A 57671-nucleotide genomic window follows, 5' to 3' on the forward strand; every position below is an offset into this window, starting at 1 on the left:
AAAAATCAATCCGTACAACAACGGGTGACATCCTCAGCCAATTCAGGGCAATAAACTGGGCCCACACTTCAAAAATCAATTTCTCCGACTTCGTAAACATCCAGAAAAAAATGCAAACACTCAAAAAATCAGATAATCCAGTCCTGTCCGCATTGTTTCATGCTAGAAATTAGCCAAACTTGAGAGCGTTCCGATGGAACGCTATTCCTCGAATCGCCATTAAAATCTACCGACCACATGTCCCGATGGGACAAACACAAAGTCAAAAATTAGGTAGAAATCCAGCCGTTTGAAGGTATTTCCGAAGGACAACACTTCGTTTCGTAGGTAGATCTGTTTGGCAGGATACAGGAATTAGAATAGATCGTTCCGTAGAAATGTAGGATCAATAAAAAAATATTGGGATAATTCCACATTTCGTTCCGTAGGAACGAGTGGTAAAAAATCATTTCCTTCTCAACAAATACAATCCAATAAACATAATCAAGCCATTTAGAATCAAGGCTTCGAAACCAAATTTATAGCCCCAAAACAATTCCTCAGAATTGGAAGCTATGGCAAAGGTCAATACGGGGGCAAAAACGGCCAGATAGGGAACAAATTTATCCTGTACCTGCCATTTGGTAAACAGTCCAAAAGAATAAAGTCCAAGTAAAGGACCATAGGTATATCCTGCAATCACAAACATGGAATTGATCACACTTTGGTCATTGATCCAGTGAAAGGCAAGGATCACCAAGAACATTACAAAGGTGAATGTTAGGTGGACTTTCTTGCGAACAGATACGCGCTTTTCTGCCGGATATTTTTTCTCTATTTCCAGAAAATCAATACAAAAAGAAGTCGTCAATGCCGTCAGCGTAGAATCTGCACTGGAATACGCTGCAGCTGTAATACCCAAGACAAAAATAATCCCAGCAAACGGAGAGAAATATTGAGTAGCCAGAAGCGGGAAAAGTTCATCCGTTTTGGTCGGAATCTGTACTCCCTGTGTCTCGGCATATAGAAAAAGTAACACGCCCAAAGCCAAGAAAAGCAGGTTTACAAAAACCAGTATTGTCGTAAACCAGAACATATTTTTCTGGGCGTCCCCGATATTCTTGCAGGTCAAGTTCTTCTGCATCATATCCTGGTCTAGCCCGGTCATTACGATGGTAATAAATGCCCCGGAAATAAACTGTTTGAAGAAATTTGTCCCGGCTTTCCAGTCCCAATTGAAAATCCGGGAACGTGGATCATCGGAAACAGCTTTGAAATAATCGCCAACTCCATCGAAGTTCAGTTCGTTTCCCACCATGACCACACACACCACCACGGCGGCCAGCATAAAGAACGTCTGTAGCGTATCCGTCCAAACGACCGTCTTGATACCTCCACGATGAGTATAGAGCCAAATAAGTCCGACAGTAATAAGTACTGAAACCCAAAATGGAATGCCCAAGGAATCAAAAAGTATCAACTGAAGGACGCTTGCCACTAGAAAGACCCGAATTGAAGATCCCAAAGTTCTGGATAGAATAAAGAAAAAAGCCCCGGTCTTATAGGACCAAAAGCCAAACCGATCTTCCAGATAAGAATAGATGGAGACGAGATTTAGCCGATAGTAAAGTGGCAGCAAGACCTTCGCTATAGTGAAATAGCCCAGAGTGTAGCCCAAAACAACCTGAAAATAAAAGAAGTTACTACTGCCTACTTCCCCCGGAACAGAGATAAAAGTAACCCCTGAAAGCGAGGCTCCTATCATGCCAAAAGCCACCAAAAACCAAGGCGACTGCCGGTCTCCGGTGAAGAAGGTATCGGCAGAAACTTTGCGGGAAGTAAACCAGGAAATCAGAAATAACAGTAAAAAATAACAACAGATTACCAGAAGGACTAGTTGGGAATTCATAAATCGTATCGAAGTGGGTTCGCTAAGTTGTCCAATATTCTTAATTTTGCAAAATGAATCATTCAAACGAACCACTTCCGTATATAGAAGAATCAGAAGTTCTGGTGGAGGATTTGATAGATATTGAATCCAATGACCTGATCGTGTACAATGACGAGTACAACACGTTCGATCATGTAATCAAGATTCTCATGAAAGTCTGCAAGCACAGCATAGAGCAAGCAGAACAATGCACTATCACCATCCACTACAGAGGAAAATGTGCGGTAAAAAAAGGAAGCATCACCGAGCTAAAACCTATGTGTGAAGCTATATTAGATGCTGGAATCCAAGCCGCAATAGTTTAAATCGACCCAGAATTGAATTTTCCTTCCAAACTGATAGAAGATGCTGTCACCGAAATATCCAGACTCCCGGGAATCGGCAAAAAGACAGCACTTCGACTTGCTCTTCATCTTCTCAAACAGCATGAAGCAAATACCGAGGCTTTGGCTTTGGCTATCACGCGTATGCGTACCGAGATTCAATATTGCAAAACCTGTCATAATATCTCAGATGCCGAAGAATGCAGTATCTGCTTGAGCCATCGTCGGGACGGCTCGATTATCTGTGTGGTGGAAGACATCAGAGATGTGCTCGCAATAGAGAACACCAACCAGTTTCAGGGCAAATACCATGTGCTTGGCGGAGTGATTTCCCCTATCCAAGGTATCGGACCGGAAGAACTGAAAATAGAATCTTTACTGAGCCGAGTAGAATCTGCCGCGAAAAGCGAACCTATTCAAGAAGTGATTTTGGCATTGAGCGCTACGATGGAAGGCGATACGACTTCTTTCTATCTGGCGAAAAGGCTAAAGGAAAAAGGTATCCGGGTAAGTTCAATCGCACGGGGTATACCGGTAGGTGGAGAATTGGAATTCACCGATGAAGTAACCCTCGGTAGAAGTATCATGACTCGAATAAATTACGCTACTGAGTAAAATTTTCTTTGCACAGCAAAAACCTAGGTCTATATTTGCAAACCCAAAAAGGGGATTAGCTTCGGCTGATCTACCGAGTGTCCCGACAAAGGTCGGGAAGGTCATCGGTTCAAATTGGAAGTAATTTGGGGGATTAGCTCAGCTGGCTAGAGCGCTACACTGGCAGTGTAGAGGTCATCGGTTCGACTCCGTTATCCTCCACTTCAAAAGCTTCACAGAAATGTGGAGCTTTTTGTTTTTAGTCTTTCTTTTATCCAGCTAGCTTGCTGACTATCGAAGATATCTACAGATTCTTTAAATTCGCATAATCCTACTTCCTAAAAGGCATTCCTATGCGAAATCGTTTTTTTGTTTTCTTCCTACTTATTGCATCGCTAAGCTCTTGTTCCTGCGAACCTGAAAACATTGCTAAATTTGCTTTCAAAGGGATGGAAGCAATGATGGGAAAGGGATTTATGCCTTCTGATGAAATCCGCATGCTGGGAGATTTTGAGGGGGTTAATGTAAATCTCAGCAAATCAACTTCTGATGACACCACCACTTCCACTATTTACCTTAAATTGGAAAATGGAGATCCTCTAATTTTAGGGAATCAGCCTGAAGTTCTGGCAAGAAAATGTGCTGAACTTTATCTCAGGGATTTTGAAAAAGCCGAAGATTACCAACAAATTACCGTTCAATTTATTCAAACAGACCCTACCAATCCAGAAAATGTGGCCATGCAGGAATATGTGTTTGAAACGAAAGATTTTTAATTAAACCTGTCAGTTATGGAATTGCCTAATGAGTACAAAAATCCGCCGACCTCGCTTGGGGAATGGATAATCGCAGTGCTGGTCAAACGTCTACCTTTGATCGGACTGATCATGCTCATCGTATGGGCAACGGACAAAAACACGGATCCGGAAAAGGCAAAATGGGCCAAGGCGGAATTGATCGTCAAGCTCATTGTCTTCGCTGCGGTAATACTATTCATCGCTATCATTGGCTTTGGCGTTTTTGCCAATTTTGCCAATGACATAAACTGGTCTGACTTCGATTGATGACATCAAACATAACGAAGAACAATATACATTGGGATGATTATCTGCTATGCGGGGTTCTCTGCCTAAAAAATGGTAAGCAGGTTATGACCATTGAAAGACAAATTATAAACACATGAAATCAAGCATGTCGAAAACAACACACAACTTGTCCCGAACTTGCTTCGGGAGAGGAATGATTATTCACCGTGCGAGGTTCCATGTGACCATTGAAAAACAATTATAAACAGATGAAAATAAAGGCTTTTTGCTCTGATATTGACGGAACACTCCTCAATTCAGTACGCGATCTATCTCCCCGTCTCAAAGCCGTGGTTGCTGATTTACCAACGGATTTCCCCGTGATCCTTGCAAGCTCCCGTATGCCCAATGCCATGCGCCATTTGCTTCATGACATGAATCGCTTTCCCCAACCTCTGATTAGTTACAACGGTGGCTATGTATTGAGTGGCGACGGGGAAGTCTTGGAGGATGTGAGCATTCCGGTAGATTTGGTGTCTAAAATCCTTCGCCTTACCCATAAAACCGACATTCATGTCAGTTTGTATCAGGGCGAAAATTGGTATGAGGAAAAAGATGATTACTGGTCCCAGCGCGAAGTCCGACACACCAAAGTTTCCTACACGTGGATGGCCGGACAGGAGGTACTGGATCTATGGTCAAAGAATAATTCGGGAGCACATAAAGTCATGTGCATGGGGGAATCTCAGGAAATTGCATGGCTTTTTGGCGAGCTGCATGCAGAGCACTCACTGGACATGCACCTCTACCGATCCAGCGACACGTATCTGGAGATTGCTCCTAGAGCCATTTCCAAAGCTACGGGGCTAAAGAAAATTTTAGATCATTATGATTTTGGAATGGAATCGGTGGTCGCTTTTGGAGACAACTACAACGACATCGATCTGCTACAGTCAGTAGGCTGGGGAGTTGCCGTAGACAACGCCAGAATGGAAGTCAAAGCAGTCGCTAACGAAATCACCCATCACAACAAAGAAGATGGCGTCGCTGCTACACTTGAAAAAATTCGAGATTCGAAATTTGAGATCAATTCTTAACGCTAGAATCTAGTCTCTTGATTCTTAACTCTTGGCTCTTGAATCTCAATACTAGCTACTTGTTACTCAAATCTACAATAGTCCTGATCCGTCTTCCACATCCTCGATGGCTTGGGCTAGGAACTGCTGCAATGGAATCATTTTCCGAAAACCTTCCAAGGCAATATTGATAAAACTCCCTGATTCAATATCTCTGTCTGAGATTTTTGAAGACACCGTAAAGCTCTTCAATCTCAGATAGTCAATAAACTCATGATCAGCCTCATAATCCCGTGGGCTGGTCTTGAGTCTTTCTCCGTCTATCTGTCCGAAAAGTGCTTTGAATTCCGGATTACTTTCAATTTTGGCCAGTTCAGCTCCTGAGTAATCAATTTCTCTTCTGATTTTCTTTAAAGTTTCAGCCATCGGCATCCAGATTCCTCCTGCCAAGAATGAATTGTCAGGCTGGATTTGCAGGTAATATCCAGGCCCTTCTGACTTCTTCCCTTTGGGAGAAAAATAGACTCCAAAGTTATTTTTGTAAGGCATTTTATTAGCCGAAAAGCGGATATCCCGATTTTGTCTAAAAACACAGTCTTTAGCCTTGAATACCAAGAGTTCCGGCTCCCATTCCCCAATTCCTTTGAGCAGCACTGCCACATCTTCCAAAAATTCAGCTCTTGTTTCCAAATACCATTTTTTATTGGCATCCATCCATTCTTTGGAATTATGTTCGGCAAGGGCGGTGAGGAAAGGCAAGTAAGGGCGCATTTTATATGTTTTTGGTAAGCAGTTGATTTTTTGATCCATCGGTAATCCGACTTAAAAGTAAACTTTATTGAAGCAAAATTGATTTCAATTAGGAAGGAATTCTTCTTAAATTATATAATCATTTGCGATCATTTCAGTTGCCAAATTCCACTTGTTTACTTGATAGGAAGACCGAAAAAGGGTGGCCGAAGTACCGCAATGCTAATGTTTCCCATAAAATAAGTCCCTTTTTGTCTTTTACCGGTACAATTTCAGACATACAAAAGTCATGAAATCGAGCATGTCGAAAACGACACACAGAGGGATGATTATTCGCCGTGCGAGATTCCATCTGACCATTAAAAATCAAAATATAAACAGATGAAACAAAAGTAACAGTAGACATCAACGAAGGAATTGCTGAGAGAGCAAAAAACTATGCTGAAAAGCACGGTCAAACTTTATCTGAATTGATTGAAATACTTATTTCAAAATTACCGGACGCAGAACCGAAAAGTGTTGAAAAAGACTCTTAAAAACTACTTCCCGGATCCCGTCAGAAATCCGCATGCATATTAAAAGCTAATAAGAATTTCCTGTACTTTTCAAATAAAATCCACCAATCCCTCCAGCTTCATTCCACGGCTACCTTTGATCAAGATCAGGTAATCCTCCAGTTTACTATCCTGCAGCCAGTTTCTAAATGAAAAAGGATCCGGAAAATACAAGGCTTTTGGGTAAGTGGTCAAAGCAGATGCGATCAGCTGACCGGTAAAACAAACTTTATCAATATCGTATTCACTTATGATTTCTCCCAGTCGAGCATGCTCTGCTTCTGCATGCGCTCCCAACTCAAACATATCTCCTAGGATCAGCATTTTATGCTTCTTTCCCGTCATCTGTCCAAAAGTCCGGATAGCCACTTCCATGCTCGATGGATTGGCATTGTAAGCATCCAGAATAATTAGATTGCTGCGCTTCTCGATCAATTGAGACCGCATATTAGACGGTTTATAATCTACTATAGCCTGAACAGCTTTCTGCATCTCTACTCCAAAAAACTTACCGATCGTCAGTGCGGTAGCGATATTCCCAAAATTGTATGCACCAATCAAAGAACTTAGAAAAACTTCGTTTGCCCCTTTTGCCGAAAACTTTACAAACGGGTTGGCCTCTTCGAACATCACCTCACAGAAATCTCCCTTCGAAGGATAAAGCACCGGGCTTTCAAAGCGTTTTGCCAGATTTGACAAAATAGGATCCTGCGAATTGATAAATACCGTCCCTCCTTTTTCTCTCAAAAACTGGAAAAGTTCCGTCTTGGTTTTCAATACCCCCTCGGGACCGCCCATCCCTTCCAGATGTGCCCTTCCAATATTGGTGATCACCCCATGGGTCGGCTCGGCGATCATGCAAAGCTCGGCTATATCACCAGGCTTATTAGCTCCCATTTCCACGATTGCGATTTCGTCTTCATCCCCGATAGCAAGCAAAGTCAACGGCACACCGATATGGTTATTCAGGTTTCCAACAGTCGCTGCTGTTTGAAATTTCTTGCCCAAAACCGCCTTCATCAACTCCTTTGTAGTCGTTTTCCCATTCGAACCGGTCAAACCAATGATAGGAATAGCTAGATGCTTGCGATGGTAATTAGCCAAATCCTGAAGCATTTTCAATGAATCCTGCACCAAAAAATAACGCTCATCCTCCTCCACAAAATAGGTAACATCATCGATCACAACGACAGAGGCACCCATTTCCAACGCTTTTGGCACAAAGGAATTAGCATCGAAATTAGGGCCTTTCAGTGCAAAAAATAAATTGCCTTTTTCGATCTTTCTGGTGTCTGTGCTGACTCCAGTACTATTTTTGAAAAGCGTATATAAAATGGAAATATTCATCGTTTTGGAAGGAATTAATTCCCAAAATAAAGGAATCATTCACATCTTTGAACTGAGACTGCCGTATTAATTTGTCTTATCCCTTACCATTCCATGCGCAAATTCTGGATTTTCATTTTTCTCCTCAGCAGCTTTCAACTGAACGCCCAAGAAATTTTTCGAATTGATCAGTACCCAAACGTTGAAATGGACGGTGTTATGCTGTCATCTCCTTTCACAGGCGGGATTAATTCTGCACAGATTCAAACTATAGATCTTACGGGAGACGGGATAGAAGAATGGGTGACATGGGACATCAATTCCAGACAACTGCTGGTTTTCAAAAAAGAAGGAGAAACGTTCATTCACTTTCCCGAATTAAGTTACTTATTTCCGATAGACATCAGTGGATTTCTAGTTCTGGCAGATTTTGATGGAGATGGAAAAAAGGACCTTTTCACTTCCACAGCTCTTGGAATCAAAGCCTATAAAAATACATCTACCGGAAATAGGGTTTCATGGGAAGTGGCTCAAAACTTCCTGAAGCTGGATGGCTCAGCTAATATTCAAACAAATAACCTGGATACTCCTCTAATTCAGGATTTGGATGGGGACGGTGATCTGGATCTGGTGATTTTTAATTTTGCCGGCGGTGATTACATGGAGTTTTACAAAAACACCAGCATAGAGCGAAAAGGAACTGCGGATATTGATGGTTTTGCCTTCGGGGTGAATCACTGGGGAAACTTTGAATTCTGCGGTTGCGGAGAGCTTTCATTTGGCAAGACCTGCTCCGGACTGGACCTTAACTCACGAAGGCTTCCTGACGAAAATAACAAAATCCTTCATGCAGGAGGCCATTCTATTCTTTACAGGGATCTTGATGGAGATGGGATTGAAGACCTTATGTTGGGCAGGGATGAGTGCAATATTCTATATTTTCTTCCAAATGGAGGCACCACTTCAGACCCGGTTTTCACCGGCTTCACCAATAATCTTCCCAAGCATGGAACCCTTCCCGAATTTCCGCTTTTTCATATTGGCCAGATGATTGGTGATGATTTAATAGTGACTCTAAACACGAGTGAAACTTCCTTCGATTACAAAATTGATTTTGCCCACTCCCTTGTGAAAATCAATAATCAAGGAAATTCTGACTATGATTTCCTACAGCACAAGATGATTGATTTGGGTGAAAACACAAGGCCTGTTTTTCTTGGAAACAAAAGTCAGGGAGAGCTTTTTGTCACTGCAAACAGGCTCATGGAAAATGGCCAAGTAAGATCCGCGCTTACCAATTTCACAATGGCTGACGGGAAACTTACCCAACAAGAGGAAGAGTATATAGATCTATCCCCGCTTAACCTTGTAGATGCCCAATACATCAATTATAGGGACAAAGCAGGTCAAACAAACTTGCTAGCCTCAGGCATTCGCTATCAAAGCAACGTTCCTACTCAGGTGATTTATGATTTACGTGAAGCGGGGTCATCTCCTATTTCAATTACAGGATACACAGCACGGCGTGGCGATTACCTCCAATTTTTCAATTATGCCGCCCAAGACTATATGCTAGTAGCCTCCCAAAATGGGCGTTTGGATCTGTATACGATTGATTTTGGCACACATGTCGCAGTTCTTCAGGAGACAGATTTCTTGGGCTTTAGCGACAATCCCGCCAATCGAAATCTAAGTGTAGCAGTGGTCCAAAAATCCAATCCTGACCTCTATGCCATTGATCAAAATGGCGTAATCAGCAAAATTGTAGATTTCATGCAGTCCGCAACACGCACTGAGGTCTTGGTACAGATCCAAGGTCAAAATCTTCCCACTCGATTGGGAAGAAATACCTGGATAACTACTGTCATCCCCGCTTTCGACGGACCTACAGATTTAATAACAGGCACAAGAGGAGGTGGTTTGATTTATTTGACTTCTACCGAGGGGTCAAATCCTGACACGGACGATTATAGAATCAAAGTATATCCCAACCCAAGCGATGGCCCGATTAAAGTTATTGCCAACAAAACCTCCACGGGAACCTTATTCAATTCACTCGGACAGGAATTGCTAAGTAACATACAGATTCCGGCCAACTCAGAAATAGAAATACAGGCTAACTTTCTGCCTCCCGGATTATATATTCTCCGGCTGGAATACGAAGGCAAATTCAGAGAAAGCCGTAAAATCTGGATGCGCTAATTACAGGACTGGCTTTTTGGATTGTTTGAAATAAGGTAGTTTTCGGGTTGAAATATAAATCCATGAAGAACATCTACTTACTCGCAATCCTGGGGATTATCCTCCTTTCTTGCTCTTCGGAAAAGGCCGACCCTGCCGATCTGATTTTTACCAATGGGGTCATCTACACAGTAAATGAAGACCAGCCCACAGCCGAAGCTGTCGCTGTGAAAAACGGGATGATCATCGCTGTGGGTTCTGCCGAAGAAATAGAAAAACACAAAGCTGAAAACACCGAAGTAATCGATCTCCAAGGGAACACCATGACTCCTGGCATCATCGAATCTCACGCACACTTGATGGGAATCGGCTACAATAAGCTAGAACTGGATCTAATGTATGTGAAAACTTACGACGAACTGGTGGAGAAAGTAGCCGAGGCGGTAGCCCAAGCAAAACCGGGAGAATGGATCACTGGTCGGGGCTGGCATCAGGACAAGTGGATCGAGAAACCTGAGAAAATGGTAAAAGGCTTTCAAACCAATACGCAACTCAACGAAGTATCTCCTGACAATCCTGTATACCTCTCCCATGCAAGCGGACATGCGGCTTTTGCCAATGGAAAAGCACTGGAACTCGCCGGTATCAGCAATCTGAAAGGCGAGAGACCCGGTGAGGTTGAAGGCGGGGAGATTATTCTGGACGAATTGGGAAATCCCACCGGCATACTTTCTGAAAAAGCAGCCGGTCTTGTAGCCCGATTGATTCCGGCAGAGACTCCCGAAAGAGCTGAGCAAGCATTGACTTTGGCTTTGCAAGAATTAAATGAAAAGGGAATCACAAGTTTCCATGATGCCGGAAGCGGACAAAATGTGATCGATCTCATCCGGAAATTCAAGGATGAAGGAAAACTCACCGTACGTCAATATGTGATGCTTACCGGCACTCAACCTGCTCTTCTGGAGCAATGGTATGAAAGAGGCCCGATGATCGATTCCGCAAATCACATGCTTACCGTTCGCTCGATTAAACTCAACTGTGACGGTGCCTTGGGATCCAGAGGAGCCTGGCTTTTGGAAGATTATTCGGATAGACCCGGACATCGTGGTCATGAGACATTGCCGATGTCTGTGGTGTCTGAAGTTTCGGAAAAAGCCATCCCAGCAGGCTTTCAAGTTTGTGCCCATGCCATCGGAGACAGGGCAAATCAGGAAATTCTAGATCGCTATGAAGCTGCATTCACAAACCATCCCAACGCCAACAACCTAAGATTCCGCATTGAGCATGCCCAGCACATACATCCGGACGACATACCCAGATTCGGTGAATTGGGAGTGATCGCCGCTATGCAGGCTATTCATTTGAGTTCAGACCGTCCTTGGGCGATTGACAGATTGGGTGAAAAACGGATCATCGATGGTGCCTATGTATGGCAGAAATTAATGCAATCCGGTGCTGTAGTCACCAATGGAACAGATGCACCTGTGGAACCCGTCGATCCCATTCCTTCTTTTTATGCTTCTGTAACGCGCAAGACCCTGCAGGGATTGCCCGAAGGAGGTTATGAAGGAGATCAAAAAATGACCCGGGAAGAAGCATTGAAAGCCTATACCTTGGACGGTGCTTTTGCAGAGTTTGATGAGGATTTCAAGGGGTCTATTGAAGTTGGGAAAGCGGCTGATTTCACTGTTTTCGACAAGAACATCATGGAAATCCCCGAGGATGAAATTCTGGACACAAAAGTAGCGATGACTGTAGTCGGAGGAAAAGTGGTATATAAAACCCCGTGATACCTAAACAGAAACTCAGTTTACCTTGCCGCAAAACCTAACCTGTAACAAAACGTCTTGGATCTAAGATCTGAGACTTTTCTCTTTTTGATCTATTGCATTTTCAGTTTTTCGTCCCTATTGCAACCACATTGGTCAACAGGAGAGCCAATTTGTTTCAAAAAAACTTATTTTACACGCTTAAACAGCTATAACTATGAAAAGACTCTTTACCTTTTTCTGGCTTTTTTGCCTGATTTGTAACCTGGCAATTGCCCAAGATGAAGCTGCCAAACCGATGACTTGGAAAGATATTCCCACTTGGAAATACATGAACAGTTCTTCCTTTAAGATTTCTCCGGACGGCCAATGGGTGGCATATGGAATGATTGCGCTGGAAGCCGATGGGGAAGTTATTTTACAGAAAGTAAGCGAGCCTGACTCCACAAAAACCTTCAAAATAGGCTTTACCAACTTTCCCTCCATTGAATTCAGTGAGGATAGCAAGTGGATCGCATTCAAAGAACACCCTACTTTCAAAGAAAAGGAAGCCAATAAGAAATCCAAAGGCAAGCCTCTTCACGACAAGGTCACATTGATCAAACTAGGCTCTGACGACAAAGACGACAAGAAAACTTTTGAAAACGTAAGCAATTTCTCCTTTAACGGAAAAGCAGCAACTCACTTTGTAGTCAATTTAACCAAAGACGGAAGCGGAGATGCCAAAGGCTCTGATCTCTTGATTTATCATCTTAACACTGACAAAGCGCAGAATATTGGAAATGTAGCCGAGTTTTCTTTCAACAAGAGCGGTAACTATTTGGCATACACCGTAGAAGCCGCCAATCAATCAGGAAATGGAATCTACCTGATGAACCTGACTAACAACAGTACATCGGTGCTAGACTCAGACAAGGCCACCTACAAGTCCATCAACTGGACAGAAAAAGGAGATGCCTTCGCTGCGCTGAAAATGGTCAAAGACAAAAAGTATAAGCAAGATCAGGGCAAATTAGTTGGAGTTAAGAACCTGACAAGTCCTCAAGTGACCGTGTATGATCCGATTAAGGATTCTGTGGGATTCTCGAAAGAATACACGATCAGTCCAAATCGCCGACCGGTGTGGTCTGAAGATCTTACCAGACTTTTCTACGGAATTCATCCCTTGGTTTTAGCCAAAAAAGAAGATGAGAAGAAAGAGTTGGACAAGGATTCTGTAGCACTTGCAGAATCAGAAGCAATGAAGAAAATCATGGCAGACACTTCCTTGAATTCTATTGCAGACCTGAAGAAAGCGCTTTCGAAACTGGATTCAGGTAAAGTAAGTCCAAAAGACAAAGATACCGACAAGCCTGACATGACCATCTGGCATTGGAATGACAGCCGGCTTCAATCCCGCCAGCAGATTCTGGAAAATCAGGATAAAAATTACAGCTTCTATGCCATGTATGATGTGGCGGCAGGCAAGCATACTCAGCTGCAAGACAGCACAATGCGCGATCTGAATATTCTTGACAAAGAGAAATATGCGATCGGCTCAGACAATCAGGCCTATGAATTACAAAGCAATCTGGATGGGCAGAACTATCGTGATTTCTATATTATAGACCTCAAAACGGGTGAGAAAAAGGACCTTTTCTCTAACTTTTATCTTCCGGGGTATTCTTCCTATCCCCGTAGCTCACCAGATGGCACAAAGTTGATCTATGGATACGATGGCGACTATTACAGCTATGATATTGCCTCGGGTGAAGAAATGAACCTGACGGCAAGCCTGCCTGTCACTTTTGTAAATGTGGATGATGACCACAATGTAAAAAAGCCCCTGCAAGGTGCGCTTGGCTGGAGCAGTGACAGTCAGTATGTGCTACTCAATGATGGCTGGGATATCTGGCAAGTAACCGTATCAGGAAAAGCCAAAGCAATAAATTTGACTCAAAACGGGAGATCAGAAAAAATCAAATACCAGTATCGCTTTGCTCTGGACCGGGACGAAAAAGGCATAAACCTCAGCAAGCCGCTTTATCTCCGGGCTTATGGTGAATGGACCAAGAAAAGCGGGATTGCAGTAATCAATTCATCGAAGAAGGGACTGGAAGCGGGTGCAAAACTAGTGGTCTGGGAGGATGCCGGTATCGGCTCTCTTAAAAAAGCGGAAAATGCTGAAGTTTATTTCTTTACCCAAGAGAAATTCAATGAACCTGACCAGATCTATGTAGCGGACGCTACTCTTTCTTCCCCTACCAAAATAACCAATAATGCTCCTGACGCAGGAAAATATGCTTGGTCTTCAGGCACAAGATTAGTTGATTATGTGTCTGACAAAGGAGATACACTTCAGGGTGCGCTATTTCTTCCTGCCAATTATGTAGATGGAGACAAATATCCAACGGTAGTTTATTATTACGAAAAGCTATCCCAAACCCGTCATAGCTGGACAAACCCCGGCTACAGCGGCACAGGTTGGAATCCAAACGTATATACCAGCAACGGATTTGCTGTATTTATTCCGGACATCGTCTATACCATGGATGATCCCGGTATGTCCGCAGTATGGTGTGTAATCCCGGGTGTGAAGGCAGCTATTGAAACAGGGGTAATCGATGAAGACAACATCGGGATCCACGGACACTCTTGGGGCGGATACCAAACGTCATTCTTGATTACCCAGACTGATATGTTCAAAGCGGCAGCTGCCGGGGCTCCTCTTACAAACATGATCTCCATGTACGATTTGATCTACTGGAATTCGGGCGGAGGAAACATGTCAATTTTCGAAGCTTCTCAGGGTAGATTTACCGGTGGTCCATGGGAAAACTGGGCTGCATACGAGCGCAACAGCCCAGTGTATCATGTGAAAAATGTCACTACCCCGCTTCTTATGCTACACAATGATAAAGACGGGGCGGTAGACTTCACTCAGGGAATTGAGTACTATTCAGCACTGAGACGATTGAAGAAGCCTGTAATTCTGGTTCAGTATAAAGGAGAGAATCATGGTCTGGGCAAGCTCGAAAACCGAAAGGATTATTCTGTAAGAATGATGGAATTCTTTGACCATCATCTGAAAGGAGCTGAAGCACCGGATTGGATGTCAAAAGGAATTGACAAAATTGATCTGGAAGAGCATCTCGAAAAACGAGCCTTTTAATCACAGAGGAGCTGTAAAAGGCTCCTCTTTCTTGTTTTATCCATCCGGAAAACAAAATGAAAAAGTTTAACCCCCTTGGCATTCAACTCAATGCACCTCTCCCATCGCCCTAAGGTTGGGGAATCGCCCCACTTTTGCTTTCTTTAAATCCGGATTTTGCATTAGTCTTCGTTATGAGGGCTAAAATCACAATAAAATCAGGCTGTTTGGATCCCGATAGCCATCGGGAGAAAACTGCAGCGAAGCTCCTGATTTTAAAGTAATTTTAGAACGTAATAGAAATGCTAATGCATAATACGGGTTAAAGCCCCATTTCGCACAGGCGAATCTTTATTATCCATGCAAGAAAATATCAACAGAAAGAGCAGTATCCCGGAATTTGATTTCGCAAAGCTAGGCTCAATCTGCTACCAAAATACAGATCCGGATTATCACGAACATCTGGAAACATACCTTTATGACGAGGACTTCGACAGCGTCTGGGATGGCTATGTCAATATTTCTCCTGAAAAAGCATGGAGTGGAAGAATGATCCATTTCCATCAGCTCTATACAAGACAAACAGGCGAAGAAGTATTTCCGGGGGAAGTATATACCGGGGGAATGGGCGAAGGGCAGGTACTTATATTAAACCTTCACGTATTCAATGGAACCATCAAACTTCAAGTAGGTCATGAAGTGATGGAAATTGATAAAAAGAAAGGGCTAATCCGAATCTGCTACCTGGAAAATTCCAAATCTGAGGGTTCCCAATTCATCCGATTCAAGTCGCTACCCAATGGAAAAACCGAGGTTTCGCATAAGACATTTTATCGGAGTGGGTCGTGGTTTAGAGACAAAATCATCTATCCGTACTTTCATACCAAAGCAATTAATGAGTTTCACGGAAATGTAAAGAACTGGATAGTCTCAAAAAATTAAGCATATGATTTGGTGAATGCTTGCAAAAGGAGTCTGGATATCAGGCTCCTTTTTTCTTTGGCTTTCTGTTTGTAACTTTTAGAGAATCGAAATTCACTCACCAAAACTTTTTTTGCATGATTGAGGACAGCGTAGAAACTTTTGATGCCATCATCATTGGATCCGGCCAAGCAGGCAATCCCCTTGCATTGGCACTGGCTAAAGAAAAATGGAAGGTTGCATTGGTAGAAAAGGCAGCATTGGGAGGTACCTGTGTAAACACGGGATGCACCCCTACCAAAGCATATGTTGCAAGTGCACGGGCAGCTTGGGCAGTTTCCAATGCACCTAATCTGGGAATTGAAGTGCTCACATCACCCAAAATCAATCTTAAAGCAATTAAAAAGAGAAAAGATAAACTGGTCAATGAATCCAGAATCGGAATACGGAAAGCCTTGAACGATTCATCTCAAATCTCCATGATCCGCGGTACTGCCACTTTTATAGATAAAACTAAAGTAAAAGTGGGAACTCGAATCCTGAAGTCTTCCAAAATCTTCATGAACGTGGGCGCTAGAGCAAGAATTCCCGAAGGATTCGAAGATGTCGATTACCTCACAAATACCTCTATTCTTCAGCTCGACAAGATTCCTGATGATCTGATCATAGTAGGTGGAAGTTATATTGGATTAGAATTTGCCCAGATTTTCAAGCGATTGGGCTCCAAAGTCACTGTACTCGAAATGGGTAATGCGCTTATTTCCAGAGAAGACAAACACACTTCGGAAACGGTGAGAGAAATCTTGGAAAACGAAGGCGTAAAGGTGATCTGTGGCGCGAAATGTCTAAAAGGCAAAGCAAAAAAATCAGGAAAAATCGGAGTGACTTTCCACAAAGACGGAAAAGACAAAGAAATCTATGGTACACATCTGCTGATCGCAACGGGAAGATTGCCTAATTCAGATTTGCTCAAACCGGAAAATGCAGGGCTTCAACTAAACGAAAAGGGCTATTTCCAAGTAAATGAAAAACTTGAAACCAATATAACAGGAATTTATGCTCTGGGAGATTGTAATGGAAAAGGCGCCTTCACCCACACTTCGTACAATGACTTCGAGATCATGCAAGATCAGCTGTTTGGGGGAAAGAAAAGAACGCTGAATGACAGGATTATCAATTATGCCCTATACATCGATCCACCACTGGGAAGAGCTGGCATGACACTCAAGGAAGCTAAAGAAACAGGCAAGAAACTGCTCTTTGCAAGAATGTCCATGAGCAACATTTCCAGAGCAAAGGAAAAAGGCGAAACTCAGGGACAAATGGAAGTCATCGTAGACGCGGATTCCGAACAAATCCTTGGAGCAGCAGTTTTGGGGACTGGAGGGGATGAAATCATCGGGACATTTCTGACGGCCATGTATGGAAAGATAAGCTACAAAGCTCTGATTAATTCGGTTCAGACTCACCCCACCGTGACAGAACTTATCCCCACCTTACTACAGCAACTCAAGCCTTTGGATGAATGAAAAGTATAAAAAAATCACATAAACTATATGCTGTTTTGAATATGACAGTATTACTACTAGTCATCTTCTGGAACTACCGGGCAAACGCCAAGGGCATCAACGGAAATACGATAAGCTCTCTAAGTTCAGAATACTCAAACCTGTTCACACCGGCCGGATACGCATTCTCTATCTGGGGAGTCATCTTTTTGGCACTTTTAGCGCAAGCTATCTTCTTTATTTCGAGAGCATTCAGTTCTATCAAAGATTCTGATTTTCTTTCACAGATTGGCTCTTATTTGATCATGGCAAATATTGGCAATGGACTCTGGGTTTACATGTGGCTGATGGAATTCACCGGCATGAGTATCGTAATTATGTTTGGGATTTTGGCTTGTCTGATTATTACCATTTTAAATACGAATATGGAACGATGGGACGCCCCACGCCCCATTATTTTTTGGTTATGGTGGCCTATAGCACTTTACAGTGGCTGGATAGCAGTCGCTACTATCGCAAATATTTCGGCCTATCTGGCAAAAGTCGGTTGGGACGGCGGTATCTCCGAAGTCACTTGGGCAGTTGCAATGATTACTATCGCTGTACTTATCAATCTTTTTATGATCGCTAGCCGAAATCTCAGGGAATTCGCATCTGTGGGTGTTTGGGCCTTAGTCGCCATTGCAATAAGACACTGGGGAAGTATTCCTACTATCCAATGGACAGCACTTATAGGAGCTGTAGTACTCTTCGCAGCCATAGCTTATCATGGCTATCAAAATAGAAAAACAGCTCCATTTAAGTTTTAACCAACTAAGTTGAAATCCCGGGAGTTTAATTTTCGGGATTTTTTTACTTCTCCCAGAACCCTACCAATAAGTTTTGATCCTCGAATCCATTGTGGAACGGACAGTTAAGCTAAATGCTTTTGATCCCCTCTAATTTATTCCAAAACAGAAAGTTAGTAATTAGATTTTTTTTGATATTTTGAGCCTGGCTAAGGTGGCTATAACTTATTTTGAAATGGAATTTTTAGAAGGATTAGATCCTCAACTCAAGCTTTTCTGGTATATCGCTATACCTGTTTCATTGATTTTCGTACTGCAGACGATCTTGACATTTGTAGGATCAGGAGGTTCAGATGGTATTGAAGCTGATTTTGATGGCGACTTGGATGGGGGTGAAGCTCCATTCCAGCTTTTCTCTTTGAGAAACCTGACAAATTTCCTGTTGGGATTTAGCTGGGCGGGGATCTCTTTTTACAAACTCATCCCAAACACTACTTTACTTTTGCTCATCAGTTTAGCAGTAGGGTTTGCCTTTGTTTACTTCTTTTTTCTCATAATACGGCAAATTCAAAAGTTGGGGGAAGACAATACTTTTCGGTTCGAAAAGACGCTCAATACAATTGCCAATGTCTACCTATCCATTCCCGGCCACATGCAGGGCAAAGGGAAGATCATGGTTAGTTTGAATGGTTCCGTACGTGAACTTGACGCCATGACCGAACAGGACAAAATAGAAACAAACGCCACCGTAAGAATCTTGCGTGTAGAAAGTGGCAACATACTTATCGTAGAAAAGCTTTAAATCAATTCTTTTATGGATCCATTAATACTTATCGTCGTTGCAGCGGTTGTCACCTTTGTAACCATCCTAGCACTTGTCTCCCGCTACAAGCGCTGTCCTTCTGACAAAATACTTGTAGTCTATGGCAAAACAGGGGGCACTTCAGCCAGATGTATACATGGTGGGGGCGCTTTCATCTGGCCGGTTATTCAGGATTATGCCTACTTGGATTTGAAGCCAATTTCCATAGAAACCAATCTGACCAATGCGCTAAGCAGGCAGAACATCAGAGTGGATGTTCCCTGCCGGTTTACCATTGCTATTTCTACCGACACAGATACGATGAATACGGCGGCTGAGCGACTTTTAGGCTTGGCACACGAACAAATTCAAGAACTTTCGAAAGACATTCTTTTTGGACAGTTGCGATTGGTAATAGCAACTATGACTATTGAGGAAATCAACTCTGACAGAGATAAATTTCTGGATAGTATCTCAAAAAATGTGGATAGTGAACTGAAGAAAATCGGCTTGAAACTGATAAACGTGAATGTGACGGATATCAAGGACGAATCGGGGTACATCGAAGCACTTGGGAAAGAAGCTGCCGCCAAGGCAATCAACGAAGCAAAAATCTCAGTAGCTGAGCAAGAGAAAATCGGTGAGACGGGAAAAGCACTTGCTGATCGTGAAAAAGATGTGCAGATCGCTGACACTCAGCGTGACCGTGATGTAAAAATAGCGATTACCAATAAAAACAGGGAAGTAAGCATAGCCGAAGCTGTAAAAGACGAAAGCATCGGCAAAGCCGAAGCGCAAAGAGATACCCGTGTAAAAACATCGGAAGCGAATGCCATTGCGATCAAAGGGGAAAACGAGGCCAAAATCTCCATTGCCCAGTCCGATGCACAACGAAGAGAAAAAGAGGCAGAGGCTTTGAGGATAGCGCTTGCTTCCGAAAAAGTCCAAAGTGCAAGAGCTCTGGAAGAAGCCTATCTGGCCGAACAAAAAGCAGAAACAGCCAGAGCAGAAAGAGAGCGATCTACCCAAAATGCCAACATTGTCATTCCTGCAGAGATCGCCAAACAACGGGCAATCATAGATGCACAAGCAGAGGCTGAGCGAATCAGAGAGCATGCAAAAGGTGAAGCAGATGCGATCTATGCAAAGATGGAAGCCGAAGCAAAAGGACTATTTGAAATATTGACGAAACAAGCAGAAGGCTACCGTGAGGTAGTAAGTGCGGCAGGAGGAGACCCTACCAAAGCTTTCCAACTACTCTTGATCGAAAAACTTCCTGAGTTGGTTAGAACTCAAGTGGAAGCAGTGAAAAACATCAAGATCGATAAGATCACGGTTTGGGATTCAGGTCAGGGTGAAAACGGAAATGGCTCCACTGCCAATTTTGTCTCGGGAATGATGAAGGCAGTTCCCCCTCTAAATGAATTATTCAATATGGCTGGCTTGAATCTACCCACTTACCTGAAAGGAGAAGACATAGAAGAAACTGCCCAAGCCAAAGAAGAACCGAAATCTGAAGAGTAACAACAACTTGTTCGACCTTATCAAAAACCCTGTTCAAAAGAGCCGGGTTTTTATTTTATCTTCGCACCATGTTTGTTCTATCTGATACATCATCTATAGCAAATCATTTCCTCCGTGAGATGCGGGACATACGTATCCAAAGTGATCGAATGCGCTTTCGGAGAAATTTGGAACGCATGGGCGAAATAATGGCTTATGAAATATCCAAATCTTTTGAATACGTTTCTGAGGAAATTGAAACTCCACTTACCTCAACGTCCGCACTAGTCCCCGCAGAACAGCCCGTCATCATCTCAGTAATGAGAGCTTCATTACCGTTTTACAATGGTTTTTTGAATTATTTTGATCAGGCAGACAGTGGATTTATCGGCGCTTTTCGAGATGAAAGTCAACCGGGGGAAATCACGGTCCAACTCGGATATCATGCCAGTCCCACAGTAGAGGGAAAAATCATCATCCTTGCTGACCCCATGCTTGCGACCGGCAAATCACTTATAGAAGCTATTCAGACTATTCTTTTGCATGGCACGCCCAAACATATCCACATAGCCGCAGTCATTGCTGCTCCTGAGGGCATCCAATACCTCAAAGAAAACAGCAGGTGCTCCTATTCGCTTTGGCTGGGAGCAATTGACGAGAAATTAAATCACCAATCCTACATCGTCCCCGGACTAGGCGATGCCGGAGATCTTGCCTTTGGCCCAAAACTTTAATTATTACATGCTCCCCTATTTCCTATTATTTCTTGGTTTGGTCATTCTTCTTTATGGAGGAAAAATATTAGTGGACGGTGCTTCTGCAATGGCGGTAAAGCTAGGCATGAGTGCCGGGCTGATAGGGATGACTGTAGTCGCATTTGGCACCTCAGCGCCGGAGCTTTTGGTAAGTGTAAATGCCGCACTCAAGGGGAACAGTGATATTTCAATTGGAAATGTAATCGGCTCCAACATTGCCAACATTGGACTTGTACTCGGAATAAGTGGGTTATTCTATCCTATTTTCATTAAGAAAAGTCATATCAGAGTAGATTATCTGGTCACCTTATTGGTCTCAATCCTTTTCTATGCATTAAGCTACAATGGATTTATTGAGCTCTGGGAAGGTATCTTCCTGTTTGGATTGTTTATAGCCTTCAATGTCTATCTTTTCAAAAGCCCTACATCTGATTTAGTGGACAATACAGAAGTAGAAGAGGAATTAGAGCAGGTGAAAAGCTACTCTTGGTTTTCATCCATTGCCTTATTTGTAGGCGGTGTAGTAGGTTTGTACTTTGGATCCGAACTATTAGTGACGAACGCCGTGAAAATCTCCAGAGAGTTCGGAGTATCAGAACGGATAATCGGAGTGACCATCATCGCCATCGGCACAAGCTTGCCCGAGCTTATCACATCGATTATAGCTGCTTTGTCCAAGAGAACGGATTTAGCATTAGGCAATATTCTTGGTAGCAACATCATGAATATTTTATCCATAATTGGCCTCACGGCCATCATTAAGCCCATTGGTGTATCTCAGGTATTTATCGATTCTGATTTCCTATGGATGCTAGGAATTACACTTCTATTATTCGTGCTGATGCGTGCGAAGATGCGCATTTCAAAAGTTGAAGGTTCTTTACTCTTAGTCAGCTACTTTGCCTATTTGTATTTCCTACTCTAATGGAAGAAATCCTAACCTTCTTGGGTATCTATTTCCTGTGTTGGTTCAAATTTATAGCAGGCCCTGTATTAGGATCTGCAGCCGGTTACAGCGTTTTGGAGAGAGCGTTGGTGACTATTGCAGGCATGATGACCAGTGTAATGATTTTCACATTAGTGGGAACAAAAATCAAGGCAATTTTTGAAAGGAACTTTCAAAGAAAACCTAAGCTTATTTTTTCCAAGAAGAATAGAAGAATTGTCCATCTTTGGAGGAAATATGGGGAAATTGGAATTGCCTTCTTCACACCCCTTTTACTTACACCGATCGGCGGGACACTAGTCATGGTGTCTTTTGGCGTCAAAAAGAGACATATTTATTTACACATGTTTTGGAGTGCCAGTCTTTGGGCTGTAGTACTCAGTTTGAGCATCGATCAACTTCTAGCTGTGCCTTTTGTCAAAAATCTATTCCTCTAATTCGGGCTTGCTGAAAAAGTCTGAGGTATGCCAGCTTCAAGGCGGCCGAGTGAAGATGTATGCTTATACCTCGAATGAGGCCAACGTAGAAGATGGTATGCCTGAGACTAGCTTGAAAATCCCTATTTTGGGATTTTCTGATGCATGGATTAAGACCTATTGTGCTCAATAAGCTTGCACTTACTGAAAAACCGTTCGCATGAAAATGGGTTAATCATTCAAAACGATAGCTTTTGATCTATTACTGGCGTTTTTCAGCATGCCCTAATTCATCATCAGGCAGGATTTCTATATCCTTTATCAAAACCCGCTCTGAAATAGCCTGTCCTGTCAAGGTTGCTGCCAACCCTCCCATCGCGGTTTCCTTATACCTGCTTTCCATTGAGGCTCCTACTTCTCCCATTGCCTCCACACATTCATCCACGGGAATTACCGCACTTACATTTGCCAAGGCTATCTGAGCCGAACTGAATGCTATGGCTGCTGCACTTGCATTCCGTACTACGCAGGGTACTTCTACCAATCCTGCCACAGGATCACAAACCAACCCCAGCATACATTGAATAGTTATCGCGACTGCATTGAAGAGCTGATCCGTATTTCCCTCCAAGCAAAACACTATCGCCCCGGAAGCCATCGCGGCAGCGGAACCGGTTTCTGCCTGGCAACCGCCTACAGCTCCTGCCAAGCTTGCCTTTTCTTCAATAATCAATGCTATTCCGGCTCCTACCAAAAGTCCTTCGACAATTTGCTCATCACTTAATCCATGGATTTCCTGAAGCGTGACCAGCGTCCCGGGAAGAATCCCACTTGCACCGGCCGTAGGGGCAGCGACCACTCTTCCCATGCATGAATTGACTTCCTTGGCTGCAAGCGCACGGGAAATCAATTTCTGAAACTCCGGAGAAAGTACTGATAATGGGTGATTGTAAACTTTCTTTGCTCCATTGTTGATCATTCCGGAGCGAGAGGTCATCTCCTCTTCCAGACCGGTTTTCACGGCATCTTTCATGACACCATAGGCCTGAAGAAGTCCAGCTTTGATCTTATCTCCTACGCCGTTTTTCTGATCGACTTCATATTCGATCACCGACTCAGGCAGTGACATATTCTTCTCTTCACAATAGCTTTTCCAGCCTTCAAAAGATTCAAATAAATAGCTCATAATAGATGGGTTTATATACTTTTATACTTGTACTCAGTAATGCAGGCAACCTCAATTTCTTTGGTTTGGAGGCTTGAAGAAGGGAGGCCAAAGACCGATGTACCCTCATTTTAAGAGTTCAACAAATCCTAGGTCACTTTCGTCACTCACTCGTAGAAGGAAGTTTATTCAGGCTAAATATTTACCTAGAAATCGAACTTCAAGGTCTGCTTAATCTCCGGATCCAAGCTTAAGGCAACAGGGCAGGTTTTGGCTGCATTCTTCAATTTTTGGATCATCGCAGCATCATTAACAGGATTTTCCCAATGAAATTCAACAATGATTTCACTTATTTTTCGGGGTGAGGCCTGCATTACTTTGGTTACACTCCAAGTCAAACCTTCCAATGAAACAGAATCTCTGTTAGCCACAATTCCCATAATGGTCACCATACAGCTCCCTAAAGCACTAGCGACCAAATCAGTCGGAGAAAAAGCTTCTCCCTTTCCATTATTATCTACAGGAGCATCGGTGAGAATTTTCACGCCTGATTGCAGGTGTTCCGATTCCGTTCTCAAATTCCCTAAATACGAACTTTTTATAGTGGACATAAACTCTTATTTTTAAAATCAGTTAAAATACCAACACCCAAAAATAGGGCTATATTTTCGACCAACTCGAATGAACAAGCTGAAATTCCTTTTACCGCTTTTTTTCCTTTCCTTATCCATTGAATCTTTTGCACAAAGAGAAGACATCGGCAATTACGAGTATGATAAGGAATACATGTTTGGCATTAACAAAAACACAAATGGAGGACTAATCGGTGGTTTTGTATTCAAAGCAGGAACACGGATTGACGACACTCAGTTTAGTTTTTGGGCATTAGAGTTATCCAATGTCAAAAATCCAAAGGAAGTTCGCTACAATACTGTATTGGGCAATAGTTATATCTTTGGAAAGTCCAACTACCTCTATGCGATCAGACCTCAATACGGTCGCGAAATAGTCCTTTTCAAGAAAGCTCCCAATCAAGGAGTACAAGTATCTGCCCTGGCAGCAGTGGGACCATCATTTGGATTAATCGCTCCTTATTACATAGAATATGCGCTGAACAGGGTAGAAACTGTTCGTGAGCAATACAATCCGGAAGTCCATCAAAGTCGATTTAATATTTTGGGTACAGGCCGGCTTTTTGAAGGAATCGGTCAATCTGAATTTGCTTTCGGAGGTAATTTGAAAGCCGCTATTAACTTCGAGTTTGGAGTTTTTCGCTCAAATGCAACAGGATTGGAACTTGGATACATGCTCGAAGGTTTTACCAAAGAAATCCCGCTGATCCCGACTACAGATAACAGACAGCTGTTCCAATCGGCATACTTTACCTTCTTCTACGGGTTCAGAAAATAGGTCAGCTTGGGTTTTGTGCTCTACTGACTTACCTTTGCATCAAATCAGAAATCAATGATCGAATTACCTGTAATTTCCGAAGAAGCCACCCGAAGAAAAAAACCGGATTGGCTTAGGGTAAAACTTCCTGTAGGAAAAGAATATGCCAAAGTCCGCAAACTGGTGGATGAGCATAAGCTTCACACCATCTGCGAAAGTGGCAATTGCCCAAATATGGGTGAATGCTGGGGTGCCGGTACTGCCACCTTTATGATTTTAGGAAATGTGTGCACACGCTCCTGCTCATTTTGCGCGGTGGCGACAGGCCGACCGCCTGAGTACGATACTGACGAGCCTAGAAGAGTGGCCGAAGCGATCAAGCTCATGGGAGTAAAGCATGCTGTATTGACTTCTGTGAACAGAGATGAGCTGAAAGACAAAGGAGCAGAAATCTGGTATCAGACAGTGATTCAGACCAAAGAACTTTCCCCTGCCACCACGATAGAAACGCTCATTCCCGATGTAAAATCTAATTGGGATGCGCTCTATAGAATGATCAGCGGAGGTCAGGAAGTAGTTTCCCACAACATGGAAACTGTAGAAAGCCTCTACCGTAGAGTTCGCCCTCAGGCCAAATATGCCCGCTCCCTCGAACAGACCAAATTAACAAAGGAATTTGGCAAAAGAACCAAAACAGGTATTATGCTGGGTTTGGGAGAGAAAAAAGAAGAAGTATTCAAGGCAATGGATGATCTGGCAGAGCATGGCTGTGACATTCTTACCCTAGGCCAATACCTTCAGCCTACCAAAATGCACATCGAAGTAGCCGAATTTATCCATCCTGATCTTTTTGCGGAATACAGGGAAGAAGGACTGGCAAGAGGATTAAAATATGTGGAATCCGGCCCATTGGTGCGATCCTCATACCATGCCGAAAGACACGTAAACGTCTAGTTATTAAAACAATAATTAATAGCACACTTTTCAGGTGTGCTTTTTTTATGCCTGTTTTTTTTATAGCTTAAAGCTAAAATATTCACACTAACTTTTATACTCATGGTAAAAATTGAAAAAATCGGAGTGTCCTCCGCTGCCAAAATCTATGGACTGACACTTGGTATCCTTGGATTTGTAATCGGTATCTTTTATGCACTTTTCTTCTCAATATTCTCAGGATTATTTGGAGATGAGCTTCCTGTTTCAGCGGCTGGCTTGGGCATTGGAATGGCAATTGTGTTCCCCATTATTTATGGAATTATGGGCTTTATCGTAGGAGCATTGGGCGCTGTCATTTATAATTTTGTAGCCTCAAAAATCGGTGGATTGGAAATCCAGCTTTCGCAAGAGAATGAAATTCCGATTCTTTAACTAAAAGTCCAGCTTCCGGAGAAGCAGGACAGCTGCGACTTTTACATGACCTTAGCGATCTTTGTGGTCAAAAAAAATGGCTGCCAGTTGGCAGCCATTTCTCTAATTTTCCAAAAACTTATATATCCGCTTTTCTGCCAGTAAAGTAAATGCATTATAGGATTTGGAAAACCCTAGCATCAAGGCTACTTCGGTCACCCGTCTTCGGTCTTCCGGCAGGCAAGCCAAAGAAAGTAACGCTACTGGCATCATTGCGGATAATCATAAAGCTTATTAAGCCTCCTCGCTTGCGTAATCCTCTACAGGAATACAGCTACAGATCAAGTTTCTGTCTCCGAATGCCGAGTCAATTCTACGGACACTAGGCCAGAATTTATTTTCTTTCACATAGTCAAGAGGATAAACCGCTTTTTCTCTGGAATAGGGCAAATCCCAGTTGTCAGTAAGAACCATAGTTGCAGTGTGGGGCGCATTTTTCAATACGTTCTCTACTCTATCAGCTTTTCCGTCTTCAATCTCTTGAATCTCTGCACGGATAGAAAGCAATGCATCACAGAATTTATCCAACTCAGCTTTAGTCTCAGACTCGGTAGGCTCTATCATCAAAGTCCCCGCTACAGGGAAAGAAACCGTAGGTGCATGGTAGCCATAATCCATCAGTCGCTTAGCGATATCCTCTACTTCTACTCCCACTTCCTTGAACGCACGACAGTCTACAATCATCTCGTGTGCTGCTCGTCCCTGCGTGCCTGTGTATAGGATCGGGAAATAATCTTTCAATCTTTCCTTGATATAATTGGCATTTAAGATTGCCATCGTGGTAGCATTCTTCAAACCATCTCCGCCCATCATCGCAATGTAGGCATAAGAGATAGGCAAAATACTTGCACTTCCATAAGGTGCAGCCGAGATGGACGACACCGCCTGCTCACCACCTGCTTTTACCACTGGATTGCCTGGAAGGAAAGGTGCCAAATGACTTGCAACACAGATTGGTCCCATGCCTGGTCCACCTCCACCGTGGGGGATACAGAAGGTCTTGTGAAGATTCAGGTGACAAACGTCAGCCCCAATTCTACCCGGGCTAGTCAAACCTACCTGGGCGTTCATATTGGCTCCATCCATGTACACCTGTCCACCATTTTCGTGAATGATCTCACAGATTTCCCGGATCGCTACTTCAAATACTCCGTGCGTTGACGGATAAGTAACCAAAAGTGCGGACAAATCAGTGGAATGTGCTGTAGCTTTTGCTCTCAGATCTTCGATATCGATATTTCCTTTTTCATCACACTTCACCAAAACGACCTTCATTCCGGCCATGACAGCTGAAGCAGGATTCGTTCCGTGAGCAGATGTAGGAATCAATGCTACATTTCTGTGATGGTCTCCTCTGCTCCGGTGATAGGCACGGATTACCATCAATCCCGCAAATTCCCCCTGCGCACCGGAATTTGGCTGAAGGGATGTGTCTGCGAAACCGGTGATTTCATTCAGCCAGTGTCTCAAGTTTGCAAAAAGCTCCTGGTATCCTGCCGTCTGGTCTGTCGGAGCAAATGGGTGCATCTGTCCGAATTCAGGCCAAGTCACAGGGATCATTTCTGCTGTCGCATTCAGTTTCATCGTACATGAACCAAGCGAAATCATGGAGTGCACCAAAGACAAATCCTTATTCTCAAGACGCTTGATGTAGCGAAGCATTTCATGTTCACTTTGGAAATTGTTGAAGACAGGATGAGTCAGGTATTCTGACTGCCTTACCAAAGCTTCCGGCAACTCCAAGTTAATATCTGAGGCTAAAGCTGACAAATTCGGAGCTTCCACTCCCTTCACCTTTGCAAAGACTTTCACCACTGAAGCTACATCTTTCAAGGTCTTAGCCTCATCAAAAGTCAAGAAGACCGTATCGTAATCGTAACGGAAATTCATTTCCGAAGACAAAGCCAGGGACTGGATGGTATTTAGAGACTTTGCTTCAATTTTTACTTTGATGGTGTCGAAATAATTCTTTGAAGAAACCTCATAACCCAATTGCTCCAGTGCTTTGGCGGTAAGTTTCGCCAGACCATGCGTTCTCAGTGCAATATTTTTCAGCCCTTTTGGGCCGTGATATACTGCGTAGAAACTGGCCATTACGGCAAGAAGCACCTGCGCGGTACAGATATTTGAAGTTGCTTTTTCTCTTTTGATATGTTGCTCACGTGTCTGTAAAGCCATTCTGTAGGCTCTATTGCCTTCACGATCTTGGGAAACCCCGATGATTCTCCCCGGAATCTGACGCTTATATGCTTCTTTGGTTGCGAAGAAACCGGCATGAGGACCACCATATCCCATAGGTACTCCAAATCGCTGGGAAGAACCTACAACTACATCAGCTCCCATTTCACCCGGAGCGGTCAAAAGTGTCAATGCCAAAAGGTCTGCCGCAAAAGCAGTCGTCACATTGTTCTCCTTGGCTGCCGCCACTATAGCAGAGTAATCTCTCACTTCACCGTCCGCATCCGGATATTGGAATAAAACTCCAAATAGATTTTCATCTGTCAAGTCCAAGGAATCAATGGATCCAAAAACCAACTCAATACCGACCGGCTCAGCTCTGGTCTCCAATACGGCTTTGGTCTGAGGAAAAACCTTTTCGTCCACAAAGAATTTTGTGGCATTCTTTTTCTCTCTTGGTTTCACCGCAAAAAGCATGTTCATCGCCTCGGCAGCAGCAGTTCCTTCATCTAGAAGAGAAGCATTGGCAAGCTCCATCCCTGTCAACTCCATCACCACTGTTTGGAAATTGATCAGAGCTTCCAATCTACCTTGGGCGATTTCTGCCTGATATGGCGTGTATGCGGTATACCATCCGGGATTCTCCAGCACATTCCTCAAAATCACCCCCGGCACCAATGTGTCATAATACCCCAAGCCTATGAAAGACTTGAATACTTTGTTTTTAGAAGCAAGTTTTTTGAAATCTTTCAAAAACTCCGACTCCAGCTTTGCAGCAGGCAGATCCAACGGGCGTTCCAATTGGATGGATTTCGGTACGGTTTGGTTGATTAATTCCTCTAAAGATGAGGCTCCGATTTTCTCCAGCATAGCTGTGATCTCTGCATCTGTCGGGCCATTGTGTCTGCTCTCAAACTTGACAGCACTAGAAAGATTGATCTTCATATAAGAACGTTAAGACGATGAACTATTTGGGTTTGAAATTGGCTGAATTTTCAAGGTGCAAAGGTACAATTTATTGAAAGATATTGCTTTCAAGAACTCCTTTATTTCCCATATGCCGCTTCAAATTATATTGAAGGTTTATTGCGGGGCAGAAAAATTCTCTAGTTTAGCACCGAAAATGCAAGCGGACTGAAATCCGCCGCAGCTTACGCTATTGATTAACAGGGCACTGCTAAGGCGATTCCTTTCTGAATCTAAAAAAACCAAATATAAACACATGAATAAAAGTCTGTTATTGACGGGTGCAATGGCTTTGGGTCTTGCACTACCATCCTTGGCACAGCAACCTGTACAGGTGAAGTATGCCAACACCATCACCGCCGAAGATCTGAAAGAGCGGCTCACTTACCTAGCTTCTGACGAAATGAAAGGTAGAGACACAGGATCTGAAGAACAAAAGGTAGCTGCTAATTACCTAGCGGATTTTTACAAAAAGATTGGCTTGGCAGGACCTGTAGAAGGAAGCTATCTACAGCCTGTGGAATTGGTGAGTTCCTCTTTTGGAGAAGTGTCGTTGAATGTAGGCAAAAACAAACTTGTGAATAATGAAGACTTCGTTTTCATCGGTGACGGAGACACAAAGAAAACTGCAAAAACCGATCTGGTTTTTCTAGGCTTGGTCTCTGACGAAAATCTTGCAAAAGTCGACGTTAAGGGTAAACTGGTCGGAATATGGGCTGTAGGCATACGATCCAACGACCTTCTTGCCAAAGTTTTCGACGCAGGCGCAGCAGGTATTGTATTGGTGAGCATGGAAGGTCAGGCAAACTTTGACCGCATTGCAAATCGCTACAAAAGCTTAACCGGAAAGGGACGGGTTGGTTTCGCAAAGCCAACTGAGCAAAAGCCTGTATTTATGGTGAGTTCGGATAAAATGGCAGAGCTGTTTGCTACTCCGCTAGAAGACTTGAAGGAAGCTGCAAAAGCAGCCCCTGAAACGATCAAGTCTCAAAAAGCTTCCTATCAAATCAAAAAAGAAATTGAAAAAATAGAAAGCTCCAACGTAATGGGCTACCTGGAAGGCACGGACAAAAAAGACGAACTCCTCGTTATTTCATCACACTACGACCACGTGGGCGTAAGCAGTACCGGTGAGGTATTCAATGGCGCCGATGATGACGGATCAGGAACCGTGTCTGTCACTGAAATCGCCGAGGCCTTTGCTGCAGCGGCAAAAGATGGAATCAAACCAAGAAGATCCATCCTTTTTCTAAATGTCACAGGTGAAGAAAAAGGACTTTTGGGATCTGAATATTACTCAGACTATCCAATTTTCCCATTGGAGAATACAGTAGTGAATTTCAACATCGACATGGTAGGTAGAATTGACTACGAATACCAAGATGCTGAAAACACGGATTTTGTGTATGTGATCGGTTCAGAAATGCTTTCTACGGATTTGAAAAAAATCCTGGAATACAACAATATCACTTACTCTGATCTGATCTTGGACTATAGATATGATGCCGAGGATGACCCAAATAGATTCTATTACAGGTCTGACCACTACAATTTTGCAAAGCATAATATTCCGGTGGCTTTCTTCTTCAATGGAGTCCATGATGACTATCACCAGGTGACTGATACGGTGGACAAAATAGAATTCGAGCTAATGGAAAAGAGAGCAAGGTTGATTTTCTATACCGCTTGGGATGTAGCCAATAGGGACAAAAGACTTCCTGTGGACGGAACCAACACAAGAACAGAAGAATAAAAATTATACAGACAGAATACCAAAGGCTATTGGAGAAATCCGATAGCCTTTATTCGTTTTCAGTAAAAACAGTTGTTAATTAGGACTTCCTGCCCTCTGGAAGCGGTCACTAATGGGAATAAAATTTACCTGGAACTCAGCCACACAATCTCGAAGCCAGCAGACAATTCTTAACTAATCTGTGTCCTCCGTGTAAAACTCCGTGTCCTTAGTGGTTAAAATTCACCTTAGAAAAACCAGAAAGACAAATCTTCGAATTGATTCAACTTTTCCAATCTTCAAATTTTATAAAACGGTATCTTTGTATCCCGAACGCAATCCAAATCCCGTGTACAAATCCCTACTCAAACCTCTATTCTTCTTAAAAAAAGCTGAAGATGCCCATCACTTCACAGTAGATCTTACCAAGTTGACATTTAATCTTCCACTGATCGGGTCAATTGTAGAATCTACTTTTGAACTGGAAGACAAAAGGTTAGAGCGTGAGGTTTTTGGCTTGAAGTTCAAGAATCCGGTTGGTTTGGCAGCGGGATTTGACAAGGATGCCAAGGTCATTGATGAAATGGCAATGCTTGGTTTCGGCTTTATCGAAATCGGCACGCTCACCCCAAAACCCCAAGACGGAAATCCACAACCACGACTTTTCAGACTCCCGCAAGACGAATCTCTGATCAATCGTATGGGGTTCAACAATGGAGGTGTACAAGAGGCGGTTGAGCGACTGAAGAAGCGCAAATCCACTGTATTGGTAGGGGGAAATATTGGAAAAAACAAAATAACTCCAAACGAAAATGCTGTCGGGGATTACTTGATCTGTCTGGAGGCATTGCATGATCACGTAGATTATTTTGTAGTAAACGTCAGCTCTCCCAACACCCCTAATCTTCGGGATTTGCAAGAAAAAGAACCGCTCAAGCAGTTGCTTCAGGCGGTGAAAGATGCAAATGAGCTCAAACCAAATCCTAAACCTATTCTGTTGAAAATTGCTCCCGATTTGACAGACGGGCAATTGGATGATATCATAGAAATCGTGCTGGAAACAAAAATTGCCGGAGTAATAGCGACCAACACCACTATAGACCGTTCGCATCTGAGCACTTCTACAGCTGAAGTGGAAGCAATCGGAGCCGGAGGAGTCAGTGGAAAAGTGTTGGGAAAAAGAAGTACAGAAGTCATACGTTATCTTTCGGAAAAGTCAAATAAGGCTTTCCCGATCATCGGAGTGGGCGGCATCTTTTCTGCAGAAGATGCTATAGAAAAACTGGAAGCCGGAGCCAGCTTGGTCCAAGTGTACTCGGGCATGATTTATGAGGGACCTGGACTGATCAAAAAGATTAAAAAAGGATTATTGGCTCATTTTTCATAGTAATTTGTCAATCTAAATTCATTAATCTTATCTTAAATCGGATTTGAATCGCATACATGGCCACCAATTCACCTAGGACCAATACTTTTAGAAAAAAAGCAGAACCCTCCAAAAAGAAAGGAGCAGGCTTCAAAGCCCCAAGCTTTTCATTTGGAAAGTTCAACGCCACCAAGCTGGTTTTGACGCTTGGTATCTTGCTGATGTCCACAGCTGTTTTTCTGATGATCGCTTTTATCAGCTATCTTCTGAACGGTCCTGCTGATCAGAGTTTGGTCATGAACAATCCCGACGAAGCGATCCGTGATGTCGCCCGTGAGTCCACCAATTGGCTGGGATATCTGGGTGCACAGGCAGGAAATTGGATGATTTATCGCTGGTTTGGAATTGCAGCATTCTTATTTCCCCCTTTTCTCTTTCTATTGGGGTTCAAATGGGCATTCAAAATCTCCCTGGTTTCACTTACCAGATACACCACTTTCGCCCTTTTCTTTACATTTTGGCTGGGTCTGCTTACCGGATACGTGGTGATTTTGATTCAGGGATATTCCTATTGGAGTTTTCTCTCCGGAGGTTTTGGCTACGAATTAGCCAAGCTATCGGCGGATTTTCTGAGTTGGGGAACATTTATTCTACTGGGAGGATCCATGCTTATTTTTGTAATTTTCTTCTTTGATATTGACAAGCTGGACTGGTTTAGCAGCAGAACTTCAGATTCGGATCCGGACGGGGATGAGCTACAAGTTTCGGATGAACGTTCTGTGAAAAATCCTTTTACAGAGGAAGAAGAAATCGATGAGGAAGAAGAAATTGACGACGACGGAAGCTCTTGGATTATTAAAGAGGACGATAAACCCGACACTTCGATAGAGCTCAATCCTGTCTCGACGCCAAAACCAAAAAGAGAGGAAATAGCTTTCGACGTACCTCAATTAAATATTCTGGATCCAATAGTAGACCGTGAGACAGAACGAAAAATGGAGGAAAAAAACTTCTCCGTGGTAAAACCTGCCGGAGAGGAGAAAACTGCCGAAGAAGTTGAGAACTTTGACGCTTACGACTCGACTCTGGATCTTCCCCATTACAAATACCCTACTCTGGACCTCTTAAATGAATATGACGTCCAAAAAGTCACCGTAAGCCGTCAGGAACTGGAAGACAATAAAAACAAAATCGTCGAAACACTTGAAAACTTCAAGATAGGTATTCAGGAGATCAAAGCGACTATCGGACCTACGGTAACTCTCTACGAAATCGTCCCTGAACCCGGTGTGAAAATCTCCAAAATCAAAAACTTGGAGGATGATATTGCCTTGAGTTTGGCTGCTTTGGGAATCAGAATTATTGCACCGATTCCGGGCAAAGGCACAATCGGGATTGAAGTTCCCAACAAAAACCGTGAACTGGTACCTGCACGGGCAGTGTTGGGTACCGAGAAGTTCATGCATTCGGACAAGGATCTGCCGATTGCTTTGGGCAAGACTATTTCCAATGAGGTTTTTGTAGCTGATTTGGCCAAAATGCCTCACTTGCTTATGGCCGGTGCTACCGGTCAAGGTAAGTCTGTAGGCTTGAACATGATCCTGGCTTCCTTGATTTACAAGAAGCATCCTTCCCAATTGAAGTTTGTGCTCGTAGATCCCAAAAAAGTGGAGCTGACACTTTTCAATAAGATAGAAAGACATTTCTTGGCCAAGCTCCCCGGAGCAGAGGAAGCGATCATCACTGATACAAAAAAGGTGATTTATACACTTAACTCACTTTGTATCGAGATGGATAACCGATACAATTTGCTGAAAGACGCCGGGACAAGAAACCTAAAAGAATACAACGCTAAGTTCATTGCCCGGAAACTCAATCCTGAAAAAGGCCATAAATTCATGCCATACATTGTTTTGGTAATTGACGAATTGGCTGATTTGATGATGACTGCGGGCAAAGAAATAGAGGGACCAATCGCACGTCTGGCCCAACTTGCCAGAGCAATCGGAATCCACTTGGTAGTCGCTACCCAAAGGCCTTCTGTCAATGTGATCACAGGTATTATCAAAGCGAATTTCCCTGCGCGACTTTCTTTTCGTGTGACATCCAAAATCGATAGCCGAACCATCCTAGATGCAGGCGGTGCCGATCAGCTGATCGGTATGGGAGATATGCTTTTGTCCCATGGGTCAGAAGTCACCAGGATTCAATGTGCATTTTTGGATACTCCTGAGGTAGATTCTATCTGTGATTGGATCGGTGAGCAAAAAGGCTACTCCGATGCTTATTTACTCCCTGAGTTTGAAGGAGAAGATGCGGACAATTCGATTGGTGATGTTGATTTTTCTGATCTCGATCCGCTGTTCAACGATGCTGCCAGACTGCTGGTAATGCATCAGCAGGGAAGCACATCTTTGATCCAGCGTAAGCTTAAGCTGGGCTACAACAGAGCAGGAAGAATCATCGATCAACTCGAAGCAGCAGGAATTGTAGGCGCATTCGAAGGCTCCAAAGCCCGCGAAGTGCTTATTCAGGATGAAGCTAGTTTGGAACGGTTATTGGAGAGTTTGTAAAAGCTGTTCAAGTAGTTCAAACAGCCTCTTACATGAAACAAATTGCCCTAGTTTATACGATTTTTCTAACCTTCTTATTCACCTTCAGCGCTTCCGCTCAAAAGGACCCCAAAGCAAAAACTGTTTTGGACGCCATGAGCGAAAAGTTCCGGTCAATGAACGGTTTTACAGCGAATTTTGATTTCACTTTTCAAGACGCCTCAGGAACAGGAGATCGCCAGTCCGGTGATATCGCTGTCAAAGGCGAGCAGTATAGGCTCAAGCTCCCTGATCAGGAAATCTACAATGACGGTAAAACAGTATGGACTTATATCCAATCTGACAATTACAAAGAAGTCACCATCAACGACGCAAGTCAAATGGAAGGGGAGCTGACCCCATCAAATATCTATCGGATTTACGAATCAGGATATAGCTATAAGTTGATCGGGGAAAAGCAATTTCAGGGTAAAACAGCCCAAGTGGTAGAATTGACTGCAGAAAAAAACAATGCCCCCTTCGAACAGGTAAAGCTTATGATCGACAAAAGCAGTTCCAGTTTGCTGGGCTGGGAAATGTTTGATGGTCAGGGAGGTGTATTTTCCTATACCTTCAAAAACCTGAAGCTTGAAGCCAATCTTCCTGCTTCCTATTTTGTATTTGACACCAAGCAATATCCGGGGATAGAAGTGATTGATTTGAGGTAAATGAAAATCAAAAATTAATACTGTTTAAAAACTGATCAGGCAATCCACTTTGCTATTTTTGCATTATAGGCACAAAAAACAGGAACGTAAACTTGCAAATGCGAGTTTACTTAATTAAATAAGAGGACTTTTAAACGTCCAATTAACCTTTTCTCCTCAAAACCATGGCTCAAGAATTTGAGATACAAGATCAGTCAATTAAAGAATCTGCAACTAACGATTGGTTTGAAAAAACAATCGTCGGGCTGTCGGCTGATCAATTAACTTATGAAACAAAAACCCTTGACCCCCAGTCGCGGGAATTTTACGAGCAAATAGCAACTGGAAATCTGAGTGAGTTAATGCAAAAGATGACCGTTAATATGCAACAATATTATTTTAAAGAAATCATTAACGCTTTTTTCACGGAATTATTTACTATCCGAAAAAGTAAAAAACCGAAAAAACTGGCATTTGACTATAAAGGAAAGCAGATTATGATATGGGTTGAAATCCCGGAAAATGATGAGAAAATGGAAGATGATATTTTCTTGTCTGAGGCAACTGCGAATTATAAATTCAGTAACACGGGATTTAACCTGTCTGCTACGATAGTAGAAGATTCCGACAAATTACCTATTCCACCTCATTATATAAACTTTGAATTTCAAAAAGTTTAGTAATGGCCTTATTTTCGGATTACATTAATCAGGCAAAAAGCAACCTAAAATTCCTCTTCGAAGTTAATAATAAAGCTGGGGCCTACTATGACTGGCAAGTAACAGTAAGCTTTTATGTTGGAGTTCATTTAATCAATGCCTACTTGGTAAAAGAAAGAGGAATGAGTTTTAACTCTCATACAGAAACTTTTGACGCCATTAATCCTGCGAACTCTCTCTCACCATTAAAATTAAGTGAAGAAAACTATCTTGCATACAGGAAATTATACAACTTATCGAGAAGATCCAGATATATCTGTACAGATCAGGATAGGCTAAAAGGTCAGGATGAAAAGGTTGCTTATCTTACGTATGACAAGCACTTTGAAAGGGCAATAATTAATCTTGACAAATTATTAAATTTCATCCAACTAAAGTATGGAGAATCTTTCCCTCCCATTAAAATCAATTTAATAGGCATGAAGTCAAGTACATTGCAGCATTTCAAATACCATAAAGCGCCCTAATCCCTGCATAATCGAATAATAAAAATCTACTTTAGAAGATAATTGTCATATGATTAGCAAATCAAGGGTTTTGAAAACAGGAACTCATACAATACCACAAGACCGACCTAGTATCTTTTTATTTGCTAAAAAACGCCCCTTTCAGGCGTTTTTTAGTTTTTCGATATCAAACTTTTTCATTTTCAAAAAAGCCTGAACTACCCGCTCAGATCTTTCAGGATCTTTCATCAATTCAGAGAGAATTTCGGGCACAATCTGCCAAGAGATGCCAAACTTGTCCTTCAGCCAGCCACACTGGCTTTCCTGGCCACCTTCTAATAACTTCTCCCAGAAATAATCAATCTGTGCTTGATCTCGACATTCTACTACCAAGGAAAGCGCTTCATTGAAATTAAAATCATGCACTAGAGAGCTATCCATCGCTACAACTAATTTTCCGTCCAACTCAAACTGAGCATGATTTATAGTCTCTTCCTGACCATTGGGATCATCTGCTCCATATCTGGAAATCAGTCGGGTAGCTGAGTTGTCAAAGATGCTGCTATAGAAATGTATAGCTTCTTCCGCTCTGCCAAAGTTCGCCCCCGAAAACAATAACGCAGGAATAAATTTCTGATCGGAGTATTCGGGTTTGTCGACTGTAAGCTGCCAAGTAACTCCAAATTTATCCTGAAGCCAACCATATTTTTTACTCCAAGGATAAGAGTCCATCGGCATCAAAGCCCTACCGCTTTCTATCAATTTATCCCATACTGCTTGAATCTCATTTTCATCCCGTATGATCGTATAAAAAGATATAGCCGGTGTAAATTTAAATTCAGGACCACCGTTTAAGCACATAAACCGCTGTCCTGCCGAATTAAAGACTACTACCATAGGGTTTTCGTCCACAATTTCGGAATCCGAAAATATCGAGCAGTAAAACCCGGCAGCTTCTTTAGCATTGCCATCAAACCACAAGCAGGGATAGATTGGCTTTTTTAGAGAATTCACCGATTGATCACCCATTTCTTTCACAGATTTCTTTGAGTTTGTCTAAAGCTTTGGGCCAGATTCCGGCAAAGTGCTGTGAGAAATCTTCTGGAGAATCCAGATCAACTTTTAGTAAAGTGCCCTTATCCGTCTCTTCGAAAGTGTAATTTTCATGTGCTCCCACCCAGTTCAACGTAGCTTCGTTAGGTGCCACTTCTTTCCCGTCTTTCCATTCTCCCAAGTGCTCAATGCTTACGAACCTACCCGGATCATTTTTTTCAACCCAGCCATGCATTCCTTCATTTTCACCTTCGCCCACAAAAACTATCTTGCTCCCTTCTTCCCAGCTTCCAATGAAAGTAGAACCGGGTGAAAAGATGTGAGTCCATTCTTTGTACGTTTCTTTTGCCAGCATGAGCTCATGCACTTTCACAGGAGGACATGCTATTTCGATTTCGAAGTGTAATGTTTCTAGGTTAGTCATGGGATTCTATATATGTTTTAAAGTTGTCTAAAATTGCCTGCCAGCCATTTTTCTGCATTTCTACCGAATTAGTCATCTCAGCATCGAAAGCCTCTGTAATCTCAACACCATCCGGCACTTTCTTAAAAGAGGCCTTCGCAGTGCGCCCATCATCCATGATGTAGGTGTAAAAAGAATGCCATTCTACTTCCTGATATACACCTCCAAAATCGAAGCCCATACTTCCGTCTTTGGCTTCCATTCTAGACGTAAAACTTCCTCCGGGCTGAAGATCATTTTCTGCCCTTGGCGTATGCCAATCCGGAGAAGCATTGTTCCAATGCATGATATGTTTGGGCTGGGTAAAGTAATCCCATACCTTTTCTAATGAGGCATTTACTGTGGTTTGCACAGTGATTTTGGATTTTTGAATAGTTGTCATTGTATTTTGGTTTATTTTCAAAAGTTAATTTAACAAATCTATCATACAGGACTTTGATACATCCTGTTCAATTCAGACAAATGATAGGCGAATTGCGACAGGAAACAGTAAATTCAAATTATGAAAAATATTGCCATCCTAGTTCCGGAACAATCTGTTTTGCAAGCGATTGCCGACCCACAGTATTGCTTCTCTGCAGTCAATGATTTCCTGATCAAATCCGGAGGAGCACCTCTTTTTCATGTAGAATTGGTAGGGCTGAACCCTGAAGTCAAATTAAACGACAAACGCTATTCCGTCTTTCCCGACCAGCTTTTGCCCGCAGCAACTCCGCCGGACCTCGTGGTAATCCCTGCACTGTTTGGAGACATGAAACTGGCTGTGGAAGCGAATAAGGCCTATATTCCTTGGATCAAAGCACAGCATAAAGCCGGGACTGAAATTGCATCACTGTGTGTAGGTGCTTTTCTTCTGGGTGCTACGGGATTGCTGAATGGTAAAAAATGTTCTACACACTGGGGATTCGTCAATCTATTCCGGGAGTTCTATCCCAAAGTCGAAGTTCAGGATGGGACGATTGTGACAGAAGAAAATGGGATATACTCCAGCGGTGGGGCCAATTCCTATTGGAACTTATTACTTCATCTCGTAGAAAAATATGCGGATCGGGAGATAGCAATTTTGACTGCAAAGTACTTCGCAATAGACATAGACCGGGATAGCCAGACAGCCTTCTCCATGTTTAAAGGCCAAAAATCCCATCAGGATGAAGCAGTAAAAAAGGCCCAAGAATATATTGAGAAAAAGCTGGAAGAACGCATCACTGTGGATGTGCTCGCGAATCAAGTAGCCGTGGGAAGGAGAAGTTTCGAGCGTAGATTTAAGCGTGTCACCAATAATTCTGTGTTGGAATACATTCAGCGCGTAAAAGTGGAAGCTGCCAAGCGAAGCTTTGAAACTACCATGAAGAACATCACCGAAGTCATGTTCGACGTAGGCTACTCTGATACGAAAGCATTCCGTACTACTTTCAAAAAGATCACCGGACTCACTCCCATTGAATATAGAAATAAATACAACAAATTGGCGAGGATGAATTGAGATGGATGGCTTTGTGTAAAATCATGATTATCCGCATACGACAGCTATGGCATGATGCCTGTAGCCATATTCTCTTTGGTTTACGGGAGGGAAGACAGTAGACGGAAGAAGTGTCCTTGGCTACATGCCACCAACTGATTCAGCCCTATAATTTTTGGAAGCGGTCAAAATTAAAAGGCTCTAGTAAATACTCAATCCCATTCCCCTCGAAAGCCTGCATCGAAAACTGATTGTATGCCGTTGTGAAAATGATTGGGCTAAAAACCAAAATTTCAAGAACCCATATTGGTTTAATCCCTTTTCGCGACAAATATATTCTATTCGCGACATAAAACTGTCGCAAAAGTTGATTTTGCGACAATATTTAATTAAAATTGTCGCAAATAAAATTAATCAAATGGGTCTAAAAGACGAGCTTGAAATCATTATTGCAGCCTTGAAGTCTTTTCCTGACGGTGCAAGTCTTGAGGTGCTGAATGAGTTTCTTTCTGTCCCAATCGAAAAACGCACACTTCAAAGAAGGCTAAAGAAACTTAAGGAAAACAACTTTGTATATACAAAAGGAGGATCACATGCCACTCGGTATTTTGTTAAAAACATAGATCAGACCCTCTCAAAGACAGAAAAACTTGACGAACCACAAACGATAATCCCTCTTTCACAAGATGGGAAAGACGTTTTGGACTTGGTTTCCAGTCCTGAAACCCAAAGGACACCAGTCGGGTATGAACGCTCCTTTTTAGAAAACTATCGTCCTAATATTGACAGCTATCTCAGCAATGAAGAAAAGCGGAAGCTAGGAGAATGGGGAAAAACCAAGGACGAAAATCAGCCCGCAGGAACCTATGCCCGTGAAATCCTGAACCGCCTGTTGATTGATCTGTCGTGGAATTCGAGCCGACTGGAGGGGAACACCTATTCGTTGTTGGATACGGAATTGCTGATCCATGAAGGGCAAGCTGCCAATAATAAATCAGCCAAAGAGACGCAAATGATCCTCAATCACAAGGAGGCAATTGAGTTTTTGGTAGAATCGTCAAATGAGGCGGATTTTAACCGATACACCATTCTCAACTTACACGCTTTGCTTTCCAACAACCTATTACCCAATCCAGCTGCATCAGGAAGACTCAGAACGTTTGGGGCAGGAATTACGAATTCTGCTTTTGCCCCACTGGGAATACCTCAACTCATTGAAGATTTTTTCAACCTGATTCTTGAAAAAGCAAAACAAATAGAAAACCCATTTGAGCAGGCTTTTTTCATACTCGTTCAGCTACCCTATCTACAACCCTTTGACGATGTCAATAAGCGTGTTTCCAGATTGGCTGCCAACCTGCCATTTAATCAGCATAACCTTGCCCCGCTTTCATTTATTGATGTTCCAGAAGAGATCTATGTCAAAGGAATGCTTGGCATCTATGAGCTAAACCGCATTGAACTGTTCAAGGATGTTTTTCTATGGGCATATGAACGATCTGCCTTACGCTATGCCGCCATCCGTCAATCTTTGGGGGAACCTGATCCATTCAGAATGATATACAGAGAAGAAATTCGCGGTGCTGTTGGTCACATCGTCATGAACGCTATGGGAAAAGCAGAAGCATCCAACACAGTGAAAATAGAAGCCAGAAAGCTTCCCGATGAAGATCAGGTGAAATTCATCGAAGTGGTAGAAACAGAGCTTCTCGACCTACATGAAGGTAATTTTGTCCGCTATCGAATCAAGCCTTCTGAATTTGCGGACTGGAAAAAACGATGGGACAATCCATAAAGTAGAGGTAATTTAGGGGAGTATTTTGGGCACCCGCAAAAATCATATCACCGGGATCATTCGCAAGACGGTTATCCCATCGCTATAAGATAGGGGATTCGCAAAGAATGACCGGTCACTGAAAAATAGAATATCACTCAGACCGCATAAAAAAACAAAAAAGGCAGCCACAAATTAATGTAACTGCCTGATCTCAATGTAGCGAAGATTGAACTCGAACCATTGTCCGCCGCGGCGGATAAGAGACCGACGGGCTGAGCATCCATTAAATAAAAAAGGACACCATTTCTAGTGTCCTTCGGTGTAGCGGGGATTGGACTCGAACCAATGACCTTCGGGTTATGAGCCCGACGAGCTACCAACTGCTCCACCCCGCGATATATTTTTAATTCTAAGAATTTCTAACTTTAAGCCCTTCCGGCTGTCAATTTCGCTTCTGGCGACTAGCCTTCTCCGATATTGTGGTACAAAGGTAAGGAGAAACTCTACAAAATCAAGTACCTTTGTAAAAATTTTCTACAATGGACTCACAAAAACATCAAGCAGGATTCGTCAATATCATAGGAAAGCCAAATGTGGGCAAATCTACATTGATGAATATCCTTGTGGGTGAGCGAGTTTCGATCATAACTTCAAAGGCACAGACCACACGCCACAGAATTGTAGGCTTGACAAACTCCGAAAATTATCAAATAGTTTTTTCAGATACTCCCGGAATGCTCAAGCCCCAGTACGAGCTTCAGAAGAATATGATGAGCTTCGTAAACATCTCTTTGGAAGATGCGGATATCATCCTGTTTGTCACCGATCTATTCGAAACAGATGCGGATATTGAGCATGTGATCGAGAAAATCAACGCATCCGGAGTCCCTGTATTATTGGTTGTCAATAAAATCGATCTAGCCAAACCGGGGCAATTGGAGGAAGTTACCGGCTATTGGACATCAAGAATCAAATCTGAACTTGTTATTCCTATTTCTGCAGCAGAAAAATTCAACACAGAAAAAATAATGCAGGAAATTCTGGACAGACTCCCCGAGCATCCTGCTTTTTACGACAAAGCGGAACTTTCAGATCGATCCGAACGGTTCTTTGCCTCTGAGATCATCCGTGAGAAAATCTTTGAGAATTACAAAAAAGAAATTCCCTACAGTTCAGAAGTCTCTATAGAAGACTTCAAAGTGAAGAAAAACATAATCAGTGTCCGTGCGATCATATATGTCGAACGGGATAGCCAAAAAGGGATCATCATAGGTGACAAAGGTGCTGCGCTGAAAAAAGTAGGAATACAAGCCCGTGAAGAACTGGAAAAGTTCTTCGGCAAGAAAGTCTTCCTCGAAACCTTCGTGAAGGTGGAGCAAGACTGGAGAAAAAATAAACTGAAACTGAAAAAATTTGGGTACGACCCAACCTAATCATGGCAAATATAGTAGCGATAGTAGGAAGGCCTAACGTGGGCAAATCCACTCTTTTCAACCGTCTGGTAGAAGAACGAAAGGCGATTGAAGACAATATGAGCGGTGTCACGCGTGATCGTCACTACGGACATGCGCAGTGGGCAGGAAAGTTCTTCTCGGTGATAGACACCGGCGGGTACGTCACCGGCTCCGAGGACATGTACGAGGCCGAGATCCGAAAGCAGGTGAAGCTTGCCATCGAGGAAGCGGATGTAATTCTTTTCATCGTGGATTGCCATACAGGTCTTACCGATCTGGACAGTGAATTCGCCAAAGAACTTAGAAGCAGCAAAAAGCCTATCTATGTAGTCGCAAATAAGGCAGATAATCAAGAAAAGAGTTTCGCCGCACATGAATTTTATTCATTGGGGGTAACCGACTTTGAGGTATACCCGGTAGCTTCTGCAAGCGGAAGTGGTACGGGAGAGCTGCTGGACGCAGTGATCACTCATTTCGAAGAAGAGGGAGATGAGAATCCCGATGCGGACACTCCGAAGATTTCGATTCTTGGAAGACCAAACGTTGGGAAGTCTTCTTTCCTGAATGCCCTAATCGGCAAAGACCGCTCTATTGTAACAAATGAGGCAGGCACAACACGAGATTCCATCCATACACGTTACCAGCTCTTTGGGCAGGATTTCATCATCACAGATACTGCCGGAATCAGGAAAAAATCCAAAGTAACGGAAGATGTAGAGTTCTACTCTGTCATGCGTTCTTTAAGAACTCTGGAAGAGTCTGATGTAGTGATCGTAATGGTGGATGCCACTAGAGGTCTTGAATCTCAGGACATGAACTTGATTTCCCTTGCCATCAAAAACAACAAGGGCGTGATGATCATGGTAAACAAATGGGATTTGATCGATAAGGATCATAAAACCATGGGAAAAATCAAGGATGATATGTTGGAGAAATTGGGAGAAAACAAATGGATTCCGATCATCTTCACCTCTGTACTCGAAAAGCAAAGAATCTTCCAAGCAATAGAATTGGCAGTAAAAGTCTACGAAAATAAAACCCGTCGTATCCCTACTTCCAAGCTGAATGATGTGATGCTTGCGGAAATCGAACGCTATCCTCCACCCGCATGGAAGGGGAAATACATCAAGATTAAGTACTCCACCCAGCTTCCCACTAAAAACCCCGTATTTGCATTTTTCTGCAATTTACCCCAGTACATCAAATCTCCCTACACAAGATATTTGGAAAATAGGCTTCGTGAAAACTTTGATTTCGAGGGTGTTCCGGTGAAAATTATTTATAAAAACAAATAAATATATTTAAACGGACTATTGTTTTTTTAAACAAAACTGTAATACCTTTGCTTTGTAATTAAGAAAACCACAAAAAATGAAAAAGGTATTTGCAATTTTCGCAATCGCTAGCATGTTCGCTGTTGCTTCATGCGGTAACAAAGAAGTTAAAGAAGAGACAGTTGAGACTATCGAGGTAGTTGAAGAGCCTGTTGTAGAGGAAGAAATCATTATCGAAGAATCTGATTCTGCTGAAGTAGTTGAAGAGACTATCGAAGTTGTTGAGCCTGCTCAATAATCCTTCCTTTTCTAAATGTATTGAGTCCCGCATATGTGGGACTCTTTTTTTTGTACTTTTCGGTATGAGTGGCTCTGAAAAACTAAAGGAAATACTGGCACAAAAAATCCCGGCTGCTGCAGTCAGCTACGCAGTCAAACTGTGGGAAAAGGAGCCTTTTTCATTCAAAACCACCGCTACCCGCAAATCAAAACTGGGAGACTTCAGGTACCGAAGAGACCGACAAGTACAGACCATCACGATCAACGCAGATCTCAACCCTTACCAATTCCTCCTAACCTATATCCATGAAGTGGCACACCTCCATGCTTTCGTTAGATTTGGAATCGAAATTCCTCCACATGGGGCAGAGTGGAAATCCACTTTTCAGCAATTGATGCTCCCTATTCTTTCCGCCGAATTTTTCCCTATAGACTTATTGATTCCTCTACGCCGGCATATGAAAAACCCAAAAGCCAGTTCGGCTGCGGACCTTTTCCTAATGAAGGAAATGAGCAAATACGACGACAGAAGCGTCAATCCCGAGATTATTTTCCTATCTGATGTAAAACCCGGAAATCGATTTTTACTTTCCGGAAGGGAATTTGAAAAAGGAGAAACACGAAGGACAAGAGTACTATGTCTGGAAGTGAACTCAGGCAAAAAATACTTGATCGCCCAACTGGCTAAAGTAAAATCTTTAGACTAAAGGATTTTCAGGCTTCCTCCCAAACCTTCTGCTTACTGTGACTGATCTCTGCAAACTCATTAATCCCGCTCATCTCCTATCTGGTTTTCCGGTTGGGAAAAATCTTTTGGCTGAGGCAGATCTTTCAGGGAATTGATGCCAAAGTACTCCATGAACTTGTCCGATGTGCCATAAAGCAAAGGTCTTCCAAGTCCTTCTGATTTACCCTTGATATCAACCAACTCCTTCTCCAGAAGCTTCTGGACGGAATAATCGCTGTTGACTCCCCGGATTTGCTCAATATCACCTTTGGTCACGGGTTGCTTGTAAGCGATAATGGATAAGGTTTCCAACTGAGCTGTGGATAGTCTCTTCTGCGATTGCTGTCGCAAAAGAATACCAATGGAAGTTTGATAAGCAGGTTTGGTCAAGAACTGATACCCTCCTCCCGAATGCTCCAACTGAAAAGAAAATTCCTCTGATTGGTATTTTTCACTCAAGTCATTGATCGCCTGATCCACATGATCACCGGGAATCTCAGCTTCAAACATTTCACTCAGACACTTGACTATCTCTGCCTTGGGCAAAGGTGTAGGAGCACAAAAAATCAATGCTTCAATATGCCTGTGAAGAAAGTCCAAAACTTATTTTTTAGCAAGTTTTGCCTCAATGGAATGCATCGTATGTGGTACCGCCATCAAACGCTCTTTAGAAATCAGTTTGCCCGTATCTACACAAACGCCGTAAGTACCGTTCTTAATACGAATCAAAGCATTCTCTAGGTTGTAGATGAACTTCTGCTGTCTTGCAGCCAGCTGGTTTTGACTCTCGCGCTCCAGCGTATCCGCACCATCTTCAAGCAATTTCGATGTCGAAGCGGTAAAATCAGTGCCGCTATCATTCTTTTTACTCAATGATTCTTTCAGAGAAAGTAGTTCTTCCTTTGCGCTATCAAGTTTTTTCTGAATAATTACTTCGAATTCTTTCAATTCTTCCTGAGAATATGCGGTCTTTTCTTCCTTGCTCATAGTCTGCTAAAATTAGATAATAGTATTGGGACGGATCTTTTTAGAATTAGTTCTCTAAAATACATGGACACGTTGGATTTCCAAGTATTCTAAAGCCCGCTTTAGATCAAAAATAACCTATTCTTTTGCTCACTAACCTACCCGAAAAACTACTCTATGATTTAACCCAAAAAAGGCTTGTCAGAGAATCAGGCTCGTCACTCCATCCAAAAAACTGACAATCAGCGTACTACCATCCATTCGCTTTATTAACATCCAGAACTGTTAAAAAAATATCTTTCGCCAATCAGGACTTTGGGATTTGAACTAGCACATAACGGGCATTTATTAAGATTTGAAAAAATCATTTCTCACGGTCATTTTTCCCCGATAAATAAATCTGTAGAGAACTAAACAAAAAAAAGACTGAAGAATTGGGACTTCTCTTGTAATAGGTATAGGGAGCTCAAATGAAAGGCCGGTCGTGATGACACGAACGGCGGCAAACACATGAAAACACTTCCCTTTAGTCATTGATTTTCCCTCGCACTTACGGTGAGTTCTTTCAAATTAGCTGATCGAATTAGCGCCTGTCAGTCCGAAAATTATTTTTAACCAGTGGCCTCCTCAGTGGTCAAAAAGGCTTTCAGAAAAAAGCCATCATGCGACAGCTTTTTCCTCCAGTATCATTTTCTTTAATCTACTCCGGAGAACTAACGTGTCAGCATCTATCCTATACTTCATATTTAAGTACTGAGCGACCTCCTTGAGGTCTTTCCCATTCTGCAGATGGATCGTCTGCAGGGCTTGAGCGATAAGGTCTTTTTCCATGATTTCGGGGTGTTAAGCCTCTTAAGATACTATTTTCTACATTTTAAAATAGAAAATAATTAAAATTTTGTCGCAATTACGATGGTTTTTTTAATCGCCCTCACCTCTCCGGACAGATCATACAACTCCACCAGTAAAACATAATACCCAGGTCTTACGATCCTTCCGTTGCTATCTGTGCCTGTCCAAGAGAACAATCCGGAGGCTCCCAGTAACTCGTTTTGTGCCAATACTTGAATCAGCTGACCGGAAGTAGAATAAATCCTAAAATTCCCAATCCAGCCACTCTGGTCAAGTTCATATCGGATAGTAGTGAATGTATTTCCATTACTTCCTTCCGGGTCAAACACTTCGGGTTCGATTTGAATCAAATTCCCTTCAAATTCTCCGGTAATCACCTGAGAGTTCTTCCGTCCCGGTGTAGCATACTCTTCCATCGCCGATGCCGAATGCCAATTGGCAGGTAAAGAAGCGGGAGAAGCAGTAGAAAGACGCTCAAGTGAAACGCCCTTCGAGTCTCTCAAGAGGGGATGATGAAGGTCACCGGAATAGGAAAATAGCTCTGCAACCGTCCCTGCAGAGTCCAATAACACCACTGTACCACCGGCGATCGGATAACTTGGAAGTGTCGAAATATCCACAAATGATCCAAATGAAGATTTAGGAAAATCAAGCCTTAGCATATCCGAATTTGTGGTAATTGCCAAGAAACCTTGTGGAGGAAGAATTAATGAGCCTAGACTAAGCTGTCTTACTTGGTCTATTTCCTCCGAATTATCCAGACGTGCAAGCTTCCAGTTTTTGACTTCAAGGTAATTATCAGTCACATTAATCAACTCTACAAATTTTGGCGAGCCGGTTCTCGGGTTGAATAACAGTTCGTTTATCAACACATCTCCGATTTTTGCCTGTACAGGCAAAACAAGCTGCACAGGCTCAACTTGGATATACTCATTTTCCGAGCAATCCATTAAGCCTTTTATGCTCAGTTCGTAAACCGTATTTGGGGAAATTTCCTGCGAAAACGCAATCCGGATTTGTCCGGAGTTTGACAGAATGACTGTATCTATACCCAAAGTTGGTTCAAACGAAAAAACAGCCTTGCCAAAACCTGAAAGCAGTGGTTTTGAAAAATTCAATAACAGACTCCGGGACGAGGTGAATTCATAGGAATCAAGAACAGGTGATTTTTCATCAGGTGTCATATCAAAAACTGAATTTTGTCTCCCGGGCGTTCCCCTTGATGGATCAATCGATGCAACTAAAAGACCGCTTTGCTCACAAACATAATATGGATTCGCAATTTCCAGACTGTATCCCCCATTTGCGAATTCACTTCCTTTCCAGCTACCTGTAGAATACGAAATCATATCAACCGTATTCCCCCGAGCATCCTTTAAGCTTAGCTGATCACCGGAATTCAATAAAGTAGGCCACCCTTTTACAGGAATCACTTTTCCATATTCCCTCAAAAGTGCAGCTTGATTTTCCGCTGCCAAAAGCACAAACTCACCAGGCAATATCCATTCATCTTGAAGGTTCACGGCAGATCTCGAATTGGACCAGACAGCACCACCAAGCCTGACACCGTATTCTCCTGCATGAAAAATCTCCACATATTCAACATTAGGAAGATCGAGATCAGGTCTGGGTGCCGGCATGATCTCGTTGATCACAAGTGTTTTGGGCAGAATAAAAGTAGGATCCCAAAATTGAAAGGAAACCAGTGTGTCCCGTAGGAAATTCCCATCCAAATCAGGGATTTGTGAAATCACCACTTCATACATTTTTTCCATTTCCAGCTTCTCCTGAAAAGTCAAATACACCGAAGAATCAGCCTTGAGTTTAGCGTCTATCGGCTCCTTTCCGTCCAACTTATAGTTGATTAGAAATTCAGAGAACACCGGATCCAATGCTTCATCAAATTGGATTTCAACTTGGTTTTCATCATAGCCACGGATATGTTTGACCTTTGGAGGAGTTTTATCCTCCAGAATTTCCCCAAAATTAAAATCATCCATCAGCCATTTTGCACAGCTTCCCGTGCCTGGACCATAGCGGACTTCCAGCCGAAGAAAAACCTCTGGATTCCCGGAAAAGCCATCCGGCAAGACCAACTCAAATAGCCTGAATGACTGGTCCTCATTGCCAAACTCAACTTCTCCACCCAAAATTTCGCGTTCAGAATAATCTCCATCCAGATAGCTTCCCCAACTATAAAAAACCACTGCAGGTCTGTTACCGGAGCCATTTTTGACTGACCTTGCCCAGAATCGCACTTTTGGACCATTTAGCCCTAGCGGTGAAAGCCTAACTATAATCTCGCCGTCAAAGCTAGAAATAGGCTGTACTGCCAAAGCCCTGCTTCCATTCCTACCCAGCCCATTTGCCTGATAAATACGGGAGGAAGTCCCCCGAAGCTCATTTGCATACCAGTCCGGTAAAAATTCGTCGGGATAATTCTCGACAGCAAATTCACTTTCAAAATTCTGAATCAGATTGTTAACCTGATCTTGACTTAAGCCGTCCTGTACGAAAACAGAGAAGTAGAGCAAGTGCCAAATAAAAAATAACCCAACCATATCATTGTCAGATAAAAAGTCTAGACTAAATATACTAATCAAAATGATCTAAAACTATCTATTATGTTGACTTTTGTAGGGATTTGATTAAAATTTTTGAACAACAGGCCTGAAAATGAATCCATAGCACTTACTTTTGTGCTTCAAAAATATTCAACAACTACTTTTAAGCAGATGAAATCGAGCATGACGAAGAACGTCACACAGAAGAATGATTATCCGTTATGCGAGATTCCATATGGCCATTGAAAAACAATTATAATCATATGAAATTAGCACTGGTAGGAGCTACCGGCTTGGTAGGCTCAGAAATCCTAGAGGTGCTCGCGGAGCACAATTTCCCTTTTGACGAACTTCTATTGGTCGCCAGCGAGCGATCTGTAGGTAAACAGATCGAATACAAGGGTAAACCCTACACTGTTATCGGTCTTGCTGAGGCTGTTTCATTGAAACCTGAAGTAGCTATATTTTCTGCCGGCGGGAGCACTTCCACAGAATGGGCCCCAAAGTTTGCTGAAGTAGGGACTATCGTCATCGATAATTCTTCCGCTTGGAGAATGGATCCGACCAAAAAACTGGTCGTTCCGGAAATCAATGCAAAAGAACTTACCAAGGAAGATAAGATCATCGCAAATCCAAATTGCTCCACCATCCAGATGGTATTGGCTCTGGAGCCTTTGCGTCAGCGCTACGGCATCAAAAGAGTCGTGGTATCCACCTATCAGTCTGTGACAGGCACGGGCAAAGCAGCAGTGGATCAGATGATGGCTGAGCGTGCGGGAGAAAAGGCTGAAATGGTCTATCCCCACAAAATTGACATGAATGTACTTCCCCATATCGATGTGTTCCAAGCAAACGGATACACCAAGGAGGAAATGAAAATGATCAACGAGACAAAGAAAATCTTCAGCGACAATACAATCCAAGTGACGGCAACTACCGTGAGAATCCCAACTATGGGCGGGCACTCTGAAGCTGTCAATGTGGAGTTCAAAGAAGACTTTGATTTGGCAGAGGTTCGTGAATTGCTAGCGGCAGCTCCTGGCGTAATCGTCCAGGACGACCCGGCAAACTTCATCTACCCTATGCCGATCACCGCACATAAAAAAGACGAGGTATTTGTAGGACGCTTGAGAAGAGATGAGTCTCAGGCGAATACGCTGAATATGTGGATTGTAGCTGACAACCTTAGAAAAGGTGCAGCAACCAATGCAGTACAAATCGCTGAATACGCACTCGCAAACGGCTTGATTTAATGGATTTGACCCAGTATCATCGGGCAGACTTCCAACAATTTGTGCAGGATCATCTTACGGAAGATCCTGCACTTTTGCTTTTTAGGCATCAGGGCAAAACCGATTTTGACTTAAAAGCGGCTGTGCAACAGATTTCTGCCAGACAAAAAGCAGCGAAGAAACTTCCCTCTTGGTCTTCCAATTCCCAGTTGATTTTTCCGGCCTCTATCTCTTTGGAGCAAAGCTCATCAGAGCTCACCGCTGAATTCAAGGCAAAGGGCAGAAATGGCCAATTGATAATAGATCTCACCGGAGGCTTTGGTGTGGATAGTTATTTTTTAAGCAAAGCTTATGATAAAGCTATTTACTGCGAGCAGCAGGAGGAATTGGCGGAGATTGTAGCACATAATTTAGAGATTCTTACCCCGTCTAAATTCACTATCGCAACAGGTGATGGATTGGCCTTTTTGGCTCAGACAGAGCAGCACTTTGACCTGATCTATGCTGACCCTGCACGTAGAGGAAAAGGCAACCAAAAGCTATACAAACTGCAGGACTGCGAGCCTGATGTGGTCGGCTCATGGGAAATGATGAAAAACAAGACTGATTCAATCTTGCTGAAAGTATCTCCTATGCTAGATATTTCCCAAGCGCTCAGCGAGCTCCCCGATATCAGGAAGGTGCAGGTGATTTCTATAAAAAATGAAGTAAAAGAGTTGCTTTTACACTGGCGCAAAAGCTCCTCTGAATCTCCTGTGACAATAGAAGCAATTGATCTGGGCGTCAGTGAAACTTGTTTTTCATTTGAGCAAAACGAGGAGGAAAGAACCAATCCAACATTCGGAGAAGTAGAAAAGTACTTAATTGAGCCATTTTCGGCCATATTAAAAACCGGAGCATTTAAGATTTTTGGAGAGCGTTATGGTCTGACCAAACTCGACCCCAATAGCCATTTGTACACTTCATCTGAAGTTCCGGAGGAAATCCCCGCAAGAATATTCAAAGTGATCCGGGAAGTGCAGCCGAAAAAAGCTGAAATCAAAAAGCTATTTCCTTCAGGAAAAGTGAATGTAATCACCCGAAATTTCGCCACAGGCTCAGAAGTATTAAAGAAAAAATTGGGAGTAAAAGACGGCGGAGAAGATTTTTTGATCGGCACAAAAACCCAAAATGGTTTTAAAGTTTTCTGGTGTAGGTTGGCTTAGCTGGAATAAAAACCTTGCTGCGATAGGGATTCGAGATTACAAAGCCTGAACAGCAACAATCGAAGTCCGTTGACAATCCGGCTTCTAGAGAAGCAGAACAACTAACAACCGCGCTCTCAGTGTAATACTCCGTGATCTTTGCGGTAAAAGTAAAAATAAAAAAGTGAAGGATTACTCCTTCACTTCTTCATAATCGACGTATTCTCCGCCTTTGATATCCTTGTGGATCTTCTCCTGCTGCCGCTTAGGCACATAATCCACGACCACTTCATCCTTGGGTCTAGAGGCATGCCGCTGGGCTCGTTGCTCCTCTTTGGCCACTTCATTCACCTGCTGGGCAAACTTCGCTAATTTGCTTCTAAGAAAATAACGGATTAGCTGGCCCAGAAGCCAGCCAATCCCTAAAAGGATAACTACAAATTTTAATAATCCGCCCATCGGCTCTTTTTTTTGGTTCGAAATTATCTACTTAAATACAGATTCCGCTCTGCGTAGATTTTCAAGAAATAATCATCCATCAGATCATCGATAAAGTAAATCGCTTCACCGGTGGATTTCATTTCAGGACCCAATTCTTTATTGACTTTCGGGAATTTATGGAAAGAGAAAACAGGCTCTTTGATAGCATAACCTTTCTTATAAGGTTTGAATTCAAAGTCAGTGACTTTTTTCTCTCCCAACATCACCTTTACGGCGTAATTCACATAAGGTTCTCTATATGCCTTGCAAATAAACGGTACCGTACGGGAAGCTCTAGGATTGGCCTCAATGATGTAAACCTTGTTGTTTTTGATTGCAAACTGAATATTGATCAACCCGACAGTTCTCAGTGCAAGAGCAATTTTCTCTGTGTAAGTCTCGATTTGACGAATCACCAAATCTCCCAGATTATAGGGAGGAAGCACTGCATAAGAATCACCGGAGTGAATTCCCGCCGGCTCGATGTGCTGCATGATTCCGATGATGTACACATTCTCTCCATCACAAATCGCATCAGCTTCCGCTTCTATAGCTCCTTCCAGGAAGTGATCCAGCAAAATCTCGTTATTTGGGATATCTCTCAGCACATCGACTACATGCTGCTCAAGCTCTTTCTCGTTGATCACGATCTTCATGCCTTGGCCGCCCAGTACGTAGCTAGGACGCACCAAAAGAGGGAATCCTATCGTCTTGCAAAGCTCTAGCGCCTCATCGGTATTGTGAATAGTCCCAAACTCAGGATAAGGAACATCCAGATCTTTCAAAAGAGAAGAGAATCTTCCCCTATCTTCTGCCAAATCCAAGGCTTCGAAGCTTGTCCCGATAATCTTGATTCCGTATTTCTCCAGCTTCTCAGCAAGCTTCAAGGCAGTCTGACCACCTAGCTGCACGATCACGCCCTCAGGCTGCTCGTGAAGGATGATCTCATAGATATGCTCCCAGAATACAGGCTCAAAGTAAAGTTTATCCGCAATGTCAAAGTCAGTTGAAACTGTCTCGGGATTACAGTTGATCATGATCGTCTCGTAGCCACATTCTTTGGCAGCCAAGACTCCATGTACACAGGAATAATCGAATTCTATTCCTTGACCGACGCGGTTTGGACCGGAACCCAACACTACTACTTTTTTACGGTCTGATTTTATAGACTCATTTTCAGAGCCAAAAGAAGAGTAATAATAAGGTGTCTTCGCCTCAAATTCCGCAGCGCAGGTGTCAACTAATTTATACACCCGCTTGATGCCCATTTCCTTGTATCGCTTGTCGAAAACTTCGCTTTCCAAGCAATCCAGCAAGTGCGCAATCTGACGATCCGCATAGCCTTTACGCTTTGCCAGATCCATCAGCTCTTGAGGGATGGTATTGAGTTTATATTTCCCAATTTCCTTTTCCAGATGAATTAATTCCTCGATTTGCTTCAAAAACCACTTGTCTACCTTGGTCAAATCCTGAATCGTACGGAAAGAAATCCCAAGCTTGAATGCATCGTAGATATGGAAAAGTCTGTTCCAGCTAGGATTGGCTAAAGAGTACAAAATTTCGTCTTGATTACGAAGTTCCTTGCCGTCAGCTCCAAGTCCGTTTCGCTTGATTTCCAGAGATTGGCAAGCCTTCTGAAGAGCCTCTTGGAAGTTACGTCCAATCCCCATCACCTCACCTACCGACTTCATCGATAGTCCCAGTCTTCTGTCAGCACCCTTGAACTTATCAAAGTTCCAACGGGGCACCTTCACGATCACATAATCTATAGAAGGCTCAAAAAATGCCGAGGTTGTTCCGGTAATTGAGTTTTTCAACTCATCCAGATTATATCCTATAGCTAGTTTAGCCGCTACTTTTGCAATCGGATATCCGGTAGCTTTAGAAGCCAAAGCGGAAGAACGGGAAACACGGGGGTTGATCTCAATACCGATGATTTCTGAATTATCCGGGCTTACAGAAAACTGCACGTTACAGCCTCCCGCAAAATTCCCGATGCTGTTCATCATCGTGATGGCATAGTTTCTCATGCGCTGATACGTGGTATCCGGCAAGGTCATCGCCGGTGCTACCGTGATAGAATCACCGGTATGCACACCCATAGGATCAAAATTCTCGATAGAACAAATCACGATCATATTGCCGATATTGTCACGCATCACTTCGAGCTCGTACTCTTTCCAGCCCATAATACTCTGCTCGATCAGTACTTCGTGTACAGGAGAGGCTTGAAGGCCTGCAACAAGTGCTTTTTCAAAGTCTTCTTCTTTCTCGACAAATGCCCCACCGGCGCCACCTAGGGTATAGGAAGCTCTGATGATTAGCGGGAAACCGATTTCCTGGGCGATTTCTTTCCCCTGAAGGAAAGAGGTGGCAGTATCACCTTTACATACTCCAACACCGATTTTTTCCATCAGTGCTTTGAATTTCTCGCGATTTTCAGCTGTATCGATCGCATCGATATCCACACCGATCATCTTTACATCATACTTCGCCCACACACCACCTTTCTCGCAATCGATGGCCAGATTCAAGGCCGTCTGCCCACCCATGGTAGGAAGAACTGCGTCTATGTCCGGATGATCTTTAAGGATTTTAACGATGGATTTTTTTTCCAAAGGAAGCAAATAGACATTGTCGGCCGTGACAGGATCAGTCATAATAGTCGCCGGATTCGAGTTGATCAGCGTGACAGTGATCCCTTCTTCGCGAAGTGACCTGGCTGCCTGTGAGCCTGCGTAATCAAATTCGCAAGCTTGACCAATGACGATGGGACCTGAACCAATGATGAGAACGTGCTTTATACTGCTATCTTTAGGCATTAGAGAGGGAGATTGATGGGAAAGTTTTGCTTAAGTCCAAATTGGGGCAAAATTAGAAAAATATTCCGAAGAGGCACGGTAAAACCCTAAAGAAATCAAAAACAGTATTTAAATACCTTTCAATTTTTCCTCGTAATTATTCCGTTTTTGGCAAAGAATTGAGTTGGTTTTACTTGGTAAACCAATAAATGGCGTTTATTATTGTCTAATCATTAAGATCAAGAGGAATTTAATCTGTCGTTCCTATTTTTCGATAAATCCAAAATAGTAAAACAGCCTATAGATGAATAAAAGAATAATCACGCTTGGCGAAATCATGCTCCGTCTATCCACTCCGGGGCACGACCGCTTTGTAAACACACAATCTTACGAAGTAAATTACGGAGGAGCAGAAGCAAATGTGGCTGTTTCCCTGGCCTACTGGGGGCTGTCTGCAGCTCATGTGACTTCATTCCCGGATCACGAAATCGGGAAAGCTGCGGTAAGCAGGCTTGGATTTGCAGGAGTAGACACTTCGTTTATTCGCTACAATGAAGGAAGAATGGGTGTGTATTTTGTGGAAAACGGCGCTATGCAGCGCTCATCAAAAATCATCTATGATCGCTTTGATTCGGCATTTGCTCAGGTCAATGTGGAAGATTTTGATTGGGAAACAATATTTGAAGGCGCGGACTGGTTTCACTGGACAGGAATTACTCCGGCAATTTCCCAATCCGCCGCAGATCTTTGCAAAGCTGCAGTACTCGCAGCTTCTAGACTTGGTGTGAAAATAAGTGCCGACATCAATTACCGTAGAAATCTATGGCAATACGGCAAAGGCCCCATGGATGTCATGCCTGAACTGATAGAACCTTCCCACTTGATTATTGCAGGATTGACGGACTTCGAAAACTGTATGGGAATCGAAGAGACTGACTACCTGCAAGCCTGCAAAAAAGCAAAAAGCATGTGTCCTTCCCTAAAATACGTTTCAACCACACACCGTGATTCAATCAGTGCTTCTGAAAACAACCTAAGCGGAGTTCTTTGGAACGGGGAATTTCTACTGGAATCCAAGGCCTATGAGATGACCCATATCGTGGATAGAATTGGGGGCGGCGATGCCTTCATGGCAGGGCTGATCTATGGCTTACTTCATTCAGATGATCAGAATGCATTGGATTTTGCTGTTGCCGCCTCGGTATTGAAGCACTCTATTCCGGGAGATGCAAACTTCGTCTCTCTCGATGAGGTCAATCAGCTGGTGGAAGGAAAAAATGTAGGTAAACTTTTACGCTAAAATAAGTATGAAATCGAGCATGACTCAAGAGGCGCACACTGCAATGATGTTAAACCCTGCGAGATTCCATATGACCATTGAAAAACTATTATAAACATATGAAATTTTCACAAAGTGAAATGCTACAAGCCATGAGCGAGACAGGAATGATCCCTGTATTCAATCATGAAGATATAGAAGTGGCAAAAGGCGTACTCGACGCCTCGTACAGAGCAGGAATTCGGGTTTTTGAATTCACAAACCGGGCGACTAACTCTCTGGATGTTTTCACAGAGCTTTACTCCTATGCCGGCAAATACCCCGATATGGTTATGGGAATCGGCACCATCTTCACCACTGAAGACGCAAATGCCTTTATAGATGCCGGGGCTGATTTTATCGTTTCTCCGGCTTTGATCCCGGAACTAGCCGTGTTTTGTAATTCAAAGGAAGTCTTTTGGATTCCCGGCTGTGCGACCATGTCTGAGATTTTTCAGGCAAAAAAGCTTGGAGCTACCTTAGTGAAAGCATTCCCGGGAAATGTAGTAGGATCGGCATTTGTAGCTGCCGCCAAGTCCGTCTATCCTGAGCTGCACATTATGCCTACAGGTGGTGTAGAACCTACCGAAGAGAACCTGAAGGAATGGTTTGATGCAGGCGTGTATTGCGTTGGGATGGGATCACAGCTTTTCAAGAAAGACTGGATCAAAAATCAGCAATTTGATTTGCTGGAGAATAAAATTGCCGAAACGCTACAGGTGATTAAAGGTATTAAATAAGTAGTTTAAGTGGTAGGATACGTTCTTACCACTTACAAATTTCATTTTTCCGAAAAGGTGATTAACTCATAATACTGCTCCAATAACGGCACTCCAAAATTTCGTGATTTCATTTCGCTGATCTTACGAAAGCCCATCCTTT

General features: G+C 42.9%; 53 protein-coding genes, 2 tRNA genes and 1 pseudogene (1 of these 56 running past the window's edge). 38 read left to right on the plus strand and 18 right to left on the minus strand.

Translation table 11 applies throughout. The features are described 5' to 3' along the window. Positions 1 to 445: 445 nt before the first annotated feature. Positions 446 to 1888, minus strand: coding sequence for a sodium:solute symporter (locus J2X69_RS20985; RefSeq protein WP_310107761.1), 1443 nt, complete (start codon positions 1886 to 1888; stop codon positions 446 to 448). 53 nt (positions 1889 to 1941) lie between these two features. Between J2X69_RS20985 and J2X69_RS20990 the strand changes: the two genes are divergently transcribed. From J2X69_RS20990 to J2X69_RS21015, 6 genes are all read left to right on the plus strand, one after another. Beyond that, positions 1942 to 2235: an ATP-dependent Clp protease adaptor ClpS gene (locus tag J2X69_RS20990; RefSeq protein WP_310107763.1), complete on the plus strand. Its 294-nt coding sequence runs from the start codon at positions 1942 to 1944 to the stop codon at positions 2233 to 2235. 12 nt (positions 2236 to 2247) lie between these two features. Then, on the plus strand, positions 2248 to 2868 hold the full coding sequence (gene recR, locus J2X69_RS20995; protein WP_310107765.1) for a recombination mediator RecR: 621 nt from the start codon (positions 2248 to 2250) through the stop codon (positions 2866 to 2868). A 127-nt stretch (positions 2869 to 2995) separates the two neighbouring features. Further along, positions 2996 to 3069 (plus strand) — tRNA-Ala (locus J2X69_RS21000). A gap of 131 nt (positions 3070 to 3200) precedes the next feature. Beyond that, positions 3201 to 3623, plus strand: coding sequence for a hypothetical protein (locus J2X69_RS21005; RefSeq protein ID WP_310107767.1), 423 nt, complete (start codon positions 3201 to 3203; stop codon positions 3621 to 3623). A 15-nt stretch (positions 3624 to 3638) separates the two neighbouring features. Continuing rightward, on the plus strand, positions 3639 to 3911 hold the full coding sequence (locus J2X69_RS21010; protein ID WP_310107769.1) for a hypothetical protein: 273 nt from the start codon (positions 3639 to 3641) through the stop codon (positions 3909 to 3911). A gap of 230 nt (positions 3912 to 4141) precedes the next feature. Next, complete coding sequence (locus J2X69_RS21015; protein ID WP_310107771.1) at positions 4142 to 4969, plus strand: Cof-type HAD-IIB family hydrolase; 828 nt, start codon at positions 4142 to 4144, stop codon at positions 4967 to 4969. 72 nt (positions 4970 to 5041) lie between these two features. Here the strand turns inward: J2X69_RS21015 and J2X69_RS21020 are convergent, their stop codons facing one another. Then, on the minus strand, positions 5042 to 5719 hold the full coding sequence (locus J2X69_RS21020; RefSeq protein ID WP_310107772.1) for a DUF2461 domain-containing protein: 678 nt from the start codon (positions 5717 to 5719) through the stop codon (positions 5042 to 5044). 374 nt (positions 5720 to 6093) lie between these two features. Here J2X69_RS21020 and J2X69_RS24890 point away from each other — a divergent pair. Further along, positions 6094 to 6234: pseudogene (locus tag J2X69_RS24890) on the plus strand (DUF6364 family protein); the annotation flags it as partial. Between the two features lie 69 nt (positions 6235 to 6303). On the opposite strand, the gene murF reads toward J2X69_RS24890, so the two are convergent. After that, a complete protein-coding gene (gene murF / locus J2X69_RS21025; protein ID WP_310107774.1) occupies positions 6304 to 7599 on the minus strand; it encodes a UDP-N-acetylmuramoyl-tripeptide--D-alanyl-D-alanine ligase in 1296 nt (431 codons plus the stop codon). A gap of 93 nt (positions 7600 to 7692) precedes the next feature. Here murF and J2X69_RS21030 point away from each other — a divergent pair, with 93 nt between their 5' ends. The 12 genes from J2X69_RS21030 to J2X69_RS21085 all read left to right on the plus strand — a co-directional run bounded on the left by J2X69_RS21030 (position 7693) and on the right by J2X69_RS21085 (position 22490). Beyond that, entirely contained in the window at positions 7693 to 9780 is a 2088-nt protein-coding gene (locus J2X69_RS21030; protein ID WP_310107776.1) for a T9SS type A sorting domain-containing protein, read from the plus strand. A gap of 62 nt (positions 9781 to 9842) precedes the next feature. Beyond that, entirely contained in the window at positions 9843 to 11549 is a 1707-nt protein-coding gene (locus J2X69_RS21035) for an amidohydrolase (RefSeq protein WP_310107778.1), read from the plus strand. Between the two features lie 196 nt (positions 11550 to 11745). Then, positions 11746 to 14679, plus strand: a complete 2934-nt coding sequence (locus J2X69_RS21040) for a prolyl oligopeptidase family serine peptidase (RefSeq protein ID WP_310107780.1) — start codon at positions 11746 to 11748, stop codon at positions 14677 to 14679. A 339-nt stretch (positions 14680 to 15018) separates the two neighbouring features. After that, positions 15019 to 15600, plus strand: a complete 582-nt coding sequence (locus tag J2X69_RS21045) for a hypothetical protein (protein ID WP_310107782.1) — start codon at positions 15019 to 15021, stop codon at positions 15598 to 15600. A gap of 116 nt (positions 15601 to 15716) precedes the next feature. Beyond that, positions 15717 to 17108 (plus strand): mercuric reductase, encoded by a 1392-nt coding sequence (locus J2X69_RS21050; protein ID WP_310107784.1) that lies wholly within the window; start codon positions 15717 to 15719, stop codon positions 17106 to 17108. Further along, positions 17105 to 17896 (plus strand): hypothetical protein, encoded by a 792-nt coding sequence (locus J2X69_RS21055; RefSeq protein WP_310107786.1) that lies wholly within the window; start codon positions 17105 to 17107, stop codon positions 17894 to 17896. The genes J2X69_RS21050 and J2X69_RS21055 overlap by 4 nt, the downstream gene beginning before the upstream one ends. Positions 17897 to 18110: 214 nt before the next feature. After that, positions 18111 to 18677 (plus strand): NfeD family protein, encoded by a 567-nt coding sequence (locus J2X69_RS21060; protein ID WP_310107788.1) that lies wholly within the window; start codon positions 18111 to 18113, stop codon positions 18675 to 18677. Positions 18678 to 18689: 12 nt separating this feature from the next. Then, positions 18690 to 20201 (plus strand): SPFH domain-containing protein, encoded by a 1512-nt coding sequence (locus J2X69_RS21065; RefSeq protein WP_310107790.1) that lies wholly within the window; start codon positions 18690 to 18692, stop codon positions 20199 to 20201. 68 nt (positions 20202 to 20269) lie between these two features. Next, on the plus strand, positions 20270 to 20914 hold the full coding sequence (gene upp / locus J2X69_RS21070; protein ID WP_310107792.1) for a uracil phosphoribosyltransferase: 645 nt from the start codon (positions 20270 to 20272) through the stop codon (positions 20912 to 20914). A gap of 7 nt (positions 20915 to 20921) precedes the next feature. After that, positions 20922 to 21860 carry a calcium/sodium antiporter gene (locus tag J2X69_RS21075; protein WP_310107794.1) on the plus strand — a complete coding sequence of 313 codons (939 nt, stop codon included), beginning with the start codon at positions 20922 to 20924 and terminating at the stop codon, positions 21858 to 21860. Next, positions 21860 to 22318, plus strand: coding sequence for a hypothetical protein (locus J2X69_RS21080; protein WP_310107796.1), 459 nt, complete (start codon positions 21860 to 21862; stop codon positions 22316 to 22318). Before J2X69_RS21075 ends, J2X69_RS21080 begins: the two co-directional genes overlap by 1 nt. After that, positions 22296 to 22490, plus strand: a complete 195-nt coding sequence (locus J2X69_RS21085) for a hypothetical protein (RefSeq protein ID WP_310107798.1) — start codon at positions 22296 to 22298, stop codon at positions 22488 to 22490. The genes J2X69_RS21080 and J2X69_RS21085 overlap by 23 nt, the downstream gene beginning before the upstream one ends. A 69-nt stretch (positions 22491 to 22559) precedes the next feature. On the opposite strand, the gene sdaAA is transcribed toward J2X69_RS21085, so the two are convergent. Continuing rightward, entirely contained in the window at positions 22560 to 23483 is a 924-nt protein-coding gene (gene sdaAA, locus J2X69_RS21090; protein WP_310107800.1) for an L-serine ammonia-lyase, iron-sulfur-dependent, subunit alpha, read from the minus strand. 185 nt (positions 23484 to 23668) lie between these two features. Beyond that, positions 23669 to 24073 carry an OsmC family protein gene (locus tag J2X69_RS21095; protein WP_310107802.1) on the minus strand — a complete coding sequence of 135 codons (405 nt, stop codon included), beginning with the start codon at positions 24071 to 24073 and terminating at the stop codon, positions 23669 to 23671. A 70-nt stretch (positions 24074 to 24143) separates the two neighbouring features. Between J2X69_RS21095 and J2X69_RS21100 the strand changes: the two genes are divergently transcribed. The 3 genes from J2X69_RS21100 (at position 24144) to J2X69_RS21110 (ending at position 26219) form a co-directional block, all read left to right on the plus strand. Then, positions 24144 to 24872, plus strand: coding sequence for a hypothetical protein (locus J2X69_RS21100; RefSeq protein ID WP_310107804.1), 729 nt, complete (start codon positions 24144 to 24146; stop codon positions 24870 to 24872). A gap of 54 nt (positions 24873 to 24926) precedes the next feature. Then, positions 24927 to 25805 (plus strand): lipoyl synthase, encoded by an 879-nt coding sequence (gene lipA, locus J2X69_RS21105; protein WP_310107806.1) that lies wholly within the window; start codon positions 24927 to 24929, stop codon positions 25803 to 25805. Positions 25806 to 25907: 102 nt separating this feature from the next. Beyond that, positions 25908 to 26219, plus strand: coding sequence for a DUF3566 domain-containing protein (locus J2X69_RS21110; RefSeq protein ID WP_310107808.1), 312 nt, complete (start codon positions 25908 to 25910; stop codon positions 26217 to 26219). A gap of 102 nt (positions 26220 to 26321) precedes the next feature. Here J2X69_RS21110 and J2X69_RS21115 read toward each other — a convergent pair whose 3' ends face one another. Then, positions 26322 to 26471 (minus strand): hypothetical protein, encoded by a 150-nt coding sequence (locus J2X69_RS21115; protein WP_310107810.1) that lies wholly within the window; start codon positions 26469 to 26471, stop codon positions 26322 to 26324. 21 nt (positions 26472 to 26492) lie between these two features. After that, complete coding sequence (gene gcvP / locus J2X69_RS21120) at positions 26493 to 29381, minus strand: aminomethyl-transferring glycine dehydrogenase (protein WP_310107813.1); 2889 nt, start codon at positions 29379 to 29381, stop codon at positions 26493 to 26495. A 277-nt stretch (positions 29382 to 29658) separates the two neighbouring features. Here gcvP and J2X69_RS21125 point away from each other — a divergent pair, with 277 nt between their 5' ends. From J2X69_RS21125 to J2X69_RS21150, 6 genes are all read left to right on the plus strand, one after another. After that, on the plus strand, positions 29659 to 31155 hold the full coding sequence (locus tag J2X69_RS21125; RefSeq protein ID WP_310107815.1) for a M28 family peptidase: 1497 nt from the start codon (positions 29659 to 29661) through the stop codon (positions 31153 to 31155). A 328-nt stretch (positions 31156 to 31483) separates the two neighbouring features. Then, positions 31484 to 32521 (plus strand): quinone-dependent dihydroorotate dehydrogenase, encoded by a 1038-nt coding sequence (locus J2X69_RS21130; RefSeq protein ID WP_310107817.1) that lies wholly within the window; start codon positions 31484 to 31486, stop codon positions 32519 to 32521. A gap of 56 nt (positions 32522 to 32577) precedes the next feature. Next, on the plus strand, positions 32578 to 35073 hold the full coding sequence (locus J2X69_RS21135) for a DNA translocase FtsK 4TM domain-containing protein (protein WP_310107821.1): 2496 nt from the start codon (positions 32578 to 32580) through the stop codon (positions 35071 to 35073). A 32-nt stretch (positions 35074 to 35105) separates the two neighbouring features. Then, the gene (locus J2X69_RS21140; protein ID WP_310107823.1) at positions 35106 to 35759 is read left to right on the plus strand and encodes an outer membrane lipoprotein carrier protein LolA; all 654 of its coding nucleotides are present in this window, start codon (positions 35106 to 35108) and stop codon (positions 35757 to 35759) included. Between the two features lie 164 nt (positions 35760 to 35923). Beyond that, the gene (locus J2X69_RS21145; protein WP_310107825.1) at positions 35924 to 36418 is read left to right on the plus strand and encodes a baseplate wedge protein 53; all 495 of its coding nucleotides are present in this window, start codon (positions 35924 to 35926) and stop codon (positions 36416 to 36418) included. A gap of 2 nt (positions 36419 to 36420) precedes the next feature. Then, the gene (locus J2X69_RS21150; RefSeq protein ID WP_310107827.1) at positions 36421 to 36924 is read left to right on the plus strand and encodes a hypothetical protein; all 504 of its coding nucleotides are present in this window, start codon (positions 36421 to 36423) and stop codon (positions 36922 to 36924) included. A gap of 141 nt (positions 36925 to 37065) precedes the next feature. Here J2X69_RS21150 and J2X69_RS21155 read toward each other — a convergent pair whose 3' ends face one another. From J2X69_RS21155 to J2X69_RS21165, 3 genes are read right to left on the minus strand one after another with little or no spacing between them, the layout of a single operon-like run. Further along, the gene (locus tag J2X69_RS21155; RefSeq protein ID WP_310107829.1) at positions 37066 to 37932 is read right to left on the minus strand and encodes a VOC family protein; all 867 of its coding nucleotides are present in this window, start codon (positions 37930 to 37932) and stop codon (positions 37066 to 37068) included. Then, positions 37925 to 38380, minus strand: coding sequence for an SRPBCC domain-containing protein (locus tag J2X69_RS21160; RefSeq protein ID WP_310107831.1), 456 nt, complete (start codon positions 38378 to 38380; stop codon positions 37925 to 37927). The genes J2X69_RS21155 and J2X69_RS21160 overlap by 8 nt, the downstream gene beginning before the upstream one ends. Continuing rightward, positions 38373 to 38801 carry an SRPBCC family protein gene (locus J2X69_RS21165; RefSeq protein WP_310107833.1) on the minus strand — a complete coding sequence of 143 codons (429 nt, stop codon included), beginning with the start codon at positions 38799 to 38801 and terminating at the stop codon, positions 38373 to 38375. Before J2X69_RS21165 ends, J2X69_RS21160 begins: the two co-directional genes overlap by 8 nt. Positions 38802 to 38921: 120 nt before the next feature. Here J2X69_RS21165 and J2X69_RS21170 point away from each other — a divergent pair, with 120 nt between their 5' ends. Next, entirely contained in the window at positions 38922 to 39902 is a 981-nt protein-coding gene (locus J2X69_RS21170) for a helix-turn-helix domain-containing protein (protein ID WP_310107834.1), read from the plus strand. A 397-nt stretch (positions 39903 to 40299) separates the two neighbouring features. After that, entirely contained in the window at positions 40300 to 41676 is a 1377-nt protein-coding gene (locus J2X69_RS21175) for a Fic family protein (protein WP_310107837.1), read from the plus strand. A 304-nt stretch (positions 41677 to 41980) separates the two neighbouring features. On the opposite strand, the gene J2X69_RS21180 is transcribed toward J2X69_RS21175, so the two are convergent. After that, positions 41981 to 42053 (minus strand) — tRNA-Met (locus J2X69_RS21180). A gap of 144 nt (positions 42054 to 42197) precedes the next feature. Here J2X69_RS21180 and era point away from each other — a divergent pair. The 4 genes from era to J2X69_RS21200 all read left to right on the plus strand — a co-directional run bounded on the left by era (position 42198) and on the right by J2X69_RS21200 (position 45372). Next, complete coding sequence (gene era / locus J2X69_RS21185; RefSeq protein ID WP_310107840.1) at positions 42198 to 43091, plus strand: GTPase Era; 894 nt, start codon at positions 42198 to 42200, stop codon at positions 43089 to 43091. Positions 43092 to 43093: 2 nt separating this feature from the next. Continuing rightward, positions 43094 to 44407 (plus strand): ribosome biogenesis GTPase Der, encoded by a 1314-nt coding sequence (gene der, locus J2X69_RS21190; RefSeq protein WP_310107842.1) that lies wholly within the window; start codon positions 43094 to 43096, stop codon positions 44405 to 44407. Positions 44408 to 44483: 76 nt separating this feature from the next. Continuing rightward, positions 44484 to 44684 (plus strand): hypothetical protein, encoded by a 201-nt coding sequence (locus J2X69_RS21195; RefSeq protein WP_310107844.1) that lies wholly within the window; start codon positions 44484 to 44486, stop codon positions 44682 to 44684. Between the two features lie 64 nt (positions 44685 to 44748). Next, a complete protein-coding gene (locus tag J2X69_RS21200) occupies positions 44749 to 45372 on the plus strand; it encodes a SprT-like domain-containing protein (protein ID WP_310107846.1) in 624 nt (207 codons plus the stop codon). A gap of 59 nt (positions 45373 to 45431) precedes the next feature. On the opposite strand, the gene scpB is transcribed toward J2X69_RS21200, so the two are convergent. From scpB to J2X69_RS21220, 4 genes are all read right to left on the minus strand, one after another. Further along, the gene (gene scpB, locus J2X69_RS21205; RefSeq protein WP_310107848.1) at positions 45432 to 45992 is read right to left on the minus strand and encodes an SMC-Scp complex subunit ScpB; all 561 of its coding nucleotides are present in this window, start codon (positions 45990 to 45992) and stop codon (positions 45432 to 45434) included. Between the two features lie 3 nt (positions 45993 to 45995). Beyond that, complete coding sequence (locus tag J2X69_RS21210; RefSeq protein WP_310107850.1) at positions 45996 to 46379, minus strand: TraR/DksA C4-type zinc finger protein; 384 nt, start codon at positions 46377 to 46379, stop codon at positions 45996 to 45998. Positions 46380 to 47018: 639 nt separating this feature from the next. Beyond that, entirely contained in the window at positions 47019 to 47189 is a 171-nt protein-coding gene (locus tag J2X69_RS21215; RefSeq protein WP_310107852.1) for a hypothetical protein, read from the minus strand. A gap of 59 nt (positions 47190 to 47248) precedes the next feature. Further along, positions 47249 to 49771, minus strand: coding sequence for a lamin tail domain-containing protein (locus J2X69_RS21220; protein WP_310107854.1), 2523 nt, complete (start codon positions 49769 to 49771; stop codon positions 47249 to 47251). A gap of 266 nt (positions 49772 to 50037) precedes the next feature. Here J2X69_RS21220 and J2X69_RS21225 point away from each other — a divergent pair, with 266 nt between their 5' ends. Further along, the gene (locus J2X69_RS21225) at positions 50038 to 51027 is read left to right on the plus strand and encodes an aspartate-semialdehyde dehydrogenase (RefSeq protein ID WP_310107856.1); all 990 of its coding nucleotides are present in this window, start codon (positions 50038 to 50040) and stop codon (positions 51025 to 51027) included. Further along, the gene (locus tag J2X69_RS21230; RefSeq protein WP_310107858.1) at positions 51027 to 52211 is read left to right on the plus strand and encodes a class I SAM-dependent methyltransferase; all 1185 of its coding nucleotides are present in this window, start codon (positions 51027 to 51029) and stop codon (positions 52209 to 52211) included. Before J2X69_RS21225 ends, J2X69_RS21230 begins: the two co-directional genes overlap by 1 nt. 171 nt (positions 52212 to 52382) lie before the next feature. Here the strand turns inward: J2X69_RS21230 and J2X69_RS21235 are convergent, their stop codons facing one another. Together J2X69_RS21235 and carB are read right to left on the minus strand one after the other, a co-directional pair. Next, positions 52383 to 52649, minus strand: coding sequence for a DUF4834 family protein (locus J2X69_RS21235; protein WP_310107861.1), 267 nt, complete (start codon positions 52647 to 52649; stop codon positions 52383 to 52385). 23 nt (positions 52650 to 52672) lie between these two features. Further along, on the minus strand, positions 52673 to 55492 hold the full coding sequence (gene carB, locus J2X69_RS21240; protein WP_310107863.1) for a carbamoyl-phosphate synthase large subunit: 2820 nt from the start codon (positions 55490 to 55492) through the stop codon (positions 52673 to 52675). Between the two features lie 283 nt (positions 55493 to 55775). On the opposite strand from carB, the gene J2X69_RS21245 reads away from it, so the two are divergent. Then, complete coding sequence (locus J2X69_RS21245; protein ID WP_310107865.1) at positions 55776 to 56771, plus strand: sugar kinase; 996 nt, start codon at positions 55776 to 55778, stop codon at positions 56769 to 56771. Between the two features lie 98 nt (positions 56772 to 56869). After that, the gene (locus J2X69_RS21250; protein WP_310107868.1) at positions 56870 to 57529 is read left to right on the plus strand and encodes a bifunctional 4-hydroxy-2-oxoglutarate aldolase/2-dehydro-3-deoxy-phosphogluconate aldolase; all 660 of its coding nucleotides are present in this window, start codon (positions 56870 to 56872) and stop codon (positions 57527 to 57529) included. Between the two features lie 41 nt (positions 57530 to 57570). On the opposite strand, the gene J2X69_RS21255 is transcribed toward J2X69_RS21250, so the two are convergent. Continuing rightward, a protein-coding gene (locus tag J2X69_RS21255; protein ID WP_310107870.1) for a GNAT family N-acetyltransferase crosses the window boundary here: on the minus strand, positions 57571 to 57671 show its 3' portion. The gene runs 406 nt beyond the window's last position; only the last 101 of its 507 coding nucleotides appear in the window; its start codon lies off the right edge, out of view; the stop codon is at positions 57571 to 57573.

This window comes from Algoriphagus sp. 4150, assembly GCF_031457395.1.
Taxonomy (GTDB): Bacteria; Bacteroidota; Bacteroidia; order Cytophagales; family Cyclobacteriaceae; genus Algoriphagus.

Coding starts and splice junctions, on each gene's coding strand:
- J2X69_RS20985 (WP_310107761.1), bottom strand. CDS start 1,888: ATGAATTCCCAACTAGTCCTTCTGGTAATCTGTTGTTATTTTTTACTG.
- J2X69_RS20990 (WP_310107763.1), top strand. CDS start 1,942: ATGAATCATTCAAACGAACCACTTCCGTATATAGAAGAATCAGAAGTT.
- J2X69_RS21005 (WP_310107767.1), top strand. CDS start 3,201: ATGCGAAATCGTTTTTTTGTTTTCTTCCTACTTATTGCATCGCTAAGC.
- J2X69_RS21010 (WP_310107769.1), top strand. CDS start 3,639: ATGGAATTGCCTAATGAGTACAAAAATCCGCCGACCTCGCTTGGGGAA.
- J2X69_RS21015 (WP_310107771.1), top strand. CDS start 4,142: ATGAAAATAAAGGCTTTTTGCTCTGATATTGACGGAACACTCCTCAAT.
- J2X69_RS21020 (WP_310107772.1), bottom strand. CDS start 5,719: ATGCGCCCTTACTTGCCTTTCCTCACCGCCCTTGCCGAACATAATTCC.
- murF (WP_310107774.1), bottom strand. CDS start 7,599: ATGAATATTTCCATTTTATATACGCTTTTCAAAAATAGTACTGGAGTC.
- J2X69_RS21030 (WP_310107776.1), top strand. CDS start 7,693: ATGCGCAAATTCTGGATTTTCATTTTTCTCCTCAGCAGCTTTCAACTG.
- J2X69_RS21035 (WP_310107778.1), top strand. CDS start 9,843: ATGAAGAACATCTACTTACTCGCAATCCTGGGGATTATCCTCCTTTCT.
- J2X69_RS21040 (WP_310107780.1), top strand. CDS start 11,746: ATGAAAAGACTCTTTACCTTTTTCTGGCTTTTTTGCCTGATTTGTAAC.
- J2X69_RS21045 (WP_310107782.1), top strand. CDS start 15,019: ATGCAAGAAAATATCAACAGAAAGAGCAGTATCCCGGAATTTGATTTC.
- J2X69_RS21050 (WP_310107784.1), top strand. CDS start 15,717: ATGATTGAGGACAGCGTAGAAACTTTTGATGCCATCATCATTGGATCC.
- J2X69_RS21055 (WP_310107786.1), top strand. CDS start 17,105: ATGAAAAGTATAAAAAAATCACATAAACTATATGCTGTTTTGAATATG.
- J2X69_RS21060 (WP_310107788.1), top strand. CDS start 18,111: ATGGAATTTTTAGAAGGATTAGATCCTCAACTCAAGCTTTTCTGGTAT.
- J2X69_RS21065 (WP_310107790.1), top strand. CDS start 18,690: ATGGATCCATTAATACTTATCGTCGTTGCAGCGGTTGTCACCTTTGTA.
- upp (WP_310107792.1), top strand. CDS start 20,270: ATGTTTGTTCTATCTGATACATCATCTATAGCAAATCATTTCCTCCGT.
- J2X69_RS21075 (WP_310107794.1), top strand. CDS start 20,922: ATGCTCCCCTATTTCCTATTATTTCTTGGTTTGGTCATTCTTCTTTAT.
- J2X69_RS21080 (WP_310107796.1), top strand. CDS start 21,860: ATGGAAGAAATCCTAACCTTCTTGGGTATCTATTTCCTGTGTTGGTTC.
- sdaAA (WP_310107800.1), bottom strand. CDS start 23,483: ATGAGCTATTTATTTGAATCTTTTGAAGGCTGGAAAAGCTATTGTGAA.
- J2X69_RS21095 (WP_310107802.1), bottom strand. CDS start 24,073: ATGTCCACTATAAAAAGTTCGTATTTAGGGAATTTGAGAACGGAATCG.
- J2X69_RS21100 (WP_310107804.1), top strand. CDS start 24,144: ATGAACAAGCTGAAATTCCTTTTACCGCTTTTTTTCCTTTCCTTATCC.
- lipA (WP_310107806.1), top strand. CDS start 24,927: ATGATCGAATTACCTGTAATTTCCGAAGAAGCCACCCGAAGAAAAAAA.
- J2X69_RS21110 (WP_310107808.1), top strand. CDS start 25,908: ATGGTAAAAATTGAAAAAATCGGAGTGTCCTCCGCTGCCAAAATCTAT.
- J2X69_RS21115 (WP_310107810.1), bottom strand. CDS start 26,471: ATGATGCCAGTAGCGTTACTTTCTTTGGCTTGCCTGCCGGAAGACCGA.
- gcvP (WP_310107813.1), bottom strand. CDS start 29,381: ATGAAGATCAATCTTTCTAGTGCTGTCAAGTTTGAGAGCAGACACAAT.
- J2X69_RS21125 (WP_310107815.1), top strand. CDS start 29,659: ATGAATAAAAGTCTGTTATTGACGGGTGCAATGGCTTTGGGTCTTGCA.
- J2X69_RS21135 (WP_310107821.1), top strand. CDS start 32,578: ATGGCCACCAATTCACCTAGGACCAATACTTTTAGAAAAAAAGCAGAA.
- J2X69_RS21140 (WP_310107823.1), top strand. CDS start 35,106: ATGAAACAAATTGCCCTAGTTTATACGATTTTTCTAACCTTCTTATTC.
- J2X69_RS21145 (WP_310107825.1), top strand. CDS start 35,924: ATGGCTCAAGAATTTGAGATACAAGATCAGTCAATTAAAGAATCTGCA.
- J2X69_RS21150 (WP_310107827.1), top strand. CDS start 36,421: ATGGCCTTATTTTCGGATTACATTAATCAGGCAAAAAGCAACCTAAAA.
- J2X69_RS21155 (WP_310107829.1), bottom strand. CDS start 37,932: ATGGGTGATCAATCGGTGAATTCTCTAAAAAAGCCAATCTATCCCTGC.
- J2X69_RS21160 (WP_310107831.1), bottom strand. CDS start 38,380: ATGACTAACCTAGAAACATTACACTTCGAAATCGAAATAGCATGTCCT.
- J2X69_RS21165 (WP_310107833.1), bottom strand. CDS start 38,801: ATGACAACTATTCAAAAATCCAAAATCACTGTGCAAACCACAGTAAAT.
- J2X69_RS21170 (WP_310107834.1), top strand. CDS start 38,922: ATGAAAAATATTGCCATCCTAGTTCCGGAACAATCTGTTTTGCAAGCG.
- J2X69_RS21175 (WP_310107837.1), top strand. CDS start 40,300: ATGGGTCTAAAAGACGAGCTTGAAATCATTATTGCAGCCTTGAAGTCT.
- era (WP_310107840.1), top strand. CDS start 42,198: ATGGACTCACAAAAACATCAAGCAGGATTCGTCAATATCATAGGAAAG.
- der (WP_310107842.1), top strand. CDS start 43,094: ATGGCAAATATAGTAGCGATAGTAGGAAGGCCTAACGTGGGCAAATCC.
- J2X69_RS21195 (WP_310107844.1), top strand. CDS start 44,484: ATGAAAAAGGTATTTGCAATTTTCGCAATCGCTAGCATGTTCGCTGTT.
- J2X69_RS21200 (WP_310107846.1), top strand. CDS start 44,749: ATGAGTGGCTCTGAAAAACTAAAGGAAATACTGGCACAAAAAATCCCG.
- J2X69_RS21210 (WP_310107850.1), bottom strand. CDS start 46,379: ATGAGCAAGGAAGAAAAGACCGCATATTCTCAGGAAGAATTGAAAGAA.
- J2X69_RS21215 (WP_310107852.1), bottom strand. CDS start 47,189: ATGGAAAAAGACCTTATCGCTCAAGCCCTGCAGACGATCCATCTGCAG.
- J2X69_RS21220 (WP_310107854.1), bottom strand. CDS start 49,771: ATGGTTGGGTTATTTTTTATTTGGCACTTGCTCTACTTCTCTGTTTTC.
- J2X69_RS21225 (WP_310107856.1), top strand. CDS start 50,038: ATGAAATTAGCACTGGTAGGAGCTACCGGCTTGGTAGGCTCAGAAATC.
- J2X69_RS21230 (WP_310107858.1), top strand. CDS start 51,027: ATGGATTTGACCCAGTATCATCGGGCAGACTTCCAACAATTTGTGCAG.
- J2X69_RS21235 (WP_310107861.1), bottom strand. CDS start 52,649: ATGGGCGGATTATTAAAATTTGTAGTTATCCTTTTAGGGATTGGCTGG.
- carB (WP_310107863.1), bottom strand. CDS start 55,492: ATGCCTAAAGATAGCAGTATAAAGCACGTTCTCATCATTGGTTCAGGT.
- J2X69_RS21245 (WP_310107865.1), top strand. CDS start 55,776: ATGAATAAAAGAATAATCACGCTTGGCGAAATCATGCTCCGTCTATCC.
- J2X69_RS21250 (WP_310107868.1), top strand. CDS start 56,870: ATGAAATTTTCACAAAGTGAAATGCTACAAGCCATGAGCGAGACAGGA.